The organism is Hydrogenophaga sp., from assembly GCF_019264445.1.
Classification (GTDB): Bacteria; Pseudomonadota; Gammaproteobacteria; order Burkholderiales; family Burkholderiaceae_C; genus Hydrogenophaga.
On record NZ_JAHVAB010000046.1, the window covers coordinates 1 to 54,726 of the forward strand.

Annotated in this window: 56 protein-coding genes, 1 tRNA gene and 1 pseudogene (1 of these 58 only partly in view); 22 read left to right on the plus strand and 36 right to left on the minus strand. The window is 63.4% G+C overall.

Features of this window, described 5'->3' with window-relative positions; genetic code table 11:
• Nucleotides 1–236: 236 nt before the first annotated feature.
• The 8 genes from KXJ60_RS08280 to KXJ60_RS08315 all read right to left on the minus strand — a co-directional run bounded on the left by KXJ60_RS08280 (nt 237) and on the right by KXJ60_RS08315 (nt 5,382).
• Entirely contained in the window at nt 237–359 is a 123-nt protein-coding gene (locus KXJ60_RS08280) for a hypothetical protein (RefSeq protein WP_291126203.1), read from the minus strand.
• A 386-nt stretch (nt 360–745) separates the two neighbouring features.
• The gene (locus KXJ60_RS08285; protein WP_291126205.1) at nt 746–1,144 is read right to left on the minus strand and encodes a DUF305 domain-containing protein; all 399 of its coding nucleotides are present in this window, start codon (nt 1,142–1,144) and stop codon (nt 746–748) included.
• The gene (locus KXJ60_RS08290) at nt 1,141–1,314 is read right to left on the minus strand and encodes a four-helix bundle copper-binding protein (RefSeq protein WP_291126207.1); all 174 of its coding nucleotides are present in this window, start codon (nt 1,312–1,314) and stop codon (nt 1,141–1,143) included. Before KXJ60_RS08290 ends, KXJ60_RS08285 begins: the two co-directional genes overlap by 4 nt.
• 83 nt (nt 1,315–1,397) lie before the next feature.
• Entirely contained in the window at nt 1,398–1,742 is a 345-nt protein-coding gene (locus KXJ60_RS08295; RefSeq protein WP_291126208.1) for a copper-binding protein, read from the minus strand.
• Between the two features lie 60 nt (nt 1,743–1,802).
• On the minus strand, nt 1,803–2,309 hold the full coding sequence (locus tag KXJ60_RS08300; RefSeq protein ID WP_291126210.1) for a cupredoxin family protein: 507 nt from the start codon (nt 2,307–2,309) through the stop codon (nt 1,803–1,805).
• A gap of 24 nt (nt 2,310–2,333) precedes the next feature.
• Nucleotides 2,334–3,752 carry a copper oxidase gene (locus KXJ60_RS08305; RefSeq protein WP_291126212.1) on the minus strand — a complete coding sequence of 473 codons (1,419 nt, stop codon included), beginning with the start codon at nt 3,750–3,752 and terminating at the stop codon, nt 2,334–2,336.
• 20 nt (nt 3,753–3,772) lie between these two features.
• Nucleotides 3,773–5,194: a TolC family protein gene (locus KXJ60_RS08310; RefSeq protein WP_291126214.1), complete on the minus strand. Its 1,422-nt coding sequence runs from the start codon at nt 5,192–5,194 to the stop codon at nt 3,773–3,775.
• Nucleotides 5,191–5,382, minus strand: coding sequence for a hypothetical protein (locus KXJ60_RS08315; RefSeq protein ID WP_291126216.1), 192 nt, complete (start codon nt 5,380–5,382; stop codon nt 5,191–5,193). Before KXJ60_RS08315 ends, KXJ60_RS08310 begins: the two co-directional genes overlap by 4 nt.
• Before the next feature lie 1,635 nt (nt 5,383–7,017).
• Between KXJ60_RS08315 and KXJ60_RS08320 the strand changes: the two genes are divergently transcribed.
• Both KXJ60_RS08320 and KXJ60_RS08325 read left to right on the plus strand, forming a co-directional pair.
• A complete protein-coding gene (locus KXJ60_RS08320; RefSeq protein ID WP_291126218.1) occupies nt 7,018–7,350 on the plus strand; it encodes a hypothetical protein in 333 nt (110 codons plus the stop codon).
• 47 nt (nt 7,351–7,397) lie between these two features.
• On the plus strand, nt 7,398–9,767 hold the full coding sequence (locus tag KXJ60_RS08325) for a heavy metal translocating P-type ATPase (RefSeq protein WP_291126220.1): 2,370 nt from the start codon (nt 7,398–7,400) through the stop codon (nt 9,765–9,767).
• A 115-nt stretch (nt 9,768–9,882) separates the two neighbouring features.
• Here KXJ60_RS08325 and KXJ60_RS08330 read toward each other — a convergent pair whose 3' ends face one another.
• The 4 genes from KXJ60_RS08330 to KXJ60_RS08345 all read right to left on the minus strand — a co-directional run bounded on the left by KXJ60_RS08330 (nt 9,883) and on the right by KXJ60_RS08345 (nt 12,233).
• The gene (locus tag KXJ60_RS08330; protein ID WP_291126222.1) at nt 9,883–10,167 is read right to left on the minus strand and encodes a CopK family periplasmic copper-binding protein; all 285 of its coding nucleotides are present in this window, start codon (nt 10,165–10,167) and stop codon (nt 9,883–9,885) included.
• A gap of 240 nt (nt 10,168–10,407) precedes the next feature.
• A complete protein-coding gene (locus KXJ60_RS08335) occupies nt 10,408–11,178 on the minus strand; it encodes a glutaredoxin family protein (RefSeq protein WP_291126225.1) in 771 nt (256 codons plus the stop codon).
• A 337-nt stretch (nt 11,179–11,515) separates the two neighbouring features.
• The gene (locus tag KXJ60_RS08340) at nt 11,516–11,878 is read right to left on the minus strand and encodes a copper-binding protein (protein ID WP_291126227.1); all 363 of its coding nucleotides are present in this window, start codon (nt 11,876–11,878) and stop codon (nt 11,516–11,518) included.
• A 34-nt stretch (nt 11,879–11,912) separates the two neighbouring features.
• Nucleotides 11,913–12,233 carry a cupredoxin family protein gene (locus KXJ60_RS08345; RefSeq protein WP_363318060.1) on the minus strand — a complete coding sequence of 107 codons (321 nt, stop codon included), beginning with the start codon at nt 12,231–12,233 and terminating at the stop codon, nt 11,913–11,915.
• A gap of 113 nt (nt 12,234–12,346) precedes the next feature.
• Between KXJ60_RS08345 and KXJ60_RS08350 the strand changes: the two genes are divergently transcribed.
• Nucleotides 12,347–13,237 carry a heavy metal sensor histidine kinase gene (locus KXJ60_RS08350; protein ID WP_363318061.1) on the plus strand — a complete coding sequence of 297 codons (891 nt, stop codon included), beginning with the start codon at nt 12,347–12,349 and terminating at the stop codon, nt 13,235–13,237.
• Nucleotides 13,238–13,308: 71 nt separating this feature from the next.
• Here the strand turns inward: KXJ60_RS08350 and KXJ60_RS08355 are convergent, their stop codons facing one another.
• Entirely contained in the window at nt 13,309–13,710 is a 402-nt protein-coding gene (locus tag KXJ60_RS08355) for a DUF305 domain-containing protein (RefSeq protein WP_291126228.1), read from the minus strand.
• A 163-nt stretch (nt 13,711–13,873) separates the two neighbouring features.
• On the opposite strand from KXJ60_RS08355, the gene KXJ60_RS08360 reads away from it, so the two are divergent.
• The 6 genes from KXJ60_RS08360 to KXJ60_RS08385 all read left to right on the plus strand — a co-directional run bounded on the left by KXJ60_RS08360 (nt 13,874) and on the right by KXJ60_RS08385 (nt 22,007).
• Nucleotides 13,874–14,242 carry a hypothetical protein gene (locus KXJ60_RS08360; protein ID WP_291126230.1) on the plus strand — a complete coding sequence of 123 codons (369 nt, stop codon included), beginning with the start codon at nt 13,874–13,876 and terminating at the stop codon, nt 14,240–14,242.
• 97 nt (nt 14,243–14,339) lie between these two features.
• On the plus strand, nt 14,340–15,653 hold the full coding sequence (locus KXJ60_RS08365; protein WP_291126232.1) for a TolC family protein: 1,314 nt from the start codon (nt 14,340–14,342) through the stop codon (nt 15,651–15,653).
• Nucleotides 15,654–15,657: 4 nt separating this feature from the next.
• The gene (locus tag KXJ60_RS08370) at nt 15,658–17,271 is read left to right on the plus strand and encodes an efflux RND transporter periplasmic adaptor subunit (RefSeq protein ID WP_291126234.1); all 1,614 of its coding nucleotides are present in this window, start codon (nt 15,658–15,660) and stop codon (nt 17,269–17,271) included.
• The gene (locus tag KXJ60_RS08375; protein WP_291126236.1) at nt 17,268–20,387 is read left to right on the plus strand and encodes an efflux RND transporter permease subunit; all 3,120 of its coding nucleotides are present in this window, start codon (nt 17,268–17,270) and stop codon (nt 20,385–20,387) included. Before KXJ60_RS08370 ends, KXJ60_RS08375 begins: the two co-directional genes overlap by 4 nt.
• 317 nt (nt 20,388–20,704) lie before the next feature.
• On the plus strand, nt 20,705–21,181 hold the full coding sequence (locus tag KXJ60_RS08380; protein WP_363318062.1) for a DUF305 domain-containing protein: 477 nt from the start codon (nt 20,705–20,707) through the stop codon (nt 21,179–21,181).
• 208 nt (nt 21,182–21,389) lie between these two features.
• Nucleotides 21,390–22,007: a cation transporter gene (locus KXJ60_RS08385; protein WP_291126239.1), complete on the plus strand. Its 618-nt coding sequence runs from the start codon at nt 21,390–21,392 to the stop codon at nt 22,005–22,007.
• A gap of 251 nt (nt 22,008–22,258) precedes the next feature.
• On the opposite strand, the pseudogene KXJ60_RS08390 reads toward KXJ60_RS08385, so the two are convergent.
• The 7 genes and pseudogenes from KXJ60_RS08390 to KXJ60_RS08420 all read right to left on the minus strand — a co-directional run bounded on the left by KXJ60_RS08390 (nt 22,259) and on the right by KXJ60_RS08420 (nt 27,735).
• Nucleotides 22,259–22,778 (minus strand): annotated as a pseudogene (locus KXJ60_RS08390) (SCO family protein).
• 129 nt (nt 22,779–22,907) lie between these two features.
• Nucleotides 22,908–23,564 carry a thioredoxin domain-containing protein gene (locus KXJ60_RS08395; protein WP_291126241.1) on the minus strand — a complete coding sequence of 219 codons (657 nt, stop codon included), beginning with the start codon at nt 23,562–23,564 and terminating at the stop codon, nt 22,908–22,910.
• The gene (locus tag KXJ60_RS08400) at nt 23,561–23,977 is read right to left on the minus strand and encodes a disulfide bond formation protein B (protein ID WP_291126243.1); all 417 of its coding nucleotides are present in this window, start codon (nt 23,975–23,977) and stop codon (nt 23,561–23,563) included. The genes KXJ60_RS08395 and KXJ60_RS08400 overlap by 4 nt, the downstream gene beginning before the upstream one ends.
• Complete coding sequence (lspA, locus tag KXJ60_RS08405) at nt 23,974–24,498, minus strand: signal peptidase II (protein ID WP_291126245.1); 525 nt, start codon at nt 24,496–24,498, stop codon at nt 23,974–23,976. Before lspA ends, KXJ60_RS08400 begins: the two co-directional genes overlap by 4 nt.
• A 109-nt stretch (nt 24,499–24,607) precedes the next feature.
• Nucleotides 24,608–24,991 carry a hypothetical protein gene (locus KXJ60_RS08410; protein ID WP_291126248.1) on the minus strand — a complete coding sequence of 128 codons (384 nt, stop codon included), beginning with the start codon at nt 24,989–24,991 and terminating at the stop codon, nt 24,608–24,610.
• 24 nt (nt 24,992–25,015) lie between these two features.
• Nucleotides 25,016–25,417, minus strand: coding sequence for a DUF3703 domain-containing protein (locus KXJ60_RS08415; RefSeq protein ID WP_291126250.1), 402 nt, complete (start codon nt 25,415–25,417; stop codon nt 25,016–25,018).
• The gene (locus tag KXJ60_RS08420) at nt 25,414–27,735 is read right to left on the minus strand and encodes a heavy metal translocating P-type ATPase (RefSeq protein ID WP_291126326.1); all 2,322 of its coding nucleotides are present in this window, start codon (nt 27,733–27,735) and stop codon (nt 25,414–25,416) included. The genes KXJ60_RS08415 and KXJ60_RS08420 overlap by 4 nt, the downstream gene beginning before the upstream one ends.
• A 330-nt stretch (nt 27,736–28,065) precedes the next feature.
• Between KXJ60_RS08420 and KXJ60_RS08425 the strand changes: the two genes are divergently transcribed.
• From KXJ60_RS08425 to KXJ60_RS08440, 4 genes are all read left to right on the plus strand, one after another.
• Entirely contained in the window at nt 28,066–28,209 is a 144-nt protein-coding gene (locus KXJ60_RS08425) for a hypothetical protein (protein ID WP_291126252.1), read from the plus strand.
• Between the two features lie 440 nt (nt 28,210–28,649).
• Nucleotides 28,650–29,717, plus strand: coding sequence for an IS110 family transposase (locus tag KXJ60_RS08430; protein ID WP_291126254.1), 1,068 nt, complete (start codon nt 28,650–28,652; stop codon nt 29,715–29,717).
• Between the two features lie 631 nt (nt 29,718–30,348).
• Nucleotides 30,349–30,645, plus strand: coding sequence for a type II toxin-antitoxin system RelE/ParE family toxin (locus tag KXJ60_RS08435; protein ID WP_291126255.1), 297 nt, complete (start codon nt 30,349–30,351; stop codon nt 30,643–30,645).
• A gap of 1 nt (nt 30,646) precedes the next feature.
• Nucleotides 30,647–30,940 (plus strand): addiction module antidote protein, encoded by a 294-nt coding sequence (locus KXJ60_RS08440; protein WP_291126258.1) that lies wholly within the window; start codon nt 30,647–30,649, stop codon nt 30,938–30,940.
• Nucleotides 30,941–31,061: 121 nt separating this feature from the next.
• Here KXJ60_RS08440 and KXJ60_RS08445 read toward each other — a convergent pair whose 3' ends face one another.
• Nucleotides 31,062–31,655 carry a hypothetical protein gene (locus KXJ60_RS08445; protein WP_291126260.1) on the minus strand — a complete coding sequence of 198 codons (594 nt, stop codon included), beginning with the start codon at nt 31,653–31,655 and terminating at the stop codon, nt 31,062–31,064.
• Nucleotides 31,656–31,886: 231 nt separating this feature from the next.
• Nucleotides 31,887–32,045 (minus strand): DNA-binding protein, encoded by a 159-nt coding sequence (locus tag KXJ60_RS08450; protein WP_291126262.1) that lies wholly within the window; start codon nt 32,043–32,045, stop codon nt 31,887–31,889.
• Nucleotides 32,046–32,449: 404 nt separating this feature from the next.
• Here KXJ60_RS08450 and greB point away from each other — a divergent pair, with 404 nt between their 5' ends.
• Nucleotides 32,450–33,016, plus strand: coding sequence for a transcription elongation factor GreB (gene greB / locus KXJ60_RS08455; protein ID WP_291126264.1), 567 nt, complete (start codon nt 32,450–32,452; stop codon nt 33,014–33,016).
• A gap of 7 nt (nt 33,017–33,023) precedes the next feature.
• Here the strand turns inward: greB and KXJ60_RS08460 are convergent, their stop codons facing one another.
• The 4 genes from KXJ60_RS08460 to KXJ60_RS08475 form a co-directional block, all read right to left on the minus strand.
• A complete protein-coding gene (locus tag KXJ60_RS08460) occupies nt 33,024–35,273 on the minus strand; it encodes a bifunctional (p)ppGpp synthetase/guanosine-3',5'-bis(diphosphate) 3'-pyrophosphohydrolase (protein ID WP_291126266.1) in 2,250 nt (749 codons plus the stop codon).
• A gap of 136 nt (nt 35,274–35,409) precedes the next feature.
• On the minus strand, nt 35,410–35,613 hold the full coding sequence (rpoZ, locus tag KXJ60_RS08465) for a DNA-directed RNA polymerase subunit omega (RefSeq protein WP_068171949.1): 204 nt from the start codon (nt 35,611–35,613) through the stop codon (nt 35,410–35,412).
• A 28-nt stretch (nt 35,614–35,641) separates the two neighbouring features.
• Nucleotides 35,642–36,262 carry a guanylate kinase gene (gmk, locus tag KXJ60_RS08470; protein ID WP_291126270.1) on the minus strand — a complete coding sequence of 207 codons (621 nt, stop codon included), beginning with the start codon at nt 36,260–36,262 and terminating at the stop codon, nt 35,642–35,644.
• A 2-nt stretch (nt 36,263–36,264) separates the two neighbouring features.
• Nucleotides 36,265–37,200 carry a YicC/YloC family endoribonuclease gene (locus KXJ60_RS08475; RefSeq protein WP_291126272.1) on the minus strand — a complete coding sequence of 312 codons (936 nt, stop codon included), beginning with the start codon at nt 37,198–37,200 and terminating at the stop codon, nt 36,265–36,267.
• A 60-nt stretch (nt 37,201–37,260) separates the two neighbouring features.
• Between KXJ60_RS08475 and KXJ60_RS08480 the strand changes: the two genes are divergently transcribed.
• From KXJ60_RS08480 to hemW, 5 genes are read left to right on the plus strand one after another with little or no spacing between them, the layout of a single operon-like run.
• Nucleotides 37,261–38,268: a serine/threonine-protein kinase gene (locus tag KXJ60_RS08480; protein WP_066268004.1), complete on the plus strand. Its 1,008-nt coding sequence runs from the start codon at nt 37,261–37,263 to the stop codon at nt 38,266–38,268.
• A complete protein-coding gene (locus KXJ60_RS08485; RefSeq protein ID WP_291126274.1) occupies nt 38,265–39,164 on the plus strand; it encodes a protein phosphatase 2C domain-containing protein in 900 nt (299 codons plus the stop codon). Before KXJ60_RS08480 ends, KXJ60_RS08485 begins: the two co-directional genes overlap by 4 nt.
• Before the next feature lie 16 nt (nt 39,165–39,180).
• Nucleotides 39,181–39,918: a ribonuclease PH gene (gene rph / locus KXJ60_RS08490; RefSeq protein ID WP_291126276.1), complete on the plus strand. Its 738-nt coding sequence runs from the start codon at nt 39,181–39,183 to the stop codon at nt 39,916–39,918.
• The gene (rdgB, locus tag KXJ60_RS08495; RefSeq protein WP_291126278.1) at nt 39,915–40,526 is read left to right on the plus strand and encodes an RdgB/HAM1 family non-canonical purine NTP pyrophosphatase; all 612 of its coding nucleotides are present in this window, start codon (nt 39,915–39,917) and stop codon (nt 40,524–40,526) included. The genes rph and rdgB overlap by 4 nt, the downstream gene beginning before the upstream one ends.
• Before the next feature lie 20 nt (nt 40,527–40,546).
• Nucleotides 40,547–41,800, plus strand: coding sequence for a radical SAM family heme chaperone HemW (hemW, locus tag KXJ60_RS08500; protein ID WP_291126328.1), 1,254 nt, complete (start codon nt 40,547–40,549; stop codon nt 41,798–41,800).
• A gap of 3 nt (nt 41,801–41,803) precedes the next feature.
• On the opposite strand, the gene KXJ60_RS08505 is transcribed toward hemW, so the two are convergent.
• Nucleotides 41,804–43,207, minus strand: coding sequence for a heavy metal sensor histidine kinase (locus tag KXJ60_RS08505; protein ID WP_291126280.1), 1,404 nt, complete (start codon nt 43,205–43,207; stop codon nt 41,804–41,806).
• Complete coding sequence (locus KXJ60_RS08510; RefSeq protein WP_291126282.1) at nt 43,204–43,887, minus strand: heavy metal response regulator transcription factor; 684 nt, start codon at nt 43,885–43,887, stop codon at nt 43,204–43,206. Before KXJ60_RS08510 ends, KXJ60_RS08505 begins: the two co-directional genes overlap by 4 nt.
• A gap of 206 nt (nt 43,888–44,093) precedes the next feature.
• On the opposite strand from KXJ60_RS08510, the gene KXJ60_RS08515 reads away from it, so the two are divergent.
• A complete protein-coding gene (locus tag KXJ60_RS08515) occupies nt 44,094–44,552 on the plus strand; it encodes a DUF4148 domain-containing protein (protein ID WP_291126284.1) in 459 nt (152 codons plus the stop codon).
• A gap of 131 nt (nt 44,553–44,683) precedes the next feature.
• Here KXJ60_RS08515 and KXJ60_RS08520 read toward each other — a convergent pair.
• From KXJ60_RS08520 to ureC, 5 genes are all read right to left on the minus strand, one after another.
• Nucleotides 44,684–44,771 (minus strand) — tRNA-Ser (locus tag KXJ60_RS08520).
• Between the two features lie 40 nt (nt 44,772–44,811).
• On the minus strand, nt 44,812–45,489 hold the full coding sequence (gene ureG, locus KXJ60_RS08525; protein WP_291126286.1) for an urease accessory protein UreG: 678 nt from the start codon (nt 45,487–45,489) through the stop codon (nt 44,812–44,814).
• Nucleotides 45,490–45,512: 23 nt separating this feature from the next.
• Nucleotides 45,513–46,226 carry an urease accessory protein UreF gene (locus KXJ60_RS08530; RefSeq protein ID WP_291126330.1) on the minus strand — a complete coding sequence of 238 codons (714 nt, stop codon included), beginning with the start codon at nt 46,224–46,226 and terminating at the stop codon, nt 45,513–45,515.
• On the minus strand, nt 46,213–46,770 hold the full coding sequence (ureE, locus tag KXJ60_RS08535) for an urease accessory protein UreE (protein WP_291126288.1): 558 nt from the start codon (nt 46,768–46,770) through the stop codon (nt 46,213–46,215). The genes KXJ60_RS08530 and ureE overlap by 14 nt, the downstream gene beginning before the upstream one ends.
• A 5-nt stretch (nt 46,771–46,775) precedes the next feature.
• Entirely contained in the window at nt 46,776–48,494 is a 1,719-nt protein-coding gene (gene ureC / locus KXJ60_RS08540) for an urease subunit alpha (protein WP_291126289.1), read from the minus strand.
• Between the two features lie 221 nt (nt 48,495–48,715).
• On the opposite strand from ureC, the gene KXJ60_RS08545 reads away from it, so the two are divergent.
• Nucleotides 48,716–49,849: a hypothetical protein gene (locus KXJ60_RS08545; protein WP_291126290.1), complete on the plus strand. Its 1,134-nt coding sequence runs from the start codon at nt 48,716–48,718 to the stop codon at nt 49,847–49,849.
• A 21-nt stretch (nt 49,850–49,870) separates the two neighbouring features.
• On the opposite strand, the gene KXJ60_RS08550 is transcribed toward KXJ60_RS08545, so the two are convergent.
• From KXJ60_RS08550 to KXJ60_RS08560, 3 genes are all read right to left on the minus strand, one after another.
• Nucleotides 49,871–50,179: an urease subunit beta gene (locus KXJ60_RS08550; protein WP_291126292.1), complete on the minus strand. Its 309-nt coding sequence runs from the start codon at nt 50,177–50,179 to the stop codon at nt 49,871–49,873.
• Nucleotides 50,180–50,203: 24 nt separating this feature from the next.
• On the minus strand, nt 50,204–50,779 hold the full coding sequence (locus KXJ60_RS08555; RefSeq protein WP_291126294.1) for a HupE/UreJ family protein: 576 nt from the start codon (nt 50,777–50,779) through the stop codon (nt 50,204–50,206).
• Between the two features lie 127 nt (nt 50,780–50,906).
• On the minus strand, nt 50,907–51,209 hold the full coding sequence (locus KXJ60_RS08560) for an urease subunit gamma (RefSeq protein ID WP_291126296.1): 303 nt from the start codon (nt 51,207–51,209) through the stop codon (nt 50,907–50,909).
• Nucleotides 51,210–51,357: 148 nt separating this feature from the next.
• On the opposite strand from KXJ60_RS08560, the gene KXJ60_RS08565 reads away from it, so the two are divergent.
• On the plus strand, nt 51,358–54,726 hold the 5' portion of the coding sequence (locus tag KXJ60_RS08565) for an ATP-binding protein (RefSeq protein WP_291126332.1). Its footprint extends 198 nt past the window's final position; 3,369 of the gene's 3,567 nt are visible here — the first part of the coding sequence; its start codon is at nt 51,358–51,360; its stop codon lies beyond the right edge, outside the window.

Sequence of the window (54,726 nt, forward strand, 5' to 3'; positions counted from 1 at the left end):
CACTTCATGATCGCCTGAGCAATCGGTGGTATTTCCCCCTGAAGTTGTTCTGCCTATTCTGCGTTTGGTTTTCGGTCACAAGACCTCGGCCGCCTTCTTGTAACCCGTCTCGTAACGCCGGTCATGGGCCAGCAACGCCCATCCCATTGCTTACTTTTATGCGAAGTCGGCTCGGTGCTGTCGTGTCGGCACCCCGGGTAGGAGTCACCTCAAGGCGTCGATAGTGCTTCGCATAATCACAACCCTTGTAGGAAGGTCAACAGGGCCTTCGGCGCGCGGTACCGCGCATGCTTGATCTCCGGTTGCTTCAGCCGCGCCAGCGCGCACTCCTTCATGGCCAGATCCGCCTCGACGTACATGTGAGTTGTCGAAGGACTCTCATACCCAGCCAGAGCGCGATCTCACAAGGGCCTGCCGAATCTGAGGGTGCATCGGGCAGGTGTATTCAGAGTCCGTCCCCCTTGCGCACCGGGCGCGGTGCGCTTGTGGGTGTGATGACCGTCGTAGTGGTGTGCACCATGCATGGTCCCAACTGCAGCCACGCCTTGGGCCGCGTGTTGATGCTCCAGATCAGGCTTCTCCATGGAGCAATGGTTGTGCTCGGGCGAGCTGGTGGTCTGCGTCCTTGGGAAATCTCCTTGCTTCACAAGGTTCGACCCTCCAACGGTTGGAAGGTCAAGCCGTGGACCACGCAATCGGGCCCACCGACGGGCGATGATGCTCAGCTGGCCCCCCCATTAGGCTATCACTTCTTCTTCGTAGCGCCTTGATGCTCCTTGGCCAGGAATTTGTCCATCTCGGCAATTTCCTTCTTTTGTGCGCTGATGATCTGGCTGGCCATCTTGCGCATTTGAGGCGCCTTGCCGTCTCTGAGTTCGGCCTGGGCCATGTCAATGGCACGTTGGTGGTGAATGCGCGTCATCATTGAGAAATCAACGTCTGTGTTTCCAGTCATGGGCATGGAAGACATCTTGTCATTCATGTCCTTCATCATGGCTTTCATGTCCGTGCCGCCGCCGGCAGGTGCCGCTTGGTTTGCAGCACTGTGCCCATGGGGGGCCGCCTGTTGTGCGCTCGCTGGGTGCAGCATGCCCGCGCCGAGTGCGAGCACCACTCCAGAGAGCTTCCAGATCGAGATGGTCATGGCGTCGCCGAGGCAAGCTGGCAGATCTCCACACAGTCGATGTCCAGCGCGATGCACTTGGCCATCATCTTCACCTCCTGCTCTGCCAGGCAGGAAGCAGCGCAGTGGTTGCATGCCGCAGCGCAAGCGTTGCAAGCTTCGATACAAGCGGCATAAGTTTCATGTGACATCGTTTTCTCCTATGCGAAAAAAGCCGGAGGACCGGCGGAACAGGCGACCCGAGAGCCGCCCAGGGAGGTCAGAGAGACGATCTTCAGCGCGCCGCCTCAAGCTTGATGACGGTGAACTTCCCGTCGATCTTGTCGGCCGTGAACTGCACCTTGTTGCCAACTTGGACTTTCTCCAGCACGGCTGGGTCCTGAACCTGAAACACCATCGTCATGCCGGGCATGTCCAGGTTCTTGAGAGGACCGTGCTTGATGGTGAGCTTCAGGTTTTCCTTGTCAACTTTCCGGATCTCTCCCTCGGCAAACGGCGTGCCCGCAGGCGCAGATGCGCTCGCCGGGTCGGTGGTCGGTTGTGCACCAGCCAAGCCGGAAATGGATATCAGGGCTGCTGCAATGACCGCTGCAGACCAGGTGTTTCGAGAGGATGTCATGGCTCGTTTCCTAATATTGAGTGAAGTGGCACGGTGCGACACGCACCGCGTCTGATGCCATTACTTGGCGGACGCCTTGCCCTTGGCCTTGGCGACGGTGACTGCGCCCTTCATGCCCGCGTCGTAATGGCCGGGCTGCAGGCACGCGAAGTCCACCTTGCCAGCCTTGGTGAACTGCCAGATGACTTCGCCGTTCTTGCCCGGGGCCAAGGTGACCATGTTGGGATCGTCGTGTTCCATCTCCGGGTTCTTCTTCATCACCTCGTAGTGCTCCTTGAGTTCTTGCTCAGTGCCAAGGACCAGCTCATGCTTGACCTTGCCCGAGTTCGTGATGAGGAAGCGGACGGTTTCGTTCTGCTGGACATCGATGGTGGCGGGGTTGAAGCGCATGGCATCGGTCATGTCAACCTTGATCGTGCGCGTGACTTTGGCGGCCACGCCGGGTTTGCCAACGGCCGCGCCTGGCTCGCCATGGCCACCCGCGTGGGTGCCAGATGCAAAGGCGGCGCTTGTGGCAACAGCGAACAAGGTTGCGGCGACTGCGTTACGGATGGTTTGTGTCTTCATGGTGGGTTCCTCGGTTAAAAAAGATCAGTGGCTTGCGTGGCCACCATTGGCTGGCTTGCGGACTTGAACTTCGATGTTCTTGGCGGGCATGTTTTGAGCTGGCATGGCCGATGGGCCGGCTCCGCTGGATCTGGCAGGCTCGGCCATGGGTGCGCCGTACTCGTACGCGACCGTGCCCTTGGGGTGTTTAAACCAACCGGGGTTGGAGTAATCCCCTGGCTTTTGGTCCTTGCGCACCTTCACCATGCTGAACATGCCGCCCATCTCGACGGAGCCGAACGGCCCTTCGCCGCTCATCATCCGAGCGGTGTTGTCCGGCAGCGGCATCTCCATCTCGCCCATGTCGGCCATGCCACGCTCGCCCATGACCATGTAGTCGGGCACGAGCTTGGTGATCTGCTTGACCACGTCCTTGTGATCGACACCGATCATCGTGGGCACGTCGTGCCCCATGGCGTTCATCGTGTGATGGCTCTTGTGGCAGTGGAAGGCCCAATCGCCTTCTTCGTCGGCCAGGAACTCCACCTGGCGCATCTGACCCACGGCCACGTCGGTTGTCACCTCATACCAGCGGGTGCTCTTGGGCGTAGGCCCACCATCGGTGCCCGTCACCAGGAACTCGTGCCCGTGCAGGTGCATGGGGTGGTTGGTCATGGTCAGGTTGCCGAAGCGGATCCGCACCTTGTCGTTGAGCCGCACGTTGAGGGAATCGATACCTGGAAAAACGCGGCTGTTCCACGACCAGAGGTTGAAATCCAGCATGGTCATGATCTTCGGGGTCGCGCTGCCCGGCTCGATGTCGTAAGCGTTGAGCAGGAACACGAAATCGCGATCGACCTCTTCGATGAGCGGATGCTTGTTCTTCGGATGCGTGACCCAGAAGCCCATCATCCCCATCGCCATCTGCGTCATTTCATCGGCGTGCGGGTGGTACATGAACGTCCCCGGGCGGCGCGCGACGAACTCGTAGACGAAGGTCTTGCCCGGCTGGATCGGCGGCTGGGTCAGGCCCGACACGCCGTCCATGCCATTGGGCAGCCGCTGCCCGTGCCAGTGGATAGAGGTGTGCTCAGGCAGCTTGTTGGTGACAAAGATCCGCACCCGGTCGCCTTCGACCACCTCGATGGTCGGACCTGGCGACTGACCGTTGTAGCCCCACAGGTGGGCCTTGAAGCCCGGTGCCATCTCGCGTACGACGGGTTCGGCGACGAGGTGGAATTCCTTCACGCCGTTGTTCATCCGCCATGGCAGCGTCCAGCCGTTCAAGGTGACCACCGGGTTGTAGGGCCGGCCTGTGGATGGCGTCAGGGGCGGCATGGTGTCTGGCCGGGTCTGCAGGACCGGTTCCGGCAACGCAGCCATGGCCACCTTGCTCACGGAAGCGGCTGCGATTGCGCCGGTGATGGCGCCCGCACCGCTCAGAAAGTTGCGTCTGTTGTTCATGTGTGTCCTGGAAATGGGGCTCAATGGGCCGCTGCGGCGGCGGGCTGAGAGCCGCCGCTGGCGGCTGGTGCGGCGGCCGCAATGGGGCGCCCTCGAAGGGATGCCGACAGAGCCGCGTCCGCAAGCCAGAATTGCTGTTGCGCTTCGATAGCCCGGGTTACGCTGGTGACCTGGGCGCGCGCCTCGGCCAGCAACTCGAAGACCCCGATCAACATCCCGTTGTAGCGCAGCATGTTTTCTTCGGCCATGGACTGGCGCAGCGGGACGATCTCGTCACGGTAGTGCCGCGCGATGTCGTAGGCGGTGCGGTAGGCGGAGTACCCTTCTCGAAGCTGGGACGTGGCACCGCGTACAGCGGCGTCGTAGCGATTGGCCGCAGCGAGAGATTGGGCGTTGAGCGCCTCGCGCTGGGCGGAGCCCCAATCGAACAAGGGCAAGCGGATGTCCAGCTCGAAACCGCGGGCTGTACCCCGCGTGCCTTCGGCGTTGTCGAACACGGTATCGCGCCGAATCCCGGCCTCGATATCGATGTACGTGAACAGCAGGTTGATACCCTGCGACTTTCCAGCCAAGTCGAGCTGGGCACGCGCTTGCTGCACGTCCAGGCGCTGCGCGGTTGCTGCAGATGCCACCGCCTTGGCCTCGCGGGGAGCCTTCGGCAGATCAGGCAAGCGTTCGGGCAGCTTGAGCTTGGCCGATTGCGCATTGTCCAGTCCAAGTGCCCGCACCAACTCTTCACGGGCGGCGACGGCCGTGTGCCGCGCAGATGCCAGTTCGGTGGTCGCGTCGGCGTAAAACACTTGTTGCCGCGCCCGCTGCAGCTTGCTGAAATTGCCCACGAGCTGCATGCGCCGGGCAAGCTCGGCACTCGCCTCGGCCGACTGCTTGACCTGCTCGGCGTACTGCAGCGTCTGCTGGGCCGCAACAGCCCGCACCCAGGTTTGGCGCACTTGGGTGATCTGGTCAACGACGGTGCTTGTGAGTTGGATCTGCGCCTGTGCCGCTTGGCTGCGTGCGATCGAAATGCGCTTGGGCAGCAGCAGGATGTCGACCAATCCAAAGGACAGAAGTCGACCGATTTCCAGCTCATCGCCCAGCCGCACGCGCTCGAAGCTGAAGACCGGGTTCGGTATGCGGCCGGCCTGGTTCGCTGCAGCGATGTCAGCCCAGTTCTGCGCGATGAGCGCCTGGAGTGCGGGACTGTTGGCCAGGGCCAACTGAACCGCACCTTCCTGAGTCAGCGGCTTGCCAAGCAGTTCCTCAGACAACGATGCCCGGGCGACGCGCTGATTCTGGCTCGTGCTGAGTTCCAGTTTGCCGCCGGTGAACTCGGCAGCAGATGCGTTGGTTTCCTTGACCGCGTCGTCAATTCCGAGAGATGCACAACCTGTCAGGAAGGCTGCGGCTGCAGCAGCGAGCGACAAACGAAGCGACCGGATCATGGCTTCTCCTTGGACGTCGGAGCAGGCATTGCATGACCCTGTCCGTGGCCGGCGCTGGACGTCTCAGCGGCATCCTCGTCAGCAACCTCTTTCGCATAGGCTCGCCAACCGCCCCGTTGCTCCACGGTGGTATTGGCAGCGCGCCAGGGGATCGGCTTTTCGTCAGAGAAGGCTTTGTAGCCTTCCATGGCGGAGTTGTAGGGGAGTGCCGGCGTCTGGCTCGGCACGGGGGTTGAACCTTGGGAGTTCTGCGCTCCTGCGGTCAAAGCCACAAACGTGGTCAGGCAAGCCAGCCAAGGGGCCGGCGATAAAGTGAGCATGTGATCCTCGCGATGTTCATGAACGAAATGACGTGGCATCGCCCCGCAAGGCGAGCAACATCAAGAACGAAACAAGCGCGTCCGAACGTCGGCAGCAAAACTGCCGGGGCTGGACACGATCACGCGCGAGGTGGTTTGTGGGGAACGCTCGGCGTTACGGACGCCGGCGGGTGGAGAGGCTCTGCGAGGTCAGCCTGTGGCGGGCTGTGGGCGTCGATAGCAGCAAAGGCAGGCGTCAGGCCCACTCCATGGCATGGAGCACAGTTGCCGCACCTGTGGCCTTGGTCAGGTCCACCACCAGCGCGATGCGTGTCGACCTGGGCCTCGTGATGATCGCTTGCCATGGCCGCATGGCTACCGTGGTGGTCGTCGATGGTCAGCGCACTCACCGCAGCCGGGCGATTCGCAGCCGGGCCGCACAGCGTCATGGCTGCCGCAGCGTATGCCTGGAAAGGCACCGCGAGCATCAGGAGCCACAGCAGGAGTGCGCGAAAGCTGACCATTTTTCGGATTATAAGTGGAAAGGGCTGGAGTTCGTTCGCCCAAGGTAGTTTGGTAGTGGTGCAGTTTGGACAGTGGCCTGTTACAAAGTAGTTTTTGCACCAGAAGCTGTCCGGATAAACGGTCTTGACTTGTAACGAAAGTTAACCAAATTCAACCAGCTTAAAAAGGATGGTGATAGGGTGAGGCAAGACGGCGATGACTATCTGGCGGTACTCGGAACTGAGCTTAGCTCCTACCTTACCAATCCATACATTGTGGCTTTGATCGTTCCGGTAGGCCTCTACTTCATAGCAGCTTTCGGAAAGAAGTTGATCCGAGATAGCCACACAGGCGACCATTTTTTCAAGATGAACGACTGGTACTTGGCTCCAGATGCGGCGCTAGCGAATGTAGGTGTTGGAATCGCAGAGTGCGTCGATTTGGTAGCTCGATTTGATCCCGCACTTCACAACGGACGGATTCGCGGCACGCTAGTGAAGACGGTGGCCGGGTTTCTACGTTGTTTGCCACGGAGACAGGATTCGCCCAGGGACCGAACGTTGCCGTCGACCCCACGCGCCAGTTCGCGCTGGAGCGTGACGGCCCTGCGGAGTGGAACGTCCACATGCTTGCAAGGCTTCAGCTGGCGCGTCGCCTTCATTGATGCGGCACCACTCCCGGACACCTACGGCCAACAACCCGGCAGTCCGCCTCCGGAGGAGGACCCCGCGCCGGCGCACGCATTGCGCAAAGCGTGGGGTAATCAGGAAGTTCGGGTCTGCTTCGCGAGGCTCGCTTCAACCTGCTGCAGCTTTGACGAAAGGGCGAAGTCATGTCCAAGTACACCCGCCCATCACTGGGCAATCAGGGGTCCCCCACTGGGCATCGAAAAGTGGATCCGAGGTGGGCGTTTCGAAACTAGAGTACGGTGGCCTTCCGGCTTGCGCGAAGGGACGCAAGGAAAAAGGCCATGAAGAGCTCGTTATTTTCCGAGGAGCAGATCGCCGAGCGCATCATGCTTTGGAGCGCTCGCAGCGCATCAGCCGCTGGCTGAAGGCCCTGGCCGAGCGCCAGCTGGCCGACCTGGAGGAGAAGCGGCGCGAGATCGAGCAGATGATGGAAGGCCTGTCGGTGCTGGTGCAGGCCTGCCATGGCGACGACCAGCCCCACTGCGCCATTCTGGACAAGCTCTCGCTGCACAGCCCGGCCCAGCACCAGCCGGACCACAAGCCGCAGGTCAAGAAGGCCCGCGCCGCGGGCGACGGGGCCACGGATGGCGGCTCCAGCCCCATCGACCTCATGGCCTGGATGCGCGGCGTTCACGTGCACCAGGCGTCCATACTCACCAGCTGACAGCCGCTCTGGCCACCCAGGGCTCGAAATTCCAGGAAGGGAAAGACATGGACACACTCGCACAGCACGACCATGCTGGCCGCCACCACGGCGCGTCCAAACCGCTTCATCCTGCGACCGGGCTGAAAGATCCCGTGTGCGGGATGGTGGTCACCGAGCAGTCGCCGCACCACCTGGAGCACGCGGGGCGACATCACTATTTCTGCAGTGCGAAGTGCCAAGCCCGGTTTGCTGCCGAACCGGCCCGATTCGTTCAAACCGATGCGGAGAGTTACGCGGCCCCAACGCCCACGCCACCGGGCAAGCCCGGCACGGTCTACACATGCCCCATGCACCCGGAGATCCGCCAGGACCACCCCGGCAACTGCCCCAAATGCGGCATGTCGCTGGAGCCGGTCATGCCCGAACTGGACGCCGACGAGAACCCCGAGCTGGCGGATTTCCAGCGGCGCTTCTGGTGGACCTTGCCGCTCACGGTGGTGGTCACCGTGCTGGCGATGTTCGGTCACCAACTCGGCTGGTTCGACATGGCCACACAAAGCTGGATCGAGCTGGTGCTGACCGTGCCGATCGTGCTGTGGGCCGGCTGGCCGTTCTTTGTGCGCGGCGCACAGTCGATCGTGAACCGCAGCCCCAACATGTGGACGCTGATCGGCCTGGGCACCGGTTCGGCGTTTGTGTACAGCGTGGTGGCCACGGTGGCGCCGCAGGTGTTCCCCGATTCCTTTGTGTCGATGGGGCGGGTGTCGGTGTACTTCGAAGCGGCGGCGGTGATCATCTCGCTGACCTTGTTGGGTCAACTGCTGGAACTCAAGGCACGGTCCCAAACCTCGGCCGCCATCCGCTCGCTGCTGGGTCTGGCGCCCAAGACCGCGCGGCGCATCTCGGCCGATGGCCAGGAAGAAGACGTGCCCCTCGCGCATGTGCATGTGGGCGACCTGCTGCGTGTGCGCCCCGGCGAGAAGGTGCCGACCGATGGCACCGTCGTCGAGGGCAGCAGCGCCGTGGACGAATCCATGCTCACCGGTGAGCCGCTGCCGGTGAGCAAGCGCGTCGGCGACAAGCTGATCGGCGCCACGCTCAACACCAGCGGCGCCCTGGTGATGCGCTCCGAACACGTGGGCTCGGCCACCGTGCTGTCGCAGATCGTGCAGATGGTGGCGATGGCGCAGCGCTCGCGCGCGCCCATGCAGCGCATGGCCGACCAGGTGGCGGGCTACTTTGTCGTGGGTGTCGTGGTGGCGGCGCTGCTCACCTTCTTCGGCTGGGGTCTGTTCGGGCCTGAGCCGAGCTGGGTCTATGCCCTCATCAATGCGGTGGCTGTGCTGATCATTGCCTGTCCGTGTTCGCTGGGACTGGCCACGCCCATGTCCATCATGGTGGCCACCGGGCGCGGCGCCACGCGCGGCGTGCTGTTCCGCGACGCCGCCGCCATCGAGAACCTGCGCAAGGTCGACACGCTCATCGTCGACAAGACCGGCACCCTGACCGAGGGGCGCCCCAGCTTCGAGCGCGCCGTGGGCCACGGGCGCTTTTCCGAAGACGAGGTCCTGCGCCTCGCCGCCAGCCTGGACCAGGGCAGCGAACACCCGCTGGCCGCCGCCATCGTGGAGGCTGCGAAGCAACAGGGGCTTACTCTCGACAAGCCCGAGCAGTTCGACTCCGAATCCGGCATCGGGGTCAAGGGTGTCGTGAGCGGCAAGTCCCTGGCCTTGGGCAACACGGCGCTGATGCAGCAGCTGGGTGTGGAAGTGGCGCCGCTGGCCACTCAAGCCGAAGCGCTGCGCTCACAGGGCGCCAGCGTCATGTTTCTCGCGGCGGACAAGGCACTGGTCGGTCTGCTGGCGGTGTCCGACCCGGTCAAGGCAACCACGGCCGATGCGCTGGCGTCGCTGCGCCAAGCGAACATCCGCGTGATCATGGCCACGGGCGATGGCCTGACCACCGCGCGCTCGGTCGGCCAGCGCCTGGGTATTGACGAGGTACACGGCGAAGTGAAGCCGGCCGACAAGCTCAAACTGGTGGAGAAACTCCAGGTAGAGGGCCGCGTGGTCGCGATGGCGGGTGATGGCATCAACGATGCGCCGGCACTTGCCCGCGCCGATGTGGGCATTGCCATGGGCACGGGCACCGACGTGGCCATGAACAGCGCGCAGCTCACACTGGTCAAGGGCGATCTGCGTGGCATCGCGACGGCCCGCGCGCTCTCGGTGGCGACCGTGGCCAACATGAAGCAGAACCTGGCTTTCGCCTTCGTCTACAACGCCCTGGGCATTCCACTGGCCGCGGGCTTGCTGTACCCGTTCACCGGCTGGCTGTTGTCACCCATGATCGCCGCGTTGGCCATGAGCCTGAGCTCGGCCTCGGTGATCGGCAACGCGCTGCGGTTGCGCGGCGCGGTGATCCGGGAGAAGTAAGAAAGGCGTAGACCTCCAACTGAAAAGACCTTCTCTCCAGCATTGGCGAGAAGGTGTTGACGGTCTGGCTCGAATGCAACGAAGCTTTGACCGCAGGAGCGCAGTAGGCCCAGACTCAGTTGTGATGGCCCTTGTTCAGCAGGGAAAACAACCGTGCGACTTCATTGCCCATCGTCGTGATGCTCTTCCCGTCGGCCGTGTGGACGACTTCACCCTTGCTGAGGTGAATCGCACGTCCAAACTTGCTTTCTTTCGCCATCAACCCGTCCTTGAAGACGTAGAGCTTTTCGCCGTTTTGCAACGCGATGACCTGCTTGGCCTCGGACTGGGCTGCGTCCATGGCGAATGCAGGGGCCTGTGCGGCCATTGAGAGGACGAGGATGCTGAGCTTGCGAATCATGGAGGTCTTCTTTGAGAACAAATCACATTGTTCGAATGAATCAATGTGGTGCTGCGTACGAACTCAATGCATCGAGAGGCCCCTGACCCGCAGCTTGCGAATGCATTACAACTTGGTCAGCGAAAAGTCAGGAGGCGTTGAGAAAATTCCAATGCACAGGACTTGGTGCGTGCAATCGCACCCAGCGGGCCTCCAGTCGCTGAGCCAAACATCGCCCAGCGATGCTGGGCTGCTTTGAGCCTACATGGTCATTGCAGAGCCTGATGCCGAGAAAGCCATCCAGACACCCATGCCGATCATTAGAAGGTTTTCGGTGAGCGACACAAATCCGAGTGGCACATTGCTGGCGCCGCCCACGCAGGCGCACTTCAACTCGCGTCGATCGATGTACACGGCCTTGATGACGGAAACGGCCCCCACTGTTCCGATGAAGAGGGCCACCGGAATCGACACCCAGTTCAAGGCACCCGCGATCATCAAAACCCCAGCCAAACCCTCCGCAAACGGATAGATGTACGAGTACGGCACCCACCGCCGGGCCAACAAATCGTAATTCAGGAACATCGTTGCGAAGCTCTCGACATTCTGAAGCTTGAGCAGCGCCAGTGCAGCCATGCTGAAGGCGATAAACCACTCTGCGGCTCGGCTTGTGAATGGGTTGCCAAAAACAGCGTAGCTCACCGCTAGGGCCATCAACGCCGTCATACAGAAGAGCGCGAGGACTGGACGATAGGTCGTGGCCTTAGGGTCTGCGACAGTCTTGCCAAAGTGGCGGCGAAGGTCATCGTATCCGCCGATCCGCGCCCCCTCAATGAAGACCTGCGGCGTCGTTTTCACGCCGTGCTCGGCTTTGAAGGCTTCGGTCGCTTCCTGGGTCGTCAGCCAGTTGTCTTCCACTTCGAACCCTTCGCGGCGCAGAAGATCATTGGCCTTCAAGCCATAGGGGCAGACATGCTTGTCCATGACCATGCGGTAGAGCGTGGCCCGCTGCGGCTGAGTTGCAGTTGTCATTTAGAGTCTCCAGCTGGTTTGGCTTTTGAACAAGGGTTCATGGTAGGTCCTGTACCCCGGTATGAGTCAAGACCTCAGCGCCTCACGATTGCGGGCATGCCCCTCGAGCGAGGTCGGAGTAGAACCGTTTCGGCATTGCCAGCGCCACTGGCATACCAAGAACGCCGGAACGCCCCCGGACGCGGTGCCAACAGTGGCATACGGGGTACACGTTTGGGCGTGAGACTGCAGCGTGGTCGCTTTTTCAGCCACGAAACCTGACATGCAAAAAGAACAGGGCTCGGTTGAAACAACCGAGCCCTTTACGAGAGATGTCTCAGTGGTTCTGCGAGTCAGTTCATTTACCGGGTTGAATGTCCGTGACGACCATTTTGCCGGCGTCTTGAATGACGATGAACTGGATCTTCTGGCCCACCTGGACCTTGTCCAGCATGGCCTTGTCCTTGACATTGAACACCATGGACATCGGGGGCATGTCCATGTGTTTGATCTCGCCGTGCTTGATCGTGATCTTTCCGTTTTCCTTGTCGATCTTGCGAACTTCGCCGTAGGTCATACCCGGTGCGGCGGCCGTGCCCGTCTTGCCTTGGTCCACACCCATCTTGTTGTGGTCCATAGTCATCTGTGCCATCGACGGCAAGGACAGTGAAAGCGCTGCAGCAGCGAGAAGTTGCGCCACAGTCTGGGTGAATTTTTTCATGGGGTCATTCCTTTCTCAAGATTTCGCGAAGGGTCTATTTGGCAACGACCTTGATCTTGCCAACCATGCCTGCCTCGTAATGGCCAGGCAGCAGGCAGGCGAAGTCATACTCGCCGACCTTGTTGAAGTTCCAGATGATCTCCCCTTTTTTCCCCGCCGCCACGTGAGCCATATAGGGCTCGTCGTGTTCCATACCGGGGAATTTCTTCATCAGCGCCGAGTGCTCATCGAGTTCCTTCTTGGTTCCCAAGACGAATTCGTGCATCACCTTGCCGTTGTTGACGTGAACGAACTTGATCGTTTCGCCTTGTTTGACCTCCACGAGGTCCGGTGTGAAGTGCATGTTATCCGTCATGCGAATCTCCACGGAGCGCTTGACGGCATTCGGCAGGCCTTGTAGTGGCCCGGCTTCTGCTCCTTGCGCACCTTGAACACCGTGAACATTTCATGTAGGCATTGCGCCAGCAGTTGGCGATATACGTGCTGGTTGCCACCCTACTCAGCGGCTTATTGGGGTGGTGGGCTGCTCGCAGCGGCCTTGCCCCACTGCGGATCATGAAGGAGCGCGCGCTCAAGGTGACCGCCCACAAGCTCGACCAGAGGATGCCGATCGAGGCGGTGCCTGTGGAGATGGCAGAACTGGCCAACAGCCTGAACACGATGCTGAAGCGATTGGAACTGGATTTTGCGAAGCTGATGGATTTCTCAAGCGACCTCGCGCATGAGCTGCGCACACCCATCACCAACTTGTTGACCCAGACCCAGGTATCCGTCTCGCAACGCCGCGATCCGGACACTTACCGCGACATCCTCGCCTCCAACGCCGAGGAGCTCCAGCGCTTGGCGCGCATGGTGTCCGACATGCTGTTTCTGGCGAAGACCGACCATGGCATCCAACTCCCGAATCGAGAAAGTGTCGCGCTGGACGGCGAGGTAGCGAGCCTGCTGGATTTCTACGATGCTGTCGCTGAGGAAAAAGAGGTTCGCCTCAGGACTGTGGGGTCTGGCACAGTGGCGGGCGATCGCCTGATGATCCGGCGGGCCATCAGCAACCTGCTCTCCAACGCACTGCGGCACTCGCACCCTCGAAGCGATATCGAACTGGCCATCAACCCCATCGAGGACGGCATCACCTTGTGTGTGACCAACTCGGGCGACCAGATTGATGCTTCTGACCTGCCTCGGTTGTTCGATCGGTTCTATAGGGTAGACAAGTCGCGCACCCATCCTTCATCGGATGGCGCTGGCCTGGGCTTGGCCATCACCAAGGCCATCATGCTCGCTCATGGCGGCGGAGTATCAGTCACCTCGACAGCAGAAGAAACGAAGTTTTGCTTGCGGTTTCCGCGTCAATGCTGAAGGGGTCTTGCCACCCTATCTGCCGCCAGCCTTGCCGAGTTGCAGGCGAAGTACATATGCAGCCATGCCGATCACTTCTGCTTGGCAAGCCACTTGTCGAACTGTGCGATTTCTTTCTTTTGCGCCGCGATGATCTGCTTGGCCATGGCTTTCATTTCGGAAGACTTGCCATTCTTGAGTTCCATCTCGGCCATGTTCAGGGCTTGCTGATGGTGAATCTTCATCATCATTGCGAAGTCCTTGTCGGTGTTGCCGGTCATCGGCATCTTCTGCATCTCTTCCATGCCCATCATCATGGAAGCCTTCATGTCTGTAGCGCCAGCTGCGCCCTTGTGCATGTCCCCCATAGGCGTGCTCACTGAAGGGCTCGTCGCCGGAGCGGCTTGGGTCTGGGTTGAAGCCGATACGCTCCAGAGTGCGGTCAGTGCGGCGAGGCACAACGCGTGCAATGGAACAAACTTGATGCGTTTCATCGAGGTCTCCTTGAGAATGTATGGTCAAGAGAATCATTGGCAATGAGGCACCGCTTGACTGTGCGACAGCGCACACTGCATAGAGGCAAAGCGGATCCATCCTGACGGCAAGCGCCATCCCATCGTCCCCCTGACTCGAGTCTCTCGCCATAGAATCCCTTCCATGCGCCGTCTGCTCGCCCTCGTTCTGTGTCTGCTGATCCCCTTGCAGGGATTCGCTGCGCCGCATACCGAGGAGCCGCCGTGCCCGATGCAAGCCATGATGGCGATGCAGCCGGACGCTGGCAATGCGGTGGACGTCACTGCCCAGTCGGACAGCATGCCCGACTGCTGCAATGACCTCGCCACCTTCGAGCGCACCGGCCAGGTCTGCAAGACCGGTCAGGCCTGCACGGCACCCGCCGTCTGGATGCCACCGGTCGACGTGCCGCGGTTCGAGTCCCTTGCGGCCGCGGCCCCGCCGATACCGATTCTGCGTGCCCGGGCTCCCGGCGCGCTCGCCAGCCTCTGGCGCCCGCCCTCCCTGATCTGACCTCCCCACACGGCGCAGACCGCCCCGACCCGGGCGGCTCCTGCCATCGCGCGTTGACCGGGCTGCTGCCCGCGCGCGCACGTTTCGGAGCTCAGATATGGAACAACACCTTCTTTCGATACCCCGCTCGCGGGTCCTGTGGCACGCGCTGGTCGCCGCCATCGCCTGGCTGGCCATCGCAACAACGCCCGCCGAAGCGGCCACGTCCGAACCGCTGAGCCTGAACGCCGCGGTGCGCTCGGCGCTGGCGCATTCGCGCGGCCTGCAGGCCTCCGATGCCGCCGCCGCGGGCGCGCACGACATGGCCGTCGCCGCCGCACAGCGGCCCGACCCGGTGCTGCGCCTCTCGCTCGACAACCTGCCGGTGAACGGGCCGGACCGCTTCAGCACCACACGCGACTTCATGACCATGCGCTCGGTCGCGCTCATGCAGACGCTGCCCAATGCCGACAAGCGACGCGCCCGCGGTGAGCGCTTCGAGCGTGAGGCCGACGCGGCGCTCAGCGAGCGCATCCAGCGCCTGGCCGAGCTACAGCAGGCGGTGGCGCAGGCCTGGCTGGAGCGCCGCCTGCAGGAGCAGCGCGTGCAGGTGTTGCAGGCGCAGATCGACGAGGCCCGCGTGCTGGTGAACACCACCGAAGCCGCCACCCGAGGCGGCCGCGGCGCCACCACCGACTGGATCGCCGCGCGCGAGGCGCTGGCACAGCTGGAGCAGGCCTTGATTGGCGTGCAGGCCGATGCGGCCAACGCGCGCCTGACGCTAGCGCGTTGGACCGGTGGGCCACCGCAGCAGCCGCTGGCCCAGTTGCCCGCGATCTCGCACACCACGCTCAACGCGCGGACCCTCACCGGGCGGGTGGACGAGCTGCCTGATCTGGCGGCTCTGCAGGCGCGCGAGGCTGTGGCCCGCGCCGAGGCCGAACTGGCGCGCCAGGAGCAGCGCCCGGACTGGACGGCCGAACTCATGTTCAGCCAGCGCGGTTCGCAATACTCAAACATGGTGTCGATCGCGGTGTCGGTGCCGCTGCAATGGGATGCACCACGGCGCCAGCAGCGCGAGCTGGCCGCACGCCTGGCGCGCGTGAACGGGCTGCTGGCCGAACGCGAGGAACAGGCGCGCGAGCGGCGGCTGCAGATCGAACGTTGGCAACAGGACTGGCGCTCTGGCCTGGCCCGGATGGCCTTCCTGCAGCGCGAACGCCAGCCGCTGGCCGAGCAGCGCACCGAGGCCGCGCTGGCCGCCTACCGGGGCGGGCGAGAAAGCCTGGGCGCGGTGCTGCAGGCGCGCCGCCAGATGCTCGAACTGCAACTCGAGCGCATCAACCTTGAGCGCGAGACCGCTGGCCTGTGGGCCCGGCTCGAATACCTGATCCCCGACACCACGGCCACGCAAGCCGCCCGCCCGGAGTAAGACCATGAAACAGATTAAAACCGTGATGGTGGTGACCGTGGTAGTTGCGCTCGCCACCGTGGGCGCCAGCGCCTGGTGGTTCGGCAAGCAGCAAGGCATGGAGCAAAGTTTCGCTGCCATCGGCGCCAACACGCAGACCGAAGGCGGGCCTGCCGCTGGGGCGACCGACCCGGACCAATGGAGCATTGCGCAGGGTGAGGACGCTACGCGGCGCCACATCCAGAGCGGCTTGAAGGCCGGCGACATCGACCCGATGACAGGCCGGCGCATCCTCAACTACCACGACCCCATGGTGCCGGGCAAGCAGTTTGACGCCCCCGCGAAGTCGCCCTTCATGGACATGATGCTGGTGCCACGCTACGCCGGCAACGGCGCGGCGGACGCGAACAGTATCACGGTAAGCCCACGCATCCAGCAGAACCTCGGGCTGCGCACCGCGCCGGTGGTGCAGGGTGCGCTGGTGTCGGAGATTACCGCCGTCGGCAGCGTGGCCTGGAACGAGCGCGACCAGGCGCTGGTGAGTTCGCGCGCCATGGGCTATGTGGAGAAGCTGCACGTGAACGCCGTGCTCGACCGCGTGGCCGCCGGTGCGCCGCTGGCCGAGCTGTACGTGCCCGACTGGGTGGCCGCGCAGGAGGAGTACCTGGCGCTGGCCCGCCTGAGCGGCGCGGGCACCGACACGCTGAAGGACGCCGCGCGCCAGCGCATGCGCCAGGCCGGTATGGAGCCCGCGCAGATCCAGCAGGTGGTAAACAGCGGGCAACTGCAGCCGCGCTTCACGCTGCGCGCACCCATCGCCGGCGTGCTCACCGAGCTCGCGGTGCGCCAGGGCAGCACCGCCATGCCCGGCATGGTGATTGCGCGCATCCAGGGCACGCGCACCGTGTGGGCCGAAGGCGAAGTACCCGAGAGCCAGGCCGCGTTGTTGCAGTCGCGCGCGCCGGTGAAGGTAACAAGCCCGGGCGCGCCAGGGCAGAACTTTGAAGGCCGCCTGCAAGCCCTGTTGCCCCAGGTGAACCCGGCCACGCGCACCGTGCGCGCGCGGCTGGAGCTGGCCAACCCGGGAGAGCGGCTGGTGCCCGGCATGTCGGTGCAGATGCGTTTTGCGCGCTCGTCGGCCGACAGCACGCTGATGGTGCCAAGCGACGCGGTGATCCACACCGGGCGGCGCAGTGTGGTGATGCTGGCCACCGAGGGCGGGCGCTTCAGCCCGGTGGAGGTGGTCACCGGGTTGGAGAGTGGCGGGCAGACCGCGATCGTCTCGGGCTTGCAGGAGGGGCAGCGGGTGGTGCTCTCCGGGCAGTTCCTGATCGACTCCGAAGCCAGCTTGCGTGGACTGGAGGCGCGGTTGAACCAGGCGCCCGAGGAAGGCGCGCCGCGCTACCGCACCGACGCGGTGATCAACGCGATCAACGGCGACACCGTGAACGTGACGCACCCGCCGATCGAAGCGCTGAAGTGGCCACAGATGACGATGGACTTCAAGCTGCCGCCACGCGAGCGGCAGCCGCGCAACCTTGAGGGAGGTGACCGGCTGCAGATCGAGTTCCACATGCAGGACGGGGACGTTCCGCAAATCACGTCGATCCAACGCGTGGCACCGGAGCCAAGCAAATGATCGCGCGTCTGATCCACTGGAGCATCGCCAACCGCTTCCTGGTGCTGCTGGCCACGCTGATGCTGAGCGCCTGGGGCTTGGTGTCCCTGCAGCGCACGCCACTCGACGCCTTGCCCGACCTGTCCGACACGCAGGTCATCATCCGCACCACTTGGCCGGGGCAGGCGCCGCAGATCGTGGAAAACCAGGTCACCTACCCGCTCACCACCACCATGCTCTCGGTGCCCGGCACAAAGGCGGTGCGCGGTTTCTCGATGTTCGGTGACAGCTTCGTGTACGTGCTGTTCGACGACGATGTGGACCTGTACTGGGCGCGCTCGCGCGTGCTGGAGTACCTGAACCAGGTGCAGGCGCGCCTGCCCGCCACGGCCAAGACCTCGCTTGGGCCAGACGCCACGGGCGTGGGCTGGATCTACCAGTACGCGCTGGTGGACCGCACCGGTCAGCAGGACGTGGCGCAGCTGCGCGCGCTGCAGGACTGGTTCCTGCGCTTCGAACTCAAGACCGTGCCCGACGTGGCCGAGGTGGCCAGCGTGGGCGGCATGGTCAAGCAGTACCAGATCGTGCTCGACCCCGACCGTTTGGCGAGCTATGGCATCACGCAGGCCATGGTGGCTGCCGCGGTGGGCCGCGCCAACCAGGAGGCCGGCGGCTCGGTGCTGGAACTCGGAGAGGCCGAGTACGCGGTGCGCGCCAGCGGTTACCTGAAAACGCTGGACGACTTCCGCGCCATTCCCCTCACGACCACGCCGGGCGGCGTGTCGGTGCGACTTGGCGACGTGGCGCGCGTGCAGACCGGGCCCGAAATGCGGCGTGGCATCGGTGAACTCAATGGCGAGGGCGAGGCCGTGGGCGGTGTGGTGGTGATGCGCTCGGGCAAGAACGCGTTGCAGACCATTCAGGCCGTCAAGGCCAAGCTGGCCGATCTGCAGCGCAGCCTGCCTGCGGGCGTGGAGATCGTGCCGGTGTACGACCGCTCCGGCTTGATCGAACGCGCGGTGAAGAACCTGTGCGAAAAGCTGCTGGAAGAGTTCATCGTGGTCGCGCTGGTCTGCGTGGCCTTTCTGTTTCACTTCCGCAGTGCGCTGGTGGCCAGCGTGTCGCTGCCGCTGGGCGTGCTGATCGCGTTCGGGGTGATGCAGCAACAGGGCATCAATGCCAACGTGATGTCGCTCGGCGGCATCGCCATCGCCATCGGCGCCATGGTGGACGCGGCGATCGTGATGATCGAGAACGCGCACAAGCACCTGGAACGCTGGGCACACCAGCACCCTGGTGAAACGCTGCGCGGCGAGGCGCACTGGAAGGTGATCGCCACCGCCGCGGCCGAGGTCGGGCCGGCACTGTTCTTCTCGCTGCTGATCATCACGCTGAGCTTCATCCCGGTGTTCACGCTGGAGGCGCAAGAAGGCCGGCTGTTCGCGCCGCTGGCTTTCACCAAGACCTATGCCATGGCCGCGGCGGCCGGGCTCGCGGTCACGCTGATCCCGGTGCTCATGGGCTACCTGATTCGCGGGCGCATCCCGGCAGAAAACGCCAACCCGCTGAACCGCTGGTTAATCGCGCTCTACCGGCCGCTGCTCGACGCCGTGCTCAAGGCGCCCCGGGTCACGCTGGCGCTGGCCGCGCTGCTGTTGGCCCTGAGCCTTTGGCCGCTGTTGCACATCGGCAGCGAGTTCATGCCACCGATGGACGAGGGCGATCTGCTCTACATGCCAACCGCGCTACCCGGGCTCTCGGCTGCCAAGGCGGCCGAGCTGCTGCAGCAGACCGACCGCCTGATCAAGACCGTGCCCGAGGTGCAGAGCGTGTACGGCAAGGCCGGGCGCGCGGACTCGGCCACCGACCCGGCGCCACTGGAGATGTTCGAGACCACGATCCAGTTCAAGCCGCGCGACCAGTGGCGCGCCGGCCTCACGCCCGAGGCGCTGGTGGAGGTGCTCGACCGCACCGTGCGCGTGCCCGGCCTCTCCAACATCTGGGTGCCGCCGATCCGCAACCGCATCGACATGCTGGCCACCGGCATCAAGAGCCCGGTGGGCGTGAAGGTGGCCGGGGCCGACCTGGCCACCATCGACCGCCTGACCCGCCAGATCGAGCAGGTGGTGAAGGACGTGCCCGGCGTGAGCAGCGCGCTGGCCGAGCGGCTCACCGGTGGGCGCTACATCGATGTGGACATCCGCCGCGCTGACGCCGCGCGATACGGCTTGAACATCGCCGACGTGCAGGATATCGTGGCCGGCAGCGTGGGCGGCATGAACATCGGCGAGACGGTGGAGGGCCTTCAGCGATTCCCGATCAACCTGCGCTACCCGCGCGAGTTGCGCGACTCGCTGCCCAAGCTGCGCGCGCTGCCCATCGTCACGCCCACCGGCCAGCGCCTGGTGCTGTCTGACGTGGCCGATCTGCGCATCAGCGACGGGCCACCCATGCTGCGCAGCGAGAACGCGCGCCTGGCCGGCTTCGTGTACGTGGACATCCGCGGCCGCGACCTGCGGGGTGCGGTGCTCGACATGCAGCGCGCCGTGGCTAGTGCAGTGGAGTTGCCAGCCGGGTATTCGGTGTCGTGGTCTGGGCAGTTCGAGTTCCTGGAGCGCGCCACCGCCAAGCTGCAGTTGGTGGTGCCGTTCACGCTGCTCATCATCTTCGTGCTGCTTTATCTGATCTTCCGCCGGTTCGACGAGGCGCTGCTGATCATGGCCACGTTGCCGTTTGCGCTGGTGGGTGGCGTGTGGCTGTTGTGGTTGCTCGGGCACCACCTGTCGGTGGCCAGCGCGGTGGGTTTCATCGCGCTGGCTGGCGTGGCGGCCGAGTTCGGCGTGATCATGCTGATCTACCTCAAGCACGCTTGGCGGGAGCGGCTGGACGCCGGGCTGGAGGACGACGCCTCGCTGCTGGACGCGATCCGGGAAGGTGCGGTGCTGCGGGTGCGGCCCAAGGCCATGACGGTGGCCACCATCGTGGCTGGTCTGCTGCCGCTGTTCTGGGGCCTGGGCACCGGCAGCGAGGTGATGCAGCGCATCGCCGCGCCCATGGTGGGTGGAATGATCAGCGCGCCGCTGCTCTCGCTGCTCGTGGTGCCGGCGGCCTACCGGCTGATGCGGCGTCCGCGTTGATGGCTTCTTGGAGTGGCTACACCGCTGTCTAAAGAATGCCAGGGCTTCAGCACCTCGCGCAGGAAATGGTTCTTCTTTGGCAAAGCAGAAGCGCATCACGCTGGTCGATGCCGGCAGCGTAGACGCCCGAAAGAAGGGGAGCATCCATGCCTACTTCATTCATCGTCAATGTCCTACAGACTGGGACTTTAGATCCCGGTCAAATTTTAGAGACGAGTCACAGAGAACAAGGATACGTGACGGCTTTTTTTGGACCCTTCTGACTGGGCAGGGAGAAATCAATGAAGAGCGACAACCACGATTCCCCGCATGGAAGCATGCAACACGAAGGCATGAGCCACTACACGTGGTTCGCGGTCAACATGGTGCTTAGCTTGATCGTCATGTATTTCGTCATGTTTTCCATGATCGATGGCTGGTCTGATTTCCGTAACAACCTAAACATGTTCTACATGGCTCTGACCATGGTCGCGCCAATGGGCGTCATCATGCTCCTGACCATGCGCGGGATGTATTCGAGGAAGCTGCTCAATTGGGTGCTTCACGCTGTCTTCACCGTGGTCTTCATCGCAGCATTGGCCGCCACGCGTCAGCAAAGTGCAATCGGCGACAGACAGTTCATTGCATCCATGATCCCGCACCACTCCGGTGCCATCCTGATGTGTCGTGAAGCCCGCCTCACCGACTTAGAGCTTATAAAGCTATGTGAGGAAATCGCGGGTGCTCAGCGCAGGGAAATCGAGCAGATGAATGCAATCCGGGCTCGGCTGGAGTCAAGGGCGCGGAACTCGTAGTCTTTTCGTGAAGTGACGATGAGGATCATGCTGCACGCATTTTGAATGCGTATAGGGGAATACTCAAGTCAGTTCAGGCGATTGATCAAACGACTCGTGAATCGCTCCAGAATGAACTGACCTCTGGGATTTGGCGGGTCGATCCCACCAATCAGCGGTGTACTGAGCCGGTGCAGGTCCCAGCATCCCGCAACGTGAAGAGAACCTCATGGCTGAAAGCAAAGACGACGACCTTGGCGGCTTGGATTCAAGCAATGAGGCGGACCGCAAGATTCTTCAGTCCGTTTTGCTGATCAACCTGAGTCAGTCTGCCGCGGGCATTGGCCTTGGGATTTGGGCTGCCTCGACCGCTCTGATCGGGGCCGGGCTGGACAACCTAGGCGACGCGTCGGTCTATGCGCTCAGCCTGTACGCAGTCGGCCGGGCGGCAATGGTCAAGGTGAGGGCGGCTCAGTTGTCGGGCTTTTTGCTCATCGGCCTGGCCGCGTTGCTGCTGTTGGAAGCCCTGCGCCGCTTCACCGGAGGGGAAGAGCCTGTCGGCGCGGCCATGATGGCCATGGCCGCGCTAAATGCGGCTTTAAACCTGGTGTGCCTCAGATTGCTGCGCCGCCATCGCGGCGAAGATGTGAACTTCAAGGCATCAGCGATCTTCACCAGCAACGACTCCATCGTCAATGGTGCGATCGTGCTGTCCGGGGCGCTGGTGATGACGTTCGGGTCGAACATCCCCGATTTGCTGTTGGGCATCGTCGTGGCCACAATCGCAGCGAATGGTGGGCGAGAAATCTTGCGCGCAGCATCCGAGACACGTAAGGCCAGCACATAAAGGTGCCGGCCAGAGCCAGAGAACTTCTTGAAACCGGACGGCTGTGAAGGATCTTCCTCAATGTGGTGACAGACTGCGAGCCTAGGACCCTTGAGCGCGGCCTAAACAAGTTCGTGACGGCGTAAACCGAGCCTAGCGCGATTCGTGGCACCGGATCTGGCTGCCTGACACGCTTCTTGGACGAGAATCACTCATGGGCGATCCCCATGCGTTTCATCGGCATGGATACCGACGTTATGTCGAGCCAGTCGTCAGTTGCCACTGCTCTTGAGAAGGGCGTTGATGTCCTGCGCGATCACTTCAGGAGTGCTGCCGTAGTTCGAGAAGAGTCGTACACGGCCAGCGGTGTCGAAGATGTACTTGCCTGCCGAGTGATCCATCGTGTACGAAGTGGGCGTCGGGCCGTCCACTTTGCGGTAGTAAACTTGAAGTCTTTCGCGACACCCTCGAGCTCTGCAGGCTCCGGGCGCAAAGCGAGAATGAGGGATCAAAGCTCCGCATGTAGGCGCTGAGCAACTCACGGGTGTCTCGCTCCGGATCCACAGTGATGAAGGCCACCTGAAGCTTTCCCCCATCCTTGCCCAGGAGGCGTTTGACCTCGGCCAACGTGATCATGGAGTTTGGGCACACATCAGGACACTGAGTGAAGCCAAAGAACATCACCAGGATCTTGCCCTGGAAGTCTGCCAATGTGCGCTCGATGCCGTTGTGGTCCTTCAACCGCAGGGATTGCGCAAACGATGCACCCGTGATGTCGGTGCTTTGGAACAAGACGGGTTCTGGTGAACAGGCGGTAAGCGCGACAAAGACGGGGAGAGAGACTCCAGCCACCACAAGGCTTCTCCGCTGGACGCTTTTTTGCAGAGTTTCACTCACGGCTTGTCACTCCAGGATTGGGGGTCACTTTTTTGTCTTCGACACTTCTTCAGCCACCAGTGCGCGCAATTGCTGCTCGCCAAAGCTGGGCAGATTGCGGCCATTGACGAAGAAGGTGGGGGTCTTCGTTACCTCGAGCGCGGTGAGATCTTCGATGTCTTGCTTGAGGATTGCATCGATGTCCGGCGACTGAATGTCCGCTAGGGCTTTCTCGATGTTCAGGCCACCTTGCGCCGCTGCCTGAAACGCCAGTTGCACGTTGGGGTTGCCGTGGTCAGCCCATTGCGGTTGCGCGGCGAGCACCGATTCCAGTACTGGCCAATACTTTCCTTGCTTTCGTGAGGCCTCCAGCAGCTTGACCACTTGGTCGGACCCTTGATGAAATGGCGCGTAGCGAATGACGAGGCGCACCTCGTTCGGGTATTGGCTCATGATGTCCTTGACGATGGAATAGAAAGCACGGCAGGTTTCGCAGGCCGGGTCGAAGAACTCGACGATCGTCACGGGAGCCTGCGTCAATCCCAGGGTCGGAGAGTGGAATCGCATCAGACGGGCCTGATCCTGCGCGACCTTCTCCATCTGCGAGTTCTGCATCCGACGTTGATAGTTGTACGCGCCGAACAAGAAGGCCACGAGCACGATGGCCAGCAGCGCTCCGACGGTGAGTTTCTTTGGGTTCATGGGCGAGTCCTTCTGAGATAAGTGATGAGCAATGCGTTGATGGCCAGGAAGGCGGCCAGGGACAACCATGGAATCTGGACGTTGCCCAGGATGACGAGTTTTTGATCGGTGCAGGAAGGCCCTGGGCCACACGGAACCCATGTTTTGGGCACCCACCCCTCTATCAACAGCGTGTGGTACAGCGCGACAACCCCGCCGCCCAGTGCCAACACCAGGCCGTAGAGGGCGCCTCGCCGGTCCTCAGCAAAGGCGGCAATACCCAGAACAATGGCCAGAGGAAACATGAAAATCCGCTGATACCAGCAGAGTTGGCATGGCACCATCAACATCACTTCGCCAATGAAGAGTGCGCCGAAGGTGGCCACGAGCGAGATCAACCAAGCCTGCAGGATGAGAAACCAGCGGGTCTTCATGACGAGCGTCCTTCGGTCGAAGAAGGATCTGCTTTATTCTTTGGCGCTTTCAATGCAAGCACGCTCCACGTCAAAGCCGAGCAGACCACGAACACATCGGCGAAGTTGAACGCCGGCCAGTGAATCTGACGCCAGTGAAAATCCAGAAAATCCACCACCGCACCCGTCTGGATGCGGTCGATCAGATTACCTCCGGCGCCAGCCACCACAAACGCGCCCACCCAGGGGTCCATCACCTCAGCCCGGCGGGTAAGGCAGACAAAGGACACGGCAATCACCACGGTCAAGGCGACCAGAATGAAGAAATAGCGCTGCCATCCCCCCGCATCGGCCAGCAACGAAAAAGCTGCACCCGTGTTGAGCACATGAACAAAGTTGAGCCAGTCGGTGACGCGCACCGATTCGCCGAGCACCAGGGCATTGGCGAAGTAGGACTTGGTCACTTGGTCGACCAACAGCAAAACGGCCACAGCCGTGGACCATGCCCAACGTGGATGGCCTTTCAGCCATGAAATCGTCATGAAGAAATCCTCTGGAAACATCGCACAAGCTTGCCTGCGGGCTTGCTCGCAGGAACGGGTGGGTTCGGCCAGAGGGGGAGAGCTTGATGCGCCCGATGCGCCTGTTCTGTCAGGCGCGGTGCGAGATCCCCGGTCTGGCCGGGGCGCTCCATTTGGGACGCTCGGGGCGATCCCCGCGCGGCCTTTTCATGACACCAAGTTGGTGCGGATACACCACCAGTTGCCGCGCTTTCGGCATCGGCTCAAGGGCCGTTATAGGCGCCCAAGCGCAACTTGCGTGGCAAGTTCCACAGTCCAGGTCAAGACCGATGACCTTCGCTGATTTCGCAAGCTCGCTTTGCACTTCACTGCCCTGGGCAAGTGAATGATCGTGTGAATGGTGGCCTGGGTGGGAAACGCCGGCGCTGGACTCGTGCTGGCAATAGCCAGCCGCAACTGCCGCTGAGAACTGCAGCGGCAGCAGGAACATGAGGACCAACACGACATAACGCATGGGGTGATTGTAGAAGTTCGGAATCTACGGTCGCGTGTCGCTGCGTCTCTCCATATCTGCGCGGCGAGAAGCCTGGGCAATCAGTTCTGCGGTGGCCAGTGCGACTTCCATGGGCTGAAAAGCACTGACAGTGGCGCGGCCGATGTTGCCGAGGGGCAGTCGACCTGTCAGATGTCCCAGGGGCACCAAGGCGAGGCGAAATAGCTGGCCGGCCACCTCACCTCCGTCGCGCTGGCGCACGGCCTCACGCAGCATTAGGGCATGCGTCTGCAGGTGTGGGACGAACTGTCCTTGTCCGACCACATGGGCGGCCTCAAGCAGTTGCCAGCGGTGGTGTGTGTTCCTCGACGGTGTTTCCTCCAGCATGGCGAAGAGAACAGACAAGGTCTGGGCAGGTCCCGAGAGTCCGGCATTCATGGCGTTCATACCTCGTGGGTAGCCAGACGGGCTGCGGTCTGCTCGACTGGTGCAGGTTGTACTCGGCGCAGCAGGCGCAAGCCGTTGCCCACCACCAGAAGACTGGCACCCATGTCCGCGAACACCGCCATCCACATCGTTGCACTCCCAAACACCGCCAGCACGAAGAAGACCGCCTTGATGGCGAGCGCCAGGCTGATGTTCTGCCACAGGATTGCATGCGTCCGGCGGCTCAGCTGGATCGTCTCAGCGATGCGACCCAGGTTGTCATTCATGATCACGACGTCGGCCGCTTCCATCGCCGTGTCGGTGCCGGCACCGCCCATGGCAAAGCCAATGTCGGCCTGGGCCAATGCCGGTGCGTCGTTGATGCCGTCGCCCGTCATGGCGGTCGGGCCGTAGCGCTCGCGCATGGCCTTGATGGCCGAGAGCTTGTCTTCCGGTAGCAGCCCGCCGCGGGCATCGTCGATGCCTGACTCGCGTGCCACTGCCTGCGCGGTGGCCGTGTTGTCGCCCGTCAGCATGGCCGGGGTGACGCCCAATTGCTTGAGCTGCGCCACCGCTGCCACTGAGCTGGCCTTGATGGTATCGGCCACGGCGAACAGGCCGAGCACACCGGTGTCGTCCGCCAACAAGGTGACGGTGCGACCTTGCGCTTCATGCGCCATCAACTCGGCATCGAGCTGTTCGTCGGACTGGTTGCGTTCGCGGATGAGGCGGTGGTTGCCCAAAACCATTGCCCGGCCGTCCACCGTGCCTTCAACGCCACGGCCCAGCAACGCCTTGAACCGATCGACTTCCGCTGCCGCGCCTTCGATGCCCGCCGCAATGGACCTGGACACGGGGTGGTCGGAACGCGCAGCGAGGCTTTTTGCCCAGCGTTGGGCCTGACCTTCGTCCGTCGCCCTCCATGCCTTGAACGCCACCAGTTTCGGCTTGCCCTCGGTCAAGGTGCCCGTCTTGTCCAGTGCCACGGCCTTGAGCAGGCGGGCATCTTCGAGGTAGGTGCCACCTTTGATCAGGATACCGCGGCGTGCGGCTGCTGCGAGGCCACTCACCACGGTTACCGGCGTCGAGATCACCAGAGCGCAAGGGCAGGCGATCACGAGCAGCACCAGTGCCTTGTAGATGGCGGTCAGCCATGGCCAGTCGAGCAGCAAGGGTGGCAGCACGGCGACCGCCAGTGCCATGGCGAAGACGGCGGGTGTGTAGATCGCGGCGAAGTGGTCCACAATACGCTGCGTTGGCGCGCGGGTGCCTTGTGCTTCCTCCACGGCGTGGATGATGCGCGCCAGGGTGGAGTTGCTGGACGCCGCCGTCACGCGAAACTCAAGCTCGCCGTTTTCGTTGATCGTTCCCGCGAACACCTGGCTGCCCGGCTCCTTGTCGACCGGGATGCTCTCGCCAGTGACAGAGGCCTGGTTGATGCTGCTGTTGCCTTTGGTCACCACGCCGTCGAACGCGACGCGCTCGCCGGGCTTGACCCGTGCGATAGCGTTCAGTGCCACCTCGGTGGCCTTCATGCGGTTCCAACTTCCGTCCGGTTGCAGGATTTCCGCGTCGTCGGGTGCCAGGTCCACGAGGCCCTTGATGGCATTGCGCGCGCGGTCTACGGCACGCGCCTCAATGAGCTCCGCGATGGAGTACAGCGCCATCACCATGGCGGCTTCGGGCCACTGGCCGATGACGAATGCTCCCGTGACCGCGACCGACATGAGGGCATTGATGTTGAGCTTGCCGTGCCGCAGCGCGTTCAAGCCCTTGGTGTAGGTTTCAAGCCCTGCCAGCCCGATCGCGGCGGCAGCGACCACCATGCCCAGCACGGTCCAGACCATGGTGTCCGGGGCGAAGTAGGAGATGACTTCGGCGACCGTCGCGAAGACCAGCGCGGCGGCGTAGCGCGCGTAGCTGGCACCAGGTGCGTGGTCATGTGTGTGGTCGTGATCGTGGGCGTCCGTGCCGACTGCGGTCGGCGCCGTCAGGGTCTCGGGCTTGAAGCCGGCCTTGCGGATGGCGGCCAGGGCGGCGGTGACGGCATCTTCGGCGCCATCGATCCGCAGCGTCCGCTGGTTCAGCCGAAAGTGCAAACCACGGATGCCAGGGATGGGCTCGACCACCCGGCGAATTTCGGACTCTTCGACCGTGCAGTCCATCGTGGAGATGCGGAAGGTGTTGGGCGCTATCGACTCACTGTCGGCCTTCCCACTAGCTGTCTGAACTGGGGGCGCACAGCAACTCGCCACAGGGGTGCTGCCCCGCAGCGCAGAGGCAGCAGCAGGTGCGCAGCAGGCATCCGCGTTAGAGGAAATTGGCGCTGCGACCGGTATGCAGCATGCGGCGCTGCCACAGGAGTCGATAGACGCCTCGTTCTGTGCGTGTTTTGGTCTGGTCATGATGTACTCACTCTCTGGAATAAAAAGGATTGCACACCTTGTACCCACTACAGAGTCAAGCCATCTAGTACGCCTGCGAAGCTGTCCGCGATCACCCACGTCACCGTCTTGTTATAAATTCCTACAATAGTTCAACATTTATTGAATGGTTGTATTGGTATTTTGACTTCCCAACAGAAAACCGCATGAAGGTTGGCATCAACGGCATGGGCCGCATCGGACGTCTGGCGCTATGAGCCGCCACGCGCAGGCAATCGGCTGGAGATGGTGCACCTCAACGAACTCAAGGGCGGTGCCGCCGCCACGGCGCACCTGCTGGCTTTCGACCGCGTGCAGGGCAAATGGCGAGCGGACATCGCCGCCGAGGGCGAGGACACCTCCGCATCGATGAGCCGCGGATGTCGTTAAGCACCCACGGCACGCCAGCAGAGGTTTCCTGGGGCGATCTCGGCGTGGACCTGGCGTTGGAGTGCACCGGAAAGTTCCTCACACCCGAGACGCTGCAGGGCCATTTGGGCCGGGGCGCGAAGCGCGTGATCGTGGCCGCGCCGGTGAAGGTGGGTGGTGTGCTCAACATCGTCGTGGGCGTGAACCACGCAGTACGAGCCCTCTCGCGACCACATCGTCACAATGGGCGATCGGCATCCGCCACGGCCAGATCACCACGCCGCACGACCCGACCAACACCAACCAGGTGGTGGTCGCGCCGCATAAGGGGCTATGCCGCGCCCGCAGGGGGTATGCCGAGATACGGCCAAAAATGAATACGAATGGACTCTCCTGAGGTCTTCGCACAACGGGTGTGAGAATCGAAGAGGAAGCAAACTTTAACCAGCAAGGAGAAGTCCATGAGTGCAATCGTGCGTGTGGGAGTCGATCTGGCCAAGCGAGTGATCCAGGTCCATGCCGTAGATGCCAAAGGCCGGGTTGTGGCAAACAAGCCGCTTCCCCGAGAGCGATTTGCCGCGTGGTGCGTGCAACTGCCGCCAGGCTGTCTCGTGGCCATGGAAGCGTGCTCGGGAGCTCACCACTGGGGTCGCAAGTTGCGAGCGATGGGCTTGGACGCTCGTCTGATCGCCGCCGCATTCGTCACGCCATTCCGGATGGCCGGGCGCAGCGGCAAGAACGACGCGGCCGATGCCGCGGCGATCTGCGAAGCTGCCTCCCGGCCCAGCATGCGGTTCGTTCCGATCAAGACGGTCGATCAGCAAAGCGTGCTCACGTTGCACCGCCTGCGCGAAGGCTACAAAGAAGAGCGAACCGCCTGCATCAACCGAATCCGAGGTTTGCTAGCCGAGTTCGGTCTGGTGGTCGCCCAAAGTCCGAAGGCGCTCCGTGAGAAGCTCAGCGAGTTGCTTGAAGACGCCACCAACGAACTGGGAACGCTGGCCAGGCTGTCGCTGCAGAGGGCCCAAGAGCATTGGGCCGAGCTGGATGAACACATTGCGTGGTGTGATGCGCGGGTTGCAGCGCACGTCAAATCCGACGCGCAGGCGCAAGCCGCAGCCCAGCTTTGCGGGATCGGGCCGTTGACGGCCTCAGCACTGATCGCCGGCGTCGGTGAATTCAAGCAATTCAAGAGTGCGCGCCAATTCGGTGCCTGGTTGGGCTTGGTCCCACGACAGAACTCGAGCGGAGGCAAGACCAATCTGGGCAGCATCACCAAGCGAGGCGATGACTACCTGCGCACCCTACTGATCCAGGGCGCCCGTTCGGCCATGATGTCGGCCCATCAGCGCGATGACCGGATGTCTCGTTGGGTGCTGCAGTTGCGCGAGCGGATAGGCTGGCAAAGGGCTTTGATCGCGCTGGCCAACAAGCACGCGCGAATCGTGTGGGCGGTGCTGGTCAAAGGCAAAGCTTTCGACGCCGATCACGTTCCAATCAAACCCACAGGGGGCCTCGCCGCATCGTGACCCAGCTGAGGCGTCCAGATTTTGAAGTTTCTCGACGACGTGCGCTAGAAGATGCATCCCACAGGTCAGACCGGCAGCAGGCGAACTCGGTTAAGTATCTGTCGCACCAATTGCGGTGACGACGAAAAATGAATGGAGTCCTGCTGAGCGGTTCGTATCTGGGCCCGCACCGAAAGGTTGCAACAAGGCCGTTTGTAGATGTGCAGTCTGTTCCATGTGTAGGGTGTTTGCTGGCAGATGTCGAGAATAAAAAGTGACTCCTTTATTGCTTGGAGTGTTAAGTATCAAAATCGCCCGTATCTCGGTGGGCCGTAGGGGCGCCATCGACAGGCAGAAAGAAGTGTTGAAAAGTTGGAAAGTCCTTGTAGATACTTAAGCCATTTGCATCTAAGTCGGGTGCAAGTCTTCAAGAAGTTGGCATAAAGTGCTTTGGTCGCCCAATCATGTCCGGGCGATCCCTCTGGTTGAAATCCAACCGCGCCAACAGCCCTGCCGATGCATCAACGTAGCCACCATCCAACGCGTCTTGGACTGTGTGCTCAAAGCATTTCATACGCTGTACAGCGTATGGTTGATGCTCAGCCAAGGCTGGTTGACAGTCAGTAGTCTATAAACTACAGTTCGACTATCAATGATCGAATTAAAACAAACAGAGACATTCAGGAAGTGGCGAACGCGGCTCAACGACGAACGAGCGCGCATCTTGGTGGCGTCCCGACTGGACCGCCTCGCCTTTGGTCTTGCGGGCGATGCGGAACCCGTGGGGCAGGGAGTCAGCGAATTACGTATTCACTATGGCCCTGGATACCGCATCTACTTCCAGAAGAGAGGAAGCACGATCATCGTCTTGCTGTGCGGCGGTGACAAAAGCACGCAAGCGAAGGACATCAAGGCTGCAAAGCGCCTGGCTGAAGCATGGAGCGAATGAAATGGCTGAAAAACTGACTACCTATGATCCCGCCGAGGACCTGACTTCTGACGAAGCAATTGCGATCTTCATGGCGGAAGCGTTCCAGACGAATGACGCTGGCTATATCGCGCACGCGCTGGGGGTCGTCGCGCGCGCCAAGGGAATGGCCCAGATTGCAGGGCAAACCGGGCTTTCTCGCGAGCAGCTTTACCGCTCTTTCAGCGAGAATGGCAACCCTACCTTAAAGACGACTCTGGCGGTCATGAAAGCCCTGGGTATCGAGCTGACCGCCAAAGTTCCGGCTGCCGCATAACCGTCTGACCGCCAACCATCAGGCGCGAAGCGCATGTGCATCATGCAGCGCGTGAAGTCGTGGGTACGGGTAAGGCATGGCATACCAACGCTTGGCGCGAAAGTATCGTGCTGGTGCGCCACTAGCGTTTGAGCACGGTCTTCGTTCTGGGCCGTTTCACGAGTGCCCCTGGTTCGACGGCCTCCTTGGGAAGGCGTGTCTTGAGATCGACCAATAAGTCAGTCATATCTTTTCGCAACTGCTCTTGGTGCGAGTGCGCCATCTGCAGCTCCTCGCGCGCAGAAAGGGTCTCGCGGGCCAGACCGGCGTTCTCGGCGATCAGGGCGCTGAGTTGCACCCGAAGCGACTGGGCCTGCTCGTGCGAATCTGCCAACCCCTTGGCCGCTTTCTTGTTTTCATCCGCGAGCAAAAGGGTGACGCACTTGAGTTCCTGTCGCGTCCTATCGACGTCCTCCAACAGCCGCCGTTCTTGAGCGGCCGCTCGTTGTTCCAGGCGCTCCCGCTCCTGTCGTTGCTCCTCGTTCAGCGCATCGAGCCGACCACGCTCGACCTGCAGCGCTTGCGTTGCCGCGGCACGTTGGGTACGCACGGAATCAATTTCGGCGTCCCGGCCCGCCAGCCCTTTTTGCAGGTCGGTGACCTGGCGCATCAGATCGGCAATCTGGTGGTCCTTGGCCTGAAGTGCGGTGTCCAGCGCTTCCGAGCGCTCGTTCAACCGTTGCTGTTCTTGATCGAGGGCGACTCGCTCGGCCGCGAGCCGCTCAACTAACTTTTCCAGGGCGTCTCGATCGACCTGTACGATTGCGCCGCCTGCTCCTGGGCATGCTGCTGGGCGCGACCCCACAGCGTCTTGGCCGCCCGCAAAACCGGTGCCGGCAGGGGACCCTGCTCCCCCTCGCCTTCATTGTCACCAGCCAGTAGCTTGGCCAACGAGGCGTACCAGGCGTCAAGCCATGGGCGCCACGGTGTTCGGCGACCCCCGGCCCAGGTGCGCGCGCACGCGCTCGATCGTGGGCCGCTCGCCCTGCGCGAGCACGGCATCGGCCGCGCTCCAGACTTCATCGACCTGGACGCCCCGCGGGACTCTCGTACTTTTCATTTGCATCGCCCTGCTCCGGTGGTTAAATTACCAACGATAAGATATAGTTATCGACACCTATCTCCCTGACAGTCCGAAGGAGTGGGAGCATTTTTGTCGCTTCACAACGCCTACCGGGCGCCTGCCCGCACTCCAGAAAACGTTTGCGCTACGGCTGCAGACACTAGTCAATGTGACCTCGCGCGCACTTTCTCTGCGGGACTTTTGCGGGACTGGGCTCTGAAATACATGTCTAAACAGGCTAGTTTTTGTACAATGAGTAGACATGGAATTCTTATAAATCAACAACTTACGGATGATCTGGTAGCTACGAACCAAGGGGTCGTGGGTTCAATTCCTGCCAGCCGCACCATATAAAAACCCGCAGCCAAAAGCTGCGGGTTTTTTCTTTTCCGTCGAAGGTGTGCAGCATGAGCAAGGCATTCACCCGCGAAACCGACTCGGACGATGACGACGACCTGTCGTCCGTTGCTCCAGCCCCTGGCGGCAAGAACTACATCACCAAGCATGGGTACGACCGTCTGCGCAGCGAGTTGTTTTCCCTGATCGATGACGAGCGACCCAAAATCGTCGAGATCGTGCACTGGGCGGCCAGCAACGGAGATCGTTCTGAAAATGGCGATTACCTGTACGGCAAGAAGCGCCTGCGGGAGATTGATCGCCGAATCCGGTTTCTGACGCAGCGACTCGAGATCGCAGAAGTCGTCGATCCCTCTTTGCACCATGGTGGTGACCACGTTTTTTTTGGGGCGACCGTCACCTACGCAGACGAGGCAGGGAGCACCACCACTGTCACGATCCTGGGGGTGGACGAAGCGGACAGTGCGCAGGGGCAGATCAGCTGGATATCGCCGGTAGCGCGCGCATTGCTCAAGGCGCGCGTGGGCGACATCGTGCGTCTGGTTGTGCCTGGCGGTACCCAGGAGCTGGAAATCCTTGAGGTGTCCTACCCGGCAGCGCCACCGGCCCTCGCTTGACCGGTGGTCAGGGCTTGTAGCGCTGGGCCTTGAGGACGGAGGTGGTGCGCTTGAGGCTGCGCAAGACGTCCGCCAGGTGCTGACGGTCGCGCACAGCGACAGAAAAGCGGATGTCTGTTGCCGTTTGCGCCGGCTCATCGCCCATGTCCACGTGGGTGATGTCCGCTTCCGCCGCTGCGATGCTGGATGCCACCCGAGCCAGGACGCCCTTGCCATTGGTGACGGTTACGACCACGGTGGTATCGAAAGAGCGCACGGGCTCATCCGCCCATTCCACTTCCAGGAAACGTTCGCCATCGCGCAACAGGAGGCGCTTGCCGGTCGGGCAGTCTTCTGCGTGCACTACCAAACCTTCGCCGCGGCCCAGGTATCCGACGATGCGATCACCCGGAATGGGTTTGCAACAGGGTGCGTACTGCACGGACACGCCTTCACTGCCATCGAGCGTGACGACACCCTGCGATGCCGACTCATCCCTGCCACTGGCGTAGCGTTCGGTGCTGATCAGAAGCGCGTCAGGTTTGAGGCCCGTTTCGGCCAGCAGCACGGCGAGCTTCTTGCCGACCATGCTGGCAATGCGCTTGCCCATGCCGATGTCGGACAGAAGTTCGTCGCGGGCCTTGTTGCCTGTGAAGCGCAGCAACTTTTCCCAGGTGGCATGGTACGGGCCTTCCTCAGCCGGCAGGGTCGCGATGCCTTCGGACCGGAGCGCCTGACTGAGCATGCGTTCACCGAGTTCGTGCGACTTTTCTTGCGCCACTGTTTTGAGGTGGTGGCGGATTTTCGAACGCGCTCGACCCGTCTTGACGAATGACAGCCAGGCCGGGTTTGGTTCTGCTTTGTCGGCCGTGACGATCTCCACCACATCGCCATTGGCGAGCTCGGTGCGCAGCGGGCGTTGCTCGCCATTGATCCGGGCAGACACCGTGTGATTGCCGACGTCGCTGTGGATGGCGTAGGCGAAGTCCATCACCGTGGCACCTCGTGGCAACGCCATGATCTTGCTCTTCGGAGTGAACACGTAGACAGCGTCCGGGAAGAGGTCGATCTTGATGTGGTCCCAGAACTCGGCGGCGTCACGCGTTTCCTGCTGAATATCCAGCAGCGACTGCAACCACTGGGTGCCCAGGCGCTGCGAGGTGTCGCTGTTTGGCTCGCTGGCCTTGTAGAGCCAGTGCGCGGCCACACCCGACTCCGCTACAACGTCCATGGCATGCGTGCGCAGCTGGAACTCGATGTTGGTACCAAAGGGGCCGATCAGCGTCGTGTGCAAGGACTGGTAGCCATTGACTTTGGGGATGGCGACATAGTCCCGGAACTTGCCAGGCAGCGGCTTGTACAGCTGATGCAGCACCCCCAGCCCGGTGTAGCAGTCGGTCAGCTCGGGCAGCACGATCCGAAAGCCATAAATATCCGTCACCTGTGAAAACGACAGGTGCTTGCTGTCCATCTTGCGATAGACGGAGTAAAGCGTCTTTTCCCGGCCCATGATGCGCACGCTCATACCGTGTCGCACGAATTCGGCTTCGACCTCCCGCTGCACACGAGAGATGAGATCCCTGCGGCGATTGCGGGACTTGTTCAAGGCTTTGGAAAGCACCTCGTAGCGCCATGGATGCAGAAACCGGAATGCGAGGTCTTGCAGTTCGCGGTACGTGAAGTTCAGGCCGAGCCGGTGCGCAATCGGCGCATAGATTTCCAGGGTTTCACTGCTGATGCGCTGCCACTTTGAGCGTGGCATGTCGCCCATGGTGCGCATGTTGTGGGTGCGGTCGGCCAGTTTGATCAGGATGACCCGAACGTCTTTGGCCATGGCCAGAAGCATCTTGCGGAACGACTCGGCCTGGTTCTGTTCCCGTGTGTCGAACTCCAGCTTTTCCAGCTTGGTCAGACCATCCACCAGCTCTGCCACGGGTGCACCAAAGCGCTCCACCAGCTCTTCTTTTGTGACGCCGCAGTCTTCGATGGCGTCGTGCATCAGTGCCGCCATCAGGGCCTGTGCATCCAGTTTCCATTCAGCGCACTGTGCGGCAACCGCGATGGGGTGCGTGATGTAGGGGTCGCCGTTTTTGCGCAGCTGCCCCAGATGCGCCTCATCGGCAAATCGGTACGCCTGGCGAATGTGTTCGATATCCGTCGCGCTGAGGTAATCGAGTTTTCCGAGGAGCGCCGCGAAACTGGCGGCAGCGGCGCTCGCGGCCGGGTGCGCCTGCTCGGCAGTGGGCAAAAGGGTGCCGCTATCGGCCTCGGTCGTCATGGGTGTACTTTAGCGCGAGACGCTGCGGCCCGCTGACGCGTGCACAGAGTCTGTGCATCTGCGTGGCTGGCCTGGGTACACCCGAAAAAAAAGCACCGCCATGCGGTGCCTTTTTGAGGGCGGAAAGTGCCTGGCCTCAGAGGGGAACCTTCTTGAGCATTTCCAGGCCGATCTTGCCGTCTGCAATTTCACGCAGTGCGGTCACGCCGGGCTTGTTCTTGCTTTCGATCTTGGGCGCATGTCCTTGGCTCAGCATGCGTGCGCGATACGTCGCAGCCAGCACGAGTTGAAAGCGGTTGGGGATCTTTTCCAGACAATCTTCGACGGTGATGCGTGCCATGGGCGGGCTCCGGGAAATGGGCGATGAATCAGAGGATGTTGAGCGCTTTGAAGGTATCGCTGCGGGCGATACGCTGGGCGGAGAACTTGAGCCGCTGTGCATGGACGATGGCCTTGAGGTCAAACAGGGCCCGCTCGAACAACTCGTTGATTATAACGAAGTCGAATTCTTTGGCATGAGACATCTCGCTGGCAGCGTTCTGCAGCCGCAACTCGATGACCTCGGCCGTGTCCTCTGCCCGCCTTTCCAGTCTTGAGCGCAGCTCTTCCCAGCTGGGCGGCAAGATGAAGATCAGCACCGCGTTGGGGAAAATGCGTTTGACTTGGATGGCGCCCTGAAAATCAATTTCAAGAACCACGTCGGCACCCTGTGCCATGCGCTGTTCGATCGCCATCTTCGAGGTGCCGTAGCGATTGCCATGCACCATCGCCCATTCCAGGAAGGCGCCCTGAATGACCATCTGATCGAACGTTTCTTTGCTTACAAAGTAGTACTCGCGACCGTGCAGTTCCTGGCCCCGAGGGGCGCGGGTGGTGTGCGAGACCGAGGGCACGACGCGCGAGTCCAGCTCCATCAATGCCTTGACCAGACTGGACTTGCCTGCGCCACTGGGCGCGGCAACCACAAACAGATTTCCGGGGTATTCCATGTTTATTCGATGTTCTGGACCTGCTCGCGCATCTGCTCGATGAGGACCTTCATGTCTACTGAAATGCGCGTGAGTTCCAGGTTGGAGGACTTTGAACCCAAGGTGTTGGCCTCACGGTGCAATTCCTGAATGAGGAAGTCCAGGCGCTTGCCGACTTCAGCCCCCTTTTTGAGCAGGCGCTCGATTTCGGTCAGGTGCGAGTCGAGGCGGGTGAGTTCTTCGGCCACGTCGATTCGGATGGCAAAGGCGGTTGCTTCAGTGAGCGCGCGGTCGTGCGCCATGTCTGAGGTCACGCTGCCACCCGGCGCTGTGTGGGCGGTGCCGGCGCCCAGGGCTTCGTTCCAGCGGTCGATAAAACGCTGGCGCTGTTGCGCGACGAGCTGAGGAATCAGGGGCTGGGCGTCCTTGGCGAGTTGGCGGAGCTGGCTCAGGCGGTCCAGCAGCATGGTGCTCAAGCGTTTGCCTTCGCGTTCGCGGGCAGACGTCAGTCCGTCGAGCGCGGTTTGAGCCAGGGCTACGAGGGCGTTGTTGAGCTCGCCCGGGTTGCCTTGCTGGCGAGAGGTGAGTTGCAGCACCTCTGCAACGCTCAAGGGGGCTGCAGTGGGCAGCCAGGCGCGCACGTTGTCCTGCAGTCCGACGAGCTTCTGAAGATCCAGTGCACTCGGCTGGCGCGGCACGCTGTCGGCTCTGCCTTCGATCCAGGCGCGCACCTCCACCTTCCCTCGTTTGAGCCGTGATGCCAGCAGTTCGCGCAGCGCCGGTTCGGTGCCACGCAGGTCGTCTGGCAATTTGAAGGTGAGGTCGAGAAAGCGGCTGTTGACCGAGCGGATTTCCAGGCCCACACCCGGCTGGGAATCGCGGCTGGACTCGCTGCTGGCCGGGGCTGCAGGCCCTCCTGAGTGGGCCGTGGCGTAGCCGGTCATGCTGTAAACTGCCATTGAACTTTGCCCATCAGGGTGATCGGTCCAAAACGAGGCGTTCCGGAAGCCATCCGAATTATGTCAAAGGTCAAACCCGCACCGCTGCCGCCGGACACCGTGATCGGTGGTTACCGCATTGTTCGCAAGTTGGCGGCTGGTGGTTTTGGTGTGGTGTACCTCGCGGTGGACACCGAGGGGCAGCAGGTCGCTGTCAAGGAATACCTGCCGTCATCGCTGGCCTCGCGTGGCCCTGGCGAATTGCTCCCCCAGGTGCAGCCTGAGAAGCTCTCGCTGTACCGCCTCGGCCTCAAGAGCTTCTTTGAAGAAGGGCGCGCGCTGGCCCAAATCTCTCACCAATCCGTGGTGAGCGTGCTCAATTTCTTCCGTGAGAACGAGACGGTTTATATGGTCATGAATTTTCTGGAGGGGGCATCCCTGCAGGAATTCATCATCACGGCGCGCGAGCTCAAGAAGCAGAAGGTGTTTCGCGAGTCGACCATTCGGTCGCTCTACGACGAAGTGCTGCGCGGTTTGCGCATCGTGCACCAGCACAAGATGCTGCACCTGGACATCAAGCCCGCCAACATCTTCGTGACCGACGACAACCGCTCGGTGCTGATCGACTTTGGTGCCGCCCGCGAGGTGCTGAGCAAGGAAGGCAATTTCATCCGGCCGATGTACACGCCTGGCTTTGCCGCGCCCGAGATGTACCGGCGCGATTCCTCCATGGGCCCCTGGACCGACATCTATGCCATCGGCGCCTGCATCTACGCCAGCATGCAGGGCTATCCGCCCAACGATGCGCCGCAGCGGCTGGAAAAAGACCGTCTTTCGCTGGCACTGTCGCGTTTGCGCGGCGTGTACTCGGACAACCTCATCGAGGTGGTGGAATGGTGCATGTCGCTCGACCCGTTGTCGCGCCCTCAGTCGGTGTTCGCTCTGCAGAAAGAGCTGAGCCGTGAAACGGAACGCAGCTACACGAAGCTGACTGTCGCCGAGAAGATGCGGCTGCAGTTCGACAACATCGTGTCGGACAACAAGAAGTCGTTGCGCAAATCCACCAACGCGGCCACCAAATTTCGATGAAGTTTTCGGTCTACCAGATCAGCCGCCAAGGGGGCCGGGAGCGGAATGAAGACCGAATGGGGTATGCCTACACCCGCGAGTCTGGTCTGTTCGTGCTGGCCGACGGCATGGGCGGACACCCCGAAGGCGCGATGGCCGCACAGCTCGCCTTGCAGACCTTTTCGGCGTACTTCCAGAAGGCGGCCAACCCGACGGTGCGCGAAGTGCCCGAGTTTCTCTCCAGCGCCTTGATGGCCGCCCACCATCAGATCATTCGCTACGCGGCTGAAAAAGGCATGCTCGACACGCCGCGCACGACGTTGGTGGCTGCCGTGATGGAGCGCAACCACGTGCACTGGGTGCACTGCGGCGACTCGCGGCTGTATGTTGTGCGCCATGGCGAGATGCTGACGCGAACGCGCGATCACTCCTATATGGAGCAACAGCAGCATCTGGGTCGCGCGACCGACCACATCAACCGCAACATCCTTTTCACGTGCCTGGGTTCGCCGGCCAAGCCCGTGTTTGATCTCTCCGGCCCCGTTCACCTGATGCAGGGTGATCGCGTGCTGCTGTGTTCGGACGGGCTGTGGGGGACGGTCAGCGATGAGGAGATCACCTCCGAATTGTCCAAGCGACCTCTGGAGCAGGCGGTGCCGGAGCTCGTGGAAATGGCACTCAAGCGTGGCGGGCCGCGTTGCGACAACGTCACCGTGCTGGCGATGGAGTGGGAGACGGCCGACGAATTCCAGTCGACGCGCGTGTCAACCGAAGACATTGACGACGGTGTGTTCGCGTCCACCATTCAGTCGGGCATACCCGACCCGTCCATTGAAGACATGGACGACGCCGCCATTGAAAAATCGATCGCCGAGATCAATGCGGCGATCCGCCGCACGGCCGAGCGCAATTCCTGAACTTTCGAGGTTTCCCATGAGCGATATGTCCCGACCCGGCCAACGGGCGGCCGATGCGTTGCGCCCTGTGCGCATCACCCGCCACTACACCATCCACGCCGAGGGGTCGGTGCTGATCGAGTTCGGCGACACGAAGGTGCTGTGCACCGCTTCGGTGGAAGAGAAGGTGCCGCCCCACAAACGCGGTAGCGGCGAAGGCTGGGTGACGGCGGAGTACGGCATGCTGCCGCGCGCCACCCACACCCGCAGCGACCGCGAGGCGGCCAAGGGCAAGCAGAGCGGGCGCACCCAGGAGATCCAGCGCCTGATTGGTCGCTCGTTGCGCGCGGTGTTCGACCTCAAGGCACTGGGAGAGCGCACCATTTCGCTTGACTGCGACGTGATCCAGGCCGACGGCGGCACGCGCACGGCCAGCATCACCGGCGCGTTCGTGGCGGCGCACGATGCCGTGTCCAGGCTGATGGCCGACGGCAAGCTGGTGAGTTCACCGATCAGGGATCACGTGGCTGCGATTTCCGTGGGCATCCTGAAAGGACAGCCGCTGCTGGACCTGGAATACGTGGAGGACTCGGCCTGCGACACCGACATGAACGTGGTCATGACGGGCGCAGGGCATTACGTGGAGGTGCAGGGCACCGCCGAAGGTGCGGCTTTCACGCGCCGCGAAATGGATGCCTTGCTCGGGCTGGCAGAGAAGGGCGTGAGCGAGCTCGTGATGCTGCAGCGGCAAGCGCTGGGCTTGTCGAAGCCATGAAACTGGTTCTGGCCTCGAACAACGCCGGCAAGCTCGCCGAGTTGCAGGTGCTGTTTGCACCGCTCGGCGTGGAGCTGGTGCGCCAGGCGGACCTGAACATTCCCGAGGCGCCCGAACCGCATCGCACCTTCATTGAGAATGCCTTGGCCAAAGCGCGCCATGCTGCGCGGGAAAGTGGCCTGCCTGCGCTGGCCGACGATGCGGGTCTGTGTGTCGAAGCCTTCGGCGGTTTGCCAGGCGTGGATACCGCGTACTACGCCACGCAGTTTGGCTACGACAAGGGCGACCAGAACAACGTGCGTGCGCTTCTGGAGCAAATGGCCCATGTCACGGACCGCCGCGCCGCGCTGGTGAGCACGCTCGTGGCCCTGCGCAGCGCGGACGATCCTGAGCCGCTCGTGGCCACGGGCCGAGCGCCTGGGCTCATCACGCAGGCGCCGATCGGCGATAACGGGTTTGGCTTTGACCCGGTGATGTACCTGCCAGACTTCGGAGCGACGTTTGCGCAGCTGCCCACCGAAGTCAAGAACGCCAACAGCCATCGGGGTCGTGCCGCACAGCAGATGCTGGAGCTGATGCGTGCGCGCTGGTTTGCGTCTGCGTCATGAGCGAGTCGTCTGGTGTGCCGATGTCGTGGCCCGCGGGGCGCGCAGCGGCCGCAGCGCCGGCGCAAGTGGCGTGGAACGATGTGCGGCACTGGATGCGCCCGGGCACGCTGCAGCTGCAGAGCCTGCCGCCGCTCTCGTTGTACATCCACTTGCCGTGGTGCCTGAAGAAGTGTCCGTATTGCGACTTCAACTCGCATGAATGGAGCGCCACGGCGGAGCCAGGACAGACACTGCCCGAGGCCGCTTACCTGGATGCCCTGCGCGCAGACCTCGCGGCTTCGTTGCCCTTGATCTGGGGGCGCACGGTCCACAGTGTGTTCATTGGCGGGGGCACACCCAGCCTGTTTTCACCGGCATCGATTGATCGGTTGTTGGGCGATGTGCGCGCCATGCTGCGCCTGGAAGCCGATGCCGAGATCACCCTGGAGGCCAACCCGGGCACCTTCGAAAAGGACCGCTTCCGCGCCTTTCGCGAGGCGGGGGTCACGCGGTTGTCCGTCGGCGTGCAGAGCTTCAACGACGGTCACCTGAAGGCATTGGGACGGGTGCACGACCGCGACCAGGCCATGGCCGCGGTCGAAGAAGCCGCGCAGGCCTTCGACACGTTCAACCTCGACATCATGTACGCGCTGCCGGGGCAGACGCTGGCCGATTGCGAGGCCGACATGCGCACCGCGTTGTCGTTTGCACCGCCGCACATCTCGATCTACCACCTCACGCTCGAACCCAACACCTACTTCGCCAAGTACCCGCCCGCCTTGCCGCCTGAAGACGAAGCCTGGGACATGCTGGACCGCATCACCGAGCTGACGGGACAGGCCGGCTTGCAGCGCTACGAGGTCTCGGCCTACGCGCGCGCGGGGCACCAGTGCTGGCACAACCTGAACTACTGGCAGTTCGGGGATTACCTCGGCATTGGTGCGGGTGCGCACAGCAAACTCAGCTTCGCGCACCGCGTGGGCAGGCCGGTGCGCGTGCGCGAGCCGCGGCTGTACATGGAACGTGCGTTGGCCGGCGATGCGGTGGTGAGCGCTGATGAGGTGGCGCGCAAGGCGCTGCCGTTCGAATTCATGCTCAATGCCTTGCGCCTGAAGCAAGGGTTCACCTTGCTGCAATTCATGGAGCGCACGGGGCTGCCGCTGTCCGCCATCGGGGCGGCGCTGGAGCAGGCGGAGCGCAAAGGCCTCATCGGGCGCGACGCCACGCGCGTTTGGCCCACCGAGCGCGGCTTCGACTTCCTCAGCGACCTGCAGGCACTGTTTCTGGCTGACTGAGCGTCAGGCCGCGGCCGGCGCTGCCTGCAGGCTGAACCCCACGCGCGTGATGCCGCCACTGGACTCCGCCGCAGGCAGTCCGTCGTGCATGCGGGCAATGGCGGCAACGATGGACAGGCCCAGACCGTGGTGCGGCTTCTCCATCTCGCAGCGCGCGGCGTCTGCGCGGAAGAATCGGTCGAACAAACGCGGCAGGTGTTCCGGGTCAATGGAGGGACCGGCGTTTTCCACCCACAGCCGCATGCCGCCGCCGCCGACCTCGCGCGCGATGCGCACGCACAGCTGGGAGCCTTCGTCTGCATAGCGGATGGCGTTGCCCAGCAAGTTGGACAGGGCACGTTTGACCAGCGGCTCGTCCACCGGCAGCTTCGCGTCGCCTTCAATAACGACACTCAGGCCGCGGTCCTCCATCGGTGCTTCGTGGAATTCAACCACCTGGCGCACCAGCTCGGCCATGCTCACGGGTGCTCCGCGCCGCGCCTTCACGCCGCGGTCGGCCTGCGCCAGAAACAGCATGTCGTTGACGATGGCGGCCATGCGATGCAGCTCTTCCAGATTGGAATGCAAGGTGTCTTCGAGTTCGGCCGCGCTGCGCTCTCGGCTGAGCGCGACTTCGGTGTGGCCAATCAGGTTGGCCAGCGGCGTGCGCAGTTCGTGTGCGACATCGGCGTTGAAGCCCTCGAGTTGCGCATAGGTGCGCTCCACGCGGTGCATCAAACCGTTGAACTGATCAATGAGTGGCTGAAGTTCTTCAGCCGATTCGGGCAGAGCCAGACGCTGGCCCATGCGCCGCGCGTCGATCGCCTTGGTTTGTGCGGCCAGATCGAGCAACGGGCGCAAGCTGCAACGCACGCGCCAGAAGGTGCCCCAGCCCACCAGGGCCGCGCCCGCGAGCACGGCGCCCACGAGCAGCAAGGCCATGCGCTTGGCGGTCTTGGCGTCTTGTGAGCAATCCAGAACCAGCTTGCCTTGCAGCACGCCGCTCGTCTGTGTGGGCACAGTGAAATCCATCCCGCGAGCCGTCGTGTGTGTCACGTCAAACGTGGGCGCGGCATCGCGGTAAAACGCGCTGCCGTCGGCACGCTGCACCTGAACAAACGTGCCAGGACGGCGCTCGGCAAGCCATGCCAGCTTGGCCTTCACTTCGGCCTCTCCACCGCTGGTGTCGGCCTCGCGCATCACGTCCACCAGCACGCTGGTGTAGCTGCGCAGCTCTTCCTCGTGCTTGGCCACGAAGAGCATCGAGGTGGCGCCGTAGATGAAAGCCAGCAACACGCCCAGACCGATCACGGTCTGCACCGCGAGCAGGATCGAGAGCCGCCGGCCAATGGAGTAGGTGCACGGGGCTTCAACAGGCTTGTCGAGCAACGCAGGTGCCGCGTTGTTCAACGCCGTGGTGGTATTCATGCGCGTTCCTCGAGCACATAGCCCATGCCGCGCACGTTGTGCAGCAGCTTGGGTTTGAAAGGGTCGTCCATCTTGGAGCGCAGGCGGCGCACGGCGACTTCCACCACGTTGGTGTCGGAGTCGAAGTTCATGTCCCACACCTGCTCGGCGATGGTGGTGCGCGAGAGGATCTGCCCCTTGCGCCGGGCCAGCAAGGCCAGCAGCGAAAACTCTTTGGCCGTGAGGTCCAGCCGCTGGCCCGCCCGCCAGGCCTTGCGGCTGAGGAGGTCCATCTCGAGGTCGCACAACGTCATGCGTGTGGTGGCGGTTTCTGCCACTGCGGCAGGGCCACGCCGCAGCAAGGCTCCCACGCGGGCCAGCAGTTCCGAAAAGGCAAACGGTTTGACCAGGTAGTCGTCTGCCCCGGCCTGCAGGCCTTGCACGCGGTCTTCCACGCGGTCGCGCGCAGTGAGCATCAGCACCGGCGTGTTGCGCTTCTCGCGCAGCGCGGCCAGCACACCGAAACCATCGATGCCCGGCAACATGATGTCGAGCACCACCAACTGGTAGTCGCCCTCCAGCGCAAGGTAACGGCCTTCGATGCCGTCGCGTGCGACGTCCACGGTATAGCCGGCCTCGGAGAGACCGCGCTTGACGTAGTCCGCCAGCTTCGATTCGTCTTCAATGACCAGCACGCGCATGGAAAGGGGCAGGGCAAGAGGGTTGGGACACAAGGCCGCGAAACGGCCTCACACGAGCCCAGATTGTCGTGGAACTGAGGGTTTTCATGCATTACGAATCCGTAATTCTCACGTTCGGAAAACGACAGACCCGGTTTTTAAAGTCTCTCCTGTGCCGAACAAGACGGCGCTGACAAGTCTCTCCATCAACTGCTCAAGGAAACATCATGAAACTCTCTACCCGCATCCTCCTGCCCCTCATGCTCACCGCTGTTGCTGGCGCCGCCATGGCCCAGAACGCTCCCCTGACCCGCGCTGAAGTGCAGGCCCAGGCGATCGCCGCCCGCGACGCCGGCCAGCTGCCCGACACCGACATCGTGTCTTTCAACGTGCCCGCAGGTTCTTCCAGCCTGAGCCGCGCTGAAGTGATCGCCGAAGCGCGCGCTGCCCGTGATGCAGGCCAACTGGCCGATACCGACATCGTGAAGTTTGAAGTGCCCGCCGGTTTCGAGAAGACCCGCGCACAAGTGCTGGCCGAGCTGAACGAAGCGCAGCGCCTGGGCCTGGTGGACACGTCGGATTCCAAGTACCCCGTGATCGCCACCCCGCAGCAAGCTGAGCTGGTGCGCCAGGCTGGTCTGCGCGCTGTTGGCGACGGCACCACCGTTGGCCTGCTTCAGCAGTGATGATGACCCACTTGGCGAGATGGCTTGGTTGCAACTGACTGACCCTCCAAGCCATCTCGCCGGGCTGGCGTCTCTGATGCGCTACTCAGAAACACCAACGGGCCTCATGGGCCCGTTGGTGTTTTTGTATGTGGCGGAGACTGTGAGATTCGAACTCACGGACCCTTGCGGGTCGGCAGTTTTCAAGACTGCTGGTTTAAACCGCTCACCCAAGTCTCCGCAAGCGATTGCAAGGGCGCGATTTTAGCCTGCTGGCGATTCAGGCTGGCAAGGGCTCGCGCGTTTCGCTGCGCAGCATGCCGCGGGTTTCGATGAAGCGCACCACGTCCTGCACACCAGCCAGTGTCTTGAGGTTCGTCATCACCCAGGGCCGGCGGGTGGTGTCCGGGCGCATGCGCGCGGTGTCGGCTTTCATCACCTCCAGGTCGGCGCCCACGTGGGGAGCGAGGTCGGTCTTGTTGATGACGAACAGGTCGCTCTTGGTGATGCCGGGGCCGCCCTTGCGCGGAATCTTCTCGCCAGCGGCCACGTCGATCACGTAGATGGTGAGATCGCTGAGCTCCGGGCTGAAGGTGGCGGCGAGGTTGTCGCCACCGCTTTCGATGAACACCACGTCGGCGTTGGGGAACTCGCCCAGCATGCGGTCGATGGCTTCCAGGTTGATGGAGGCGTCTTCGCGGATGGCGGTGTGCGGGCAGCCGCCGGTTTCCACGCCCATGATGCGGTCGGCCGGCAGCGCACCGCTCACCGTGAGGATGCGCTGATCCTCCTTGGTGTAGATGTCGTTGGTGATGGCGATCAGGTCGTAGTGCTCGCGCATGGCTTTGCACAGCATTTCCAGCAAGGTGGTCTTGCCCGAGCCCACCGGGCCACCAATGCCCACGCGCAGGGGCGGCAGCGACTTGGTGCGGTTCGGAATGTGGTGCAGGGCGGTCATGGTGTCTCCGTGGGTGGTGCGGTTCAGGAGCGAAAGAGGCGAGAGTATTGTGTTTCGTGCCTGGCGGACAAGATGGCCAGGCGGGGCGCGAAGGCCTGGCGGGCCTCGTCGGGCAGTGCGATGGCGTGGTCCACGGCGGCGGGAATCTGTTGGGCCAGGCGCGCGAGCATGCGCTGCCCAGCGCTCTGGCCCAGCGGCACCGACTTGATGGAGGCCTGCACCATGTTTTCTGCCCAGCCAAAGGCATAGCCCACCAGGCTGTCGCGCACGCTCGCGTCAGCGCTGGCGGCTGCGCAGGCGCACGCCACAGGGTAGGTGGGTGGGTTGAGTTGCGCGGCCTGCAGTTGCTCGAACACGCCCGCGCCTAGCTCGCCCAGCTGGCGCGACCACTCGAACAGCGAGCGACCCATCTGCTCGCTCTGCAGGCGAAACTCCAGCGTCTCCCGGGTCTGCAGCACCCAGTCGTTCAGCGCGTGGATGCGCGCAAGGTCGCCCCGGCGCCAGGCGGGAATGGCCTGGGCCACCACGGCCAGATCGCTGCGCGCGAGGCCCAGGTGCAACTGGTCGATGAGCCAGGCCGCGGCGCTGGCTTCGTCGTGCACCAGGCCGGCGTCCACCGCGGCTTCGAGGCCTTCGGAGTAAGAGAAGCCGCCCACCGGCAACGCCGGCGAGGCCAGCCACAGGATCTGCAGCAGGCTGGCGGCCGAACGCGCTGCCCCCGGTTCAGCCGTGGTCATGGCCGTGTGCGTGGGGGTGTCCGTGATCGTGGTGGCTGTGATCATGGCCGGCGCCATGCGCATGGCCATGGCCCGCACCAGCGGCACCGTAAGCGCCGCCTTCGGGTTCGAAGGGCTCGCGCGCTTCCACCACCGTCAGGTGCATGGCGCGCAGCATGTCGGCCAGCACGTGGTCGGGTTCGATCTTGAGGTGGTCGGGTTGCAGCTCGATGGGCACATGCCGGTTGCCCAGGTGGTAGGCCGCGCGCATCAGGTCAAACGCCTGAGCCTGCGCGGGGTGGTCGGGGCAGGCGGTGATGCGCAGCACGGGCTGCGGTGCCGCTTCGACGCGCAGCAGCGAGCCGTCTTGCGTGACGAGCACGTCGCCCCCGCGCACCACCGTGCCGCGCGGCAGGAACACGCCCACGTGGCGCTCGTCGGATGCGGTGGCGTCAAAGCGGCTCTTCTGGCGAATGTCCCAGTCCAGCACCAGGCGCGCGGCGCGCTGCACCAGCGGCGTGGCCAGGCCTTTGCCTTGCGGGATCAACTTGGAAACTTGCAGCATGCGGTTCAGAACAGGAAATAGCGTTGGGTCATGGGCAGGTGCGTGGCCGGCTCGCAGGTGAGCAGCACGCCGTCGGCGCGCACGGCGTAGGTTTGCGGATCGATCTCCATCTTGGGCAGCAGGCTGTTGTGCACCATGTGCGCCTTGGTCACGCCGCGAATGCCTTGCACCGCGGACAGCGTCTTCTGCAGGCCGAAGCGCTCACCCACGCCCGCGGCCAGCGCGGCATTGGACACAAACGTGAGGCTGCTGCGTGCGGTGGCGCCACCGAAGCTGCCGAACATGGGCCGGTAGTGCACCGGCTGTGGCGTGGGAATGGAGGCGTTGGGGTCGCCCATGGCGGCCAGTGCGATGCTGCCGCCCTTGAGCACCAGCGCGGGCTTCACGCCGAAGAACGCCGGCTTCCACACCACGAGGTCGGCCCATTTGCCCACTTCGAGTGAGCCAACGATGTGCGAAATGCCGTGGGCAATGGCCGGGTTGATCGTGTACTTGGCGATGTAGCGCTTGACGCGGAAGTTGTCGTGGCGGGCGCTGTCTTCGGGCAGGGTGCCGCGCTGGCTTTTCATCTTGCTGGCGGCCTGCCAGGTGCGGATGATCACCTCGCCCACGCGGCCCATGGCCTGGCTGTCGCTGCTCATCATGCTGATGGCGCCCATGTCGTGCAGGATGTCTTCGGCGGCAATCGTTTCGCGGCGGATGCGGCTTTCGGCAAACGCCAGGTCTTCGGCAATGCCCGCGTCCAGGTGGTGGCAGACCATGAGCATGTCCACATGCTCGTCGAGCGTGTTGACGGTGTAGGGCATGGTCGGGTTGGTGGAGCTGGGCAGGAAGTTGGCTTCGCCCACCACGCGCAGGATGTCGGGCGCATGTCCGCCGCCCGCGCCTTCGGTGTGAAAGGCGCACAGGCTGCGGCCCTTGGTGGCGGCAATGGTGTCTTCCACGAAGCCCGACTCGTTGAGCGTGTCGGAGTGGATCGCCACCTGCGTGTCGGTGGCTTCGGCCACGTCCAGGCAGTTGCTGATGGCGCTGGGCGTGGTGCCCCAGTCTTCGTGCAGTTTCAGGCCGATCACGCCGGCGTTGATCTGCTCGTGCAGCGCATCGGGCACGCTCGCATTGCCCTTGCCCAGAAAGCCCAGGTTCATGGGCAGGCCGTCGGCGGCTTGCAGCATGCGCTCGATGTGCCACGGGCCGGGCGTACAGGTGGTGGCAAAGGTGCCGGTGGCCGGGCCCGTGCCGCCGCCCAGCATGGTGGTGATGCCGGAGGTGAGGGCTTCGTCGACCTGCTGCGGGCAGATGAAGTGGATGTGGCTGTCGATGCCGCCGGCGGTGACGATGTGGCCTTCGCAGCTGATCACCTCGGTGCCCGGGCCAATGACGATGTCCACGCCCGGTTGGGTGTCGGGGTTGCCGGCCTTGCCGATGGCCACGATGCGCCCGCCCATGAGCCCGATGTCGGCCTTGACGATGCCCCAGTGGTCGATGATCACGGCGTTGGTCATCACCGTGTCCACCGCGCCCTGCGCGCGCGTGCGCTGCGACTGCGCCATGCCGTCGCGGATGGTCTTGCCCCCGCCGAACTTCACCTCTTCACCGTAGCCGCCCGCGGCCAGGGTGTAGTCCTTCTCGATCTCGATCATGAGGCCGGTGTCGGCCAGGCGCAGGCGGTCGCCCACGGTGGGGCCGAACATGTCGGCGTAGGCGCTGCGGGAAATCTGGGTCATGGCGGTGTGGGTCCTGCAATCAAGTCTGCGCGGCGCGGAGGGAAAACCTGTAACAGCCTCACACACCGTTGCACTTTGCCGCGTTGCCGATGCGGGCATCGGTGCTTACATTTGGGTTCGGCCTTGTCCGTCCACTTCAGCATGTATCGTGCCAGTCCAAAAGTCTGGATCACGAGACACCGATTCCCCGGGTCTTACCCCTTCAGCAGCCTCCCCACTCCATGTCTGTCTCCGAACTTCACTGGTCTTTGTTCCTGCGCGCGAGCGCGCTTGTGGTGGTGTCTGCCGGCCTGGCGGCCTGCGGTGGTGGAGGCGGCGGCAGCAGCGGTGGTTCGGTCGCGACAGCAGACCCGCAGTGGCCGCCCACGGTGGGCACGCCGGGTGGCGCCGGCAGCGTCCCTGCCGCCGGCAACCCGGTGGACACCAGCCAGCCCGACCGCGTGGTCGGCACCGGCACACCCGCCAGTTGCACCGGCCAGGCGGTGGTGGACGCGGTGGCCCAGGGCGGCAAGATCCGCTTCAACTGCGGTGCCAGCCCGGTAACGATTCGTATGACGAGCACCGCCAAGGTGTTCAACAACCGGCCCGACGTGACGCTGGATGGCCAAGGCCTGGTGACGCTGGATGGCGGCGATCAGGTGCGCATCCTGTACCAGAACACCTGCGACCCGGCCCAGGTGTGGACCACGCCCACCTGCGACAACCAGGAAACCCCGCGCCTGACCGTGCAGAACATGCGCTTCGTCAACGGCAACTCGACCGGCCAGACCACCGATGGCGGGGGCGGCGGCGCCATCTTCGTGCGCGGTGGCCAGTTCAAGATCGTGAACAGCGTCTTCTCCAACAACCGCTGCGAAGCCACCGGCCCGGACGTGGGCGGCGGCGCCGTGCGTGTGCTGGCCATGTACCAGAACCGCCCGGTGTATGTGGTGCAGAGCACCTTTGGCGGTGGCCCTGACCTGGGCAACCGCTGCTCCAACGGCGGGGCGCTCAGCGCCATCGGCGTGTCCTACAGCATCTACAACAGCCTGCTCTCGTACAACGTGGCGCTGGGCAACGGCGCCAACCCGGCGCGTGCCGGCACGCCTGGTGGTGGCAGTGGCGGCGCCATTTACAACGACGGCAACACGTTCACGCTGTCGGTGTACGGCACGGTGGTGAGCGACAACACGGCCAGCGAAGGCGGCAGCGCGGTGTTCTTCGTGAGCAACGACCGCACCGGGAGCATGACGCTGACCGATTCGACCTTTGTGCGCAACCCGGCGTCGCGCTTTGGCACCGCAGGCCTGCCTGGCTTCTATGTGGAGGCAGCGCCCGGCCAGCCGATCGTCACGCGCACGACCATTTCGAACTGATCCCCGCGGGCGCCTTCGGCTTCAGCCGAGCGCGCCCTGCACCAGACCGCGAAAGCCGAACACGATGCGGTCGCCCGCATAGTCCACCAGCTCCACGGTGCGCTGTTGGCCGGGCTCGAAGCGCACCGCCGTGCCGCTGGCGATGTTCAGCCGCATGCCTTGCGCGGCCGCGCGGTCAAAGTCGAGCGCGCCGTTGGTCTCGGCAAAGTGGTAGTGCGAGCCCACCTGGATCGGGCGGTCTGCGCCGTTCTTCACCACCAGGGTGAGCGTGCGACGGCCGGGGTTGAGCGTGTGCTCGCCTGCGTCGGTGAAGAGTTCGCCGGGGATCATGCGGGGCTCCTTGTGGTGAGGCGTTCAGGCGGCCAGCAGGCCCCAGGCCATGTTCAGCCCCATCAGCGCGACCAGCCCACCGGCCACGCGCGGCAGCCAGTGGTGCGCGCGCTTGAGGCCCAGGCCCATGGCGATGCCGGCTGCGTGCAGCGTGGCGGTGCCCAGCACCATGCCCGCCAGGGCCGCACCCCCGGCCAGCTCCTGGCCGTGCGCCGCTCCGTGGAACAGCGCGAACGCGCCCACCAGCACCGCGCCTGCGGCTTCCGGCAGCTTCACCTGCGCGGCCAGCAGCAGGCCCACCACCAGCATGGAGACCGCGATCATCGGCTCGATGGCAGGGAAGGCCACGCCCGCCTGCGCCAGGAGCGCACCGGCCAGCAGCAGGGCAGCAAACGACACGGGCGCGAGCCACAGGCGGCGCGTGGTCATGGCGCTCCACACCCCCACGGCCAGCATGGCGGCGAGGTGGTCGAGCCCGGTGACGGGGTGCAGGAAACCGGTGAGCAGACCGCCATGCCCGTGCGCGTCGCCTCCAACGTGGGCGAACGCGGTGGCCGACGCAGCGGCGAGGAGCAGGGGAAGCAGGTGCTTGATCTTCATGTGTTCTCCATCAATGGTTCGAGTGTCTGTCCGGCGCGCGGTCTTGGTCCAGGAGTGCCGCGGAACCGGCTCTGCCGGGCCGCAGGCGCTGCCCCTTGGGGGGTCGCGCGCAGCGCGGCGAGGGGGGTCAAGGTATCGGCTGGTGTACGGTAACCAGCTTGGTGCCGTCAGGGAAGGTGGCTTCCACCTGGATGTCGGGAATCATCTCGGGGATGCCCTCCATCACGTCGGCGCGGGTCAGCACGTTGCGGCCCTCGCTCATGAGCTGGGCCACGGTCTTGCCGTCGCGCGCGCCTTCCATCACGGCCGCACTGATCAGCGCCACGGACTCGGGGTAATTCAGCTTGAGGCCGCGGGCCTTGCGCCGCTCGGCCAGCAGGGCTGCGGTGAAGATCAGCAGCTTGTCTTTTTCGCGGGGCGTGAGTTCCATGGCGGTGTGCGGTCTTCCGGGGAGCAGGGGCGGGCAGTTGAGGGGGCATTCAGCAATTCCCGTGCCCCGTTGGCCCAGCCGCGGCGGCGGCGTGGCATGAAAGCTGCGAAAACCCCGCGTGAACCCCGCCGCGCCCGAACCCGCTCCCTTGCCCGCCAGCGCCACGCCCCCGGCCGGGCAAGACGCACCGCAACGCATCATCAAGGTGCGCCGCGACTACAACAGCTGGGTCGGCAGCGAGACCATGGAAGACTACGCGCTGCGCTACACGCCGCAGCGCTTTCGCAAGTGGAGCGAATGGCGGGTGGCCAACACGGCGTTCGGCGCGGCCTCCTTCCTCATCCTGGAAGCCGTGGGCGCCACGCTGCTCGTGCAATACGGCTTCGTGAACGCGGCGCTGGCGATCCTGTGCACCGGGCTGATCATTTTTCTGGCCGGCCTGCCCATCAGCGTGTACGCCGCGCGGCACGGCGTCGACATGGACCTGCTCACGCGTGGCGCGGGCTTTGGCTACATCGGCTCGACCATCACCTCGCTGATCTACGCGTCGTTCACCTTCATCTTCTTTGCGCTCGAGGCGGCCGTGATGGCCTACGCGCTGGAGCTCGCGCTGGACATTCCACCCGCCTGGGGCTACCTCATCTGCGCGCTGGTGGTCATTCCGCTGGTGACGCACGGGGTGTCGGTCATCAGCCGCTTTCAGGTGTGGACCCAGCCGCTGTGGATCGTGATGATGGTGGTCCCTTTCGGGGCGGTCGCGTGGATGGCGCCCGAGACGTTCACCAACGTGGTGCGGTATGGGGGCGAAACTGGTGCAGGCGCGGTGTTTGACTGGCACCTGTTTGGTGCGGCACTCACCGTGGGCATTGCGCTCATCACGCAAATGGGCGAGCAGGCCGACTACCTGCGCTTCATGCCCGCCAAGGAACCGGGCCATGCGCTGCGCTGGTGGGCCGGTGTGCTGGCCGGCGGGCCGGGCTGGGTGGTGCTGGGCGTGGTGAAGATGCTCGGCGGTGCGCTGCTGGCCTACCTGGCCATCAGCCACATGGTGCCGCCCGAGCGCGCGGTGGACCCCAACCAGATGTACCTCGCGGCCTACGAATACGTGTTCTCCGACTACGGCTGGGCCGTGGCCGCCACCGCGCTGTTCGTGGTGGTGTCGCAGCTCAAGATCAACGTCACCAACGCCTACGCCGGCTCGCTGGCCTGGAGCAACTTCTTCTCGCGCATCACGCACAGCCACCCTGGCCGTGTGGTGTGGGTGGTGTTCAACACGCTGATCGCCTTCATGCTGATGGAGATGAACGTGTTCCAGGCGCTGGGCGAGGTGCTGGGCCTGTACTCCAACATCGCCATCGCCTGGATCATGGCCGTAGTGGCCGACCTCGTCATCAACAAGCCGCTGGGCTGGTCGCCCAAGGGCATCGAGTTCAAGCGCGCCTACCTGTACGACATCAACCCCGTGGGCGTGGGCGCCATGGGCCTGGCCTCGGCGCTGTCCATCGTGGCGCACATGGGCCTGCTGGGGCCCACGGCGCAGGCCTTCTCGGCGGTGATTGCGATGGTGACGGCGCTCATTGCCGCGCCCGCCATTGCCTGGCTTACTCAGGGCCGCTACTACATCGCCAGGACTGTAGACCCCCACGCTCCGCCGCTGCGCGGGTCGCTGCCCCCCGAGGGGGCTGTTTCGCCTTGGGGCGGCCCGGCGGCGAAACAGTCTGTGGCTGCGGCGGGCTGTACTGGCTGTTCTGTGGGTACGCAGGAGCGCTACGCGCTCCAACAGTGCGTCATTTGCGAGCGCGAGTACGAGGCGCCCGACATGGCGCACTGCCCGGCGTACCAGGGCCACATCTGTTCGCTGTGCTGCACGCTGGACGCGCGCTGTGGCGACTTGTGCAAACCGCACGCGCGCCTCTCCGAGCAGTGGATGGGCGCGCTGCGCCGCGTGTTGCCGCGCCGAGTGTGGCCGTACCTCGAAGCGGGGCTGGCGCACTACCTGTTGCTCATGCTGGTGGTGTCCCCCGTGCTGGCGGCGGTGCTGGGGCTGCTCTACCGGCAGGAGGTGGAGGGCCTCGCGCAGGGCATGGGGGTGGCGGCCAACACCTCGCTGCTTGATGCGGCCTTGCGCTCGGGCTTCGTGCGCGTGTACGCGGTGCTGCTGCTCATTGCGGCCACCGTGGCCTGGTGGCTGGTGCTCGCGCACAAGAGCCGCGAGGTGGCGCAGGAAGAGTCGAACCGGCAGACGCGCCTGCTCATGCAGGAGATCGAGTCGCACCAGCGCACCGACGAAGCCCTGCAGCAGGCGCGCCGCGCGGCCGAGCAGGCCAACCAGGCCAAGACGCGCTACATCTCCACCATCAGCCACGAGCTGCGCACGCCGCTCAACAGCATCCTGGGTTATGCGCAGCTGCTGCAGGAAGACACGGGCCTGGCGCCGCACCGTGCGCAGGCCATCCGCGTGATCCACCGCGGCGGCGAGCACCTGCTCTCGCTCATTGAAGGCACGCTGGACATTGCGCGCATCGAGTCCGGCAAGCTCGCACTCGATGTGCGGCCCATGGCCTTTGCCGGCGCCATGCACGAAGTGGCCAGCATGTTCGAGCTGCAGGCCGCCGCCAAGGGCCTGCGCTTTGTGTTCGACACCGGCAGCCGCCTGCCCGACACCGTGCGTGCCGACGAAAAGCGCCTGCGCCAGATCCTCATCAACCTGCTGGGCAACGCCGTGAAGTTCACCCGCAGCGGCGAGGTGCGGCTGCGCGTGACGCATGCGCGCGAGATGGCGCAATTTGAAGTGCACGACACCGGCCCCGGCATGGCCCAGCAAGACCTCGACCGCGTGTTCGAGCCCTTTGCGCGCGGGCAGGGCGAAGCCGGCCCCCATGGTGCGGCCACCGGCACGGGCCTGGGGCTCACCATCGCCAAGATGCTCACCGACCTCATGGGCGGCGAGATGACGGTGCGCAGCACGCCGGGCCAGGGTTCGGTGTTCACCGTGCGGCTGTTCTTGCCCGAGTTGCACGGCGTGCTCTTGCCTGCGCCCCATGCGCTGCCGCAACACGCGGGCTACGAAGGCGAGCGCCGCCGCGTGCTGGTGGTCGACAACGAAGAGGCCGACCGCGAGCTGCTCGCGCGCTGGCTCACGCCGCTGGGCTTCGAGGTGATGCTCGCCACCAGCGGCTTCGATGCGCTGGCCCTGCTCGAAGGCCTGCAACCCGGCGACCCCGGCGCGCCCCACGCCATCTTCATGGACCTGGCCATGCCCGGCATCGACGGCTGGGAAACGCTGCGCCGCCTGCGCACGCTCGGCTGGGGCGCGGTGCCACGCGCCATCGTCTCGGCCAACGCGTTCGACAAGGGGCTCGACAACGACCTGGGCCACAAGCCGCAAGACTTCTTCGTCAAGCCCGTGCGGCGCGACGACCTGCTCAACTGGCTCGGCCAGCACCTCTCGCTGCAGTGGCTGGACGAGGCCGCGCCCGAGCACGTGAAAGCCCCTTTGGCCGTGGCTGCCCCTGCC

Excerpts from the sequence above, each read along its gene's own strand:
- KXJ60_RS08505 (WP_291126280.1), bottom strand. The coding sequence starts at position 43,207 with ATGAATACCACCACGGCGTTGAACAACGCGGCACCTGCGTTGCTCGAC.
- KXJ60_RS08285 (WP_291126205.1), bottom strand. The coding sequence starts at position 1,144 with ATGACCATCTCGATCTGGAAGCTCTCTGGAGTGGTGCTCGCACTCGGC.
- KXJ60_RS08415 (WP_291126250.1), bottom strand. The coding sequence starts at position 25,417 with ATGAACGCCATGAATGCCGGACTCTCGGGACCTGCCCAGACCTTGTCT.
- KXJ60_RS08550 (WP_291126292.1), bottom strand. The coding sequence starts at position 50,179 with ATGATCCCCGGCGAACTCTTCACCGACGCAGGCGAGCACACGCTCAAC.
- rpoZ (WP_068171949.1), bottom strand. The coding sequence starts at position 35,613 with ATGGCACGCATCACCGTCGAAGATTGTCTGGAAAAGATCCCCAACCGC.
- KXJ60_RS08370 (WP_291126234.1), top strand. The coding sequence starts at position 15,658 with ATGAAACAGATTAAAACCGTGATGGTGGTGACCGTGGTAGTTGCGCTC.
- KXJ60_RS08545 (WP_291126290.1), top strand. The coding sequence starts at position 48,716 with ATGTCTGTCTCCGAACTTCACTGGTCTTTGTTCCTGCGCGCGAGCGCG.
- KXJ60_RS08300 (WP_291126210.1), bottom strand. The coding sequence starts at position 2,309 with ATGAAGACACAAACCATCCGTAACGCAGTCGCCGCAACCTTGTTCGCT.
- KXJ60_RS08395 (WP_291126241.1), bottom strand. The coding sequence starts at position 23,564 with ATGAACCCAAAGAAACTCACCGTCGGAGCGCTGCTGGCCATCGTGCTC.
- KXJ60_RS08410 (WP_291126248.1), bottom strand. The coding sequence starts at position 24,991 with ATGCGTTATGTCGTGTTGGTCCTCATGTTCCTGCTGCCGCTGCAGTTC.
- KXJ60_RS08435 (WP_291126255.1), top strand. The coding sequence starts at position 30,349 with ATGATCGAATTAAAACAAACAGAGACATTCAGGAAGTGGCGAACGCGG.
- lspA (WP_291126245.1), bottom strand. The coding sequence starts at position 24,498 with ATGACGATTTCATGGCTGAAAGGCCATCCACGTTGGGCATGGTCCACG.
- KXJ60_RS08310 (WP_291126214.1), bottom strand. The coding sequence starts at position 5,194 with ATGATCCGGTCGCTTCGTTTGTCGCTCGCTGCTGCAGCCGCAGCCTTC.
- KXJ60_RS08460 (WP_291126266.1), bottom strand. The coding sequence starts at position 35,273 with ATGACGACCGAGGCCGATAGCGGCACCCTTTTGCCCACTGCCGAGCAG.
- KXJ60_RS08510 (WP_291126282.1), bottom strand. The coding sequence starts at position 43,887 with ATGCGCGTGCTGGTCATTGAAGACGAATCGAAGCTGGCGGACTACGTC.
- ureG (WP_291126286.1), bottom strand. The coding sequence starts at position 45,489 with ATGACCGCCCTGCACCACATTCCGAACCGCACCAAGTCGCTGCCGCCC.
- KXJ60_RS08430 (WP_291126254.1), top strand. The coding sequence starts at position 28,650 with ATGAGTGCAATCGTGCGTGTGGGAGTCGATCTGGCCAAGCGAGTGATC.
- KXJ60_RS08355 (WP_291126228.1), bottom strand. The coding sequence starts at position 13,710 with ATGAAACGCATCAAGTTTGTTCCATTGCACGCGTTGTGCCTCGCCGCA.
- rdgB (WP_291126278.1), top strand. The coding sequence starts at position 39,915 with ATGAAACTGGTTCTGGCCTCGAACAACGCCGGCAAGCTCGCCGAGTTG.
- KXJ60_RS08345 (WP_363318060.1), bottom strand. The coding sequence starts at position 12,233 with ATGACGGATAACATGCACTTCACACCGGACCTCGTGGAGGTCAAACAA.
- KXJ60_RS08315 (WP_291126216.1), bottom strand. The coding sequence starts at position 5,382 with ATGGAAGGCTACAAAGCCTTCTCTGACGAAAAGCCGATCCCCTGGCGC.
- KXJ60_RS08475 (WP_291126272.1), bottom strand. The coding sequence starts at position 37,200 with ATGGCAGTTTACAGCATGACCGGCTACGCCACGGCCCACTCAGGAGGG.
- KXJ60_RS08530 (WP_291126330.1), bottom strand. The coding sequence starts at position 46,226 with ATGACCACGGCTGAACCGGGGGCAGCGCGTTCGGCCGCCAGCCTGCTG.
- KXJ60_RS08400 (WP_291126243.1), bottom strand. The coding sequence starts at position 23,977 with ATGAAGACCCGCTGGTTTCTCATCCTGCAGGCTTGGTTGATCTCGCTC.
- ureE (WP_291126288.1), bottom strand. The coding sequence starts at position 46,770 with ATGCTGCAAGTTTCCAAGTTGATCCCGCAAGGCAAAGGCCTGGCCACG.
- KXJ60_RS08560 (WP_291126296.1), bottom strand. The coding sequence starts at position 51,209 with ATGGAACTCACGCCCCGCGAAAAAGACAAGCTGCTGATCTTCACCGCA.
- KXJ60_RS08385 (WP_291126239.1), top strand. The coding sequence starts at position 21,390 with ATGGCTGAAAGCAAAGACGACGACCTTGGCGGCTTGGATTCAAGCAAT.
- KXJ60_RS08360 (WP_291126230.1), top strand. The coding sequence starts at position 13,874 with ATGCGCCGTCTGCTCGCCCTCGTTCTGTGTCTGCTGATCCCCTTGCAG.
- KXJ60_RS08335 (WP_291126225.1), bottom strand. The coding sequence starts at position 11,178 with ATGACAACTGCAACTCAGCCGCAGCGGGCCACGCTCTACCGCATGGTC.
- KXJ60_RS08365 (WP_291126232.1), top strand. The coding sequence starts at position 14,340 with ATGGAACAACACCTTCTTTCGATACCCCGCTCGCGGGTCCTGTGGCAC.
- ureC (WP_291126289.1), bottom strand. The coding sequence starts at position 48,494 with ATGACCCAGATTTCCCGCAGCGCCTACGCCGACATGTTCGGCCCCACC.
- rph (WP_291126276.1), top strand. The coding sequence starts at position 39,181 with ATGAGCGATATGTCCCGACCCGGCCAACGGGCGGCCGATGCGTTGCGC.
- KXJ60_RS08330 (WP_291126222.1), bottom strand. The coding sequence starts at position 10,167 with ATGATTCGCAAGCTCAGCATCCTCGTCCTCTCAATGGCCGCACAGGCC.
- KXJ60_RS08340 (WP_291126227.1), bottom strand. The coding sequence starts at position 11,878 with ATGAAAAAATTCACCCAGACTGTGGCGCAACTTCTCGCTGCTGCAGCG.
- KXJ60_RS08440 (WP_291126258.1), top strand. The coding sequence starts at position 30,647 with ATGGCTGAAAAACTGACTACCTATGATCCCGCCGAGGACCTGACTTCT.
- KXJ60_RS08515 (WP_291126284.1), top strand. The coding sequence starts at position 44,094 with ATGAAACTCTCTACCCGCATCCTCCTGCCCCTCATGCTCACCGCTGTT.
- KXJ60_RS08450 (WP_291126262.1), bottom strand. The coding sequence starts at position 32,045 with ATGCAAATGAAAAGTACGAGAGTCCCGCGGGGCGTCCAGGTCGATGAA.
- KXJ60_RS08480 (WP_066268004.1), top strand. The coding sequence starts at position 37,261 with ATGTCAAAGGTCAAACCCGCACCGCTGCCGCCGGACACCGTGATCGGT.
- KXJ60_RS08280 (WP_291126203.1), bottom strand. The coding sequence starts at position 359 with ATGTACGTCGAGGCGGATCTGGCCATGAAGGAGTGCGCGCTGGCGCGG.
- KXJ60_RS08555 (WP_291126294.1), bottom strand. The coding sequence starts at position 50,779 with ATGAAGATCAAGCACCTGCTTCCCCTGCTCCTCGCCGCTGCGTCGGCC.
- KXJ60_RS08290 (WP_291126207.1), bottom strand. The coding sequence starts at position 1,314 with ATGTCACATGAAACTTATGCCGCTTGTATCGAAGCTTGCAACGCTTGC.
- hemW (WP_291126328.1), top strand. The coding sequence starts at position 40,547 with ATGTCGTGGCCCGCGGGGCGCGCAGCGGCCGCAGCGCCGGCGCAAGTG.
- gmk (WP_291126270.1), bottom strand. The coding sequence starts at position 36,262 with ATGGAATACCCCGGAAATCTGTTTGTGGTTGCCGCGCCCAGTGGCGCA.
- KXJ60_RS08485 (WP_291126274.1), top strand. The coding sequence starts at position 38,265 with ATGAAGTTTTCGGTCTACCAGATCAGCCGCCAAGGGGGCCGGGAGCGG.
- KXJ60_RS08380 (WP_363318062.1), top strand. The coding sequence starts at position 20,705 with ATGCAACACGAAGGCATGAGCCACTACACGTGGTTCGCGGTCAACATG.
- KXJ60_RS08325 (WP_291126220.1), top strand. The coding sequence starts at position 7,398 with ATGGACACACTCGCACAGCACGACCATGCTGGCCGCCACCACGGCGCG.
- KXJ60_RS08375 (WP_291126236.1), top strand. The coding sequence starts at position 17,268 with ATGATCGCGCGTCTGATCCACTGGAGCATCGCCAACCGCTTCCTGGTG.
- KXJ60_RS08425 (WP_291126252.1), top strand. The coding sequence starts at position 28,066 with ATGGTGCACCTCAACGAACTCAAGGGCGGTGCCGCCGCCACGGCGCAC.
- greB (WP_291126264.1), top strand. The coding sequence starts at position 32,450 with ATGAGCAAGGCATTCACCCGCGAAACCGACTCGGACGATGACGACGAC.
- KXJ60_RS08305 (WP_291126212.1), bottom strand. The coding sequence starts at position 3,752 with ATGAACAACAGACGCAACTTTCTGAGCGGTGCGGGCGCCATCACCGGC.
- KXJ60_RS08295 (WP_291126208.1), bottom strand. The coding sequence starts at position 1,742 with ATGACATCCTCTCGAAACACCTGGTCTGCAGCGGTCATTGCAGCAGCC.